Source organism: Lysinibacillus sp. NPDC097162, from assembly GCF_044762185.1.
Taxonomy (GTDB): domain Bacteria; phylum Bacillota; class Bacilli; order Bacillales_A; family Planococcaceae; genus Lysinibacillus.
Genome location: NZ_JBIWDT010000009.1, coordinates 1 through 57,671, shown reverse-complemented (window position 1 = coordinate 57,671; position 57,671 = coordinate 1). Strand labels below are relative to the sequence as shown.

The following is a 57,671-nucleotide window of genomic DNA, read 5'->3' as shown; positions in this document are numbered from 1 at the left end:
AGAGTTATTACGTGGCAAAGTTGTAGATTATCAAAAAGATATGTTAGGTGTGCAATTTGAAGTTACAAAATTCTCTACTTTCTCAGTTCTCTATTTACCAGTAGATGAGGAACCAACGACTGACGATATTACACATACACCGTATATTCAAGGCTATGCAGATGGCACATTCCGTCCGAATGCATCTGTAACGCGCGCACAGATGGCAAGTATGTTCGCTCGTCAATTAACAGGTAATGCAATTCCGCAAGCGCAGGCATCGTATACAGATACAATGAAACATGACGCAAAAGATGCCATAGAATTTGTGAAGGATGCAGGTTTATTTAATGGTGTTACGGAGACAAGCTTTAATCCAAATGGCTTCATTACGCGTGCCCAAATGGCGGCAGTAGCGGCTCGTTGGATAGAAAAGCACTGCGTAGACAATCCAAATGCAGATTTTTGTAAAACAACATCAGAAGGTAATGCCTTCAAAGATGTTAGTAATAATCATTGGGCTGTTCAAGCGATTGATACTGTCTATGCATTGGGCATTATGACGGGGACAACAGCAGACACATTTAATCCAGATGGTAATTTAACTCGTGCGCAAGCAGTGAAGGTACTAAATCACTTGTTTGAGCGTCAAGCGCCAACAGAGCTTCAAAGTCCAATTTTTAAAGACGTCCAAAGTAATCATTGGGCATTTTATGAGATTCAAGAAGCTGCAGTAAAACATACTCATAGTAGATAATGAATTAGTTAAAACGGCTGGATGAAAGAATTTTAGCCAATGAAAATCCCGAACTTTTAAAAAAACACTCTAATTTAGTGTTTTGTAATAGTTCGGGTTTTCTGTTTTGCCGTTTAGTAAATTTCAACTATATAACAGATAAAATAAATTATGTAATCGCCTCTTTTATATCAAATAAAGGTTAAGAAAAATTAACTTTTGTCATTGTAATATCTCGTAGTTAGGATTTTAGTACTGATATATAATGGGGTATGAGTTAAAAGTCATTGCTTAAATTTAAAAAAGGAGGGGTAACTTTGTATCGAAAAAGAGAGTGTTTTATGATAGCCATTTTACTAACATTAATCTGTAGTTTTTGTTTTCAAGAAAAATTAGCCTATGCTGCTTCTGTTAATCATCCTCCTGTTGTTGTAGCTTCTGAAATAATTCCAAAGCAATCAATGACACTGGGACAAGGAAAAATTGTTATTGATTTAAGTAAGTTATTTTATGATGCAGATAACGATCAGTTAATACTTAAAGCTATTACTGAAACTGTAGGTATTGTAACAGCAGATTTAAATTCAAATTTATTAACCATTGAGGCGCTTTCACCTGGGAAGACAAGAATAAAGATCAGTGCTGATGATCGAAAGTTAGGAAGAGCAAGCAGTAGTTTTGAGGTAGAAGTCTTACCTAAGTTGAATAACATACCAATAGTTACTCAAGTAATAAATGATCAAACTGGGCATGTTGGAGATGCGCCAATTCTAGTTGATGCAAGTAATGTTTTTGCTGATGTAGATGATGATATTTTAACGTTAGAAGTTAGTTCGAGTGATGAATCTGTTGCTACAGCTCAATTGAATTCTCAAATGATAACTATCATACCAGTAGGCATAGGCCAAAGTATAATTTCAGTACAAGCAGATGATGGTAACGGAGGTAGGGAAACTACAACATTTGCTGTTACCGTAATTAGTCCACCGAACCAACCTCCTGTGGTTGTGCAATCAATTAGTAATAAATCAGGAATAGTGAATGATGTCATCACTATAGACGGTAGTGGTATTTTTTCAGATGCAGACAATGACGTTCTTACGATAAATGTTAATTCTAGTGATGAATCTATTGCTACAGCTCAAATTAATGGACAAACAATTACTGTTCTGCCGATAGCAGCAGGCGTAAGTACTATTACAGTCCATGCGGATGATGGAAAAGGTGGGCAAGTATCTACAAGTTTTATAGTTACTGTATCTAACCCAACGTTTAACCATGCCCCAATGGTTGCTAAAACAATTAGTAATCAAAGAGCAACAATAGGTGGGAAGTATTGGGAGATGATAGTAAGTGATGTGTTTTCAGATGATGATAACGATACATTAACATTAACTGTAAGCTCGAGTAATAGTGGAGTAGCAACTGCTAGTCTGAATGGTTCGTCTCTTAAAATTACACAAAATGCATTGGGTACAAGCGTTATTACTATTTCAGCAGATGATGGAAAAGGTGGGCTAGTATCAACAAGCTTTATTTTCAGTGTAGAGGCCCCAGGACTTTTTATATCAGATTTTGTGCAAAATGGAGAATATAATGATGTGCTAGAAATATATAATGCAACAATGGTTCCTCTATCAAATTATAAAATAGAAATTCAGCAATATAATCTAATTTTAAAGCAACATAGTATCAAAACAATAAATATACCTTTAGTATATCCAAACACAAACTTTGTGTTAATCCATACTTATTTTTATGACTTTTTTGATATTACTACTTCACAATACTTCAATGATGATTTTATTTTTAGAGATGCCTCTAAAATAACGGTTTCAATGACATTAAAAGACAGTAATGGCATTGTAGTAGATACGGTTGGGGTTAGGGATTCAAACATCCCGATATTGGAAAGTAACGGTGGTTATATAAGAGATAAAAGGCTACAATCTGGTTCATCAATTTTTAACAAATCAGAATGGATATTATTACCTAAAAACGATTATTCTACAATTGGTCACTATTAAAAAGAGAGGGCGATTTTTATTCAATATTCTAAAAGAAAAGTAATAAATTTAATTATGGTAACTATCTTAGTAATTATTATGATGCCTGTGACTTTTGTAGCGGCAAAAAGTGATTTTTATTCATTTAATACCGCAACTAATAAAGAAGAAATGAAATTAGCAATGACTACAGATTGGAGTGTAGTACATTACACAGCTCAAGGAAATGATTTATTTCAAAATTTTAAAGTAGCAGATCAAAATTATTTGGCAAATAAATTATTAATTGAGCGACCACAGACAGGGTATACTTCTACAAGTACATTACGACAAGTATATTTAAATGCTGTCAATGATCGATCCTATCTTATAAATGTTAACAATGCGACAGATGCACTTACACTATGGACAATTTTTATTGATGATTATCATTTAAATTATAGTAACTTCAATCGCCTGACTATAGAAGATCAAGATAAAGTCTGTCAGCAAATTATTATGGCACGTCCTAATCAAGGTTTTGATTCTATAGAAACTTTACAATCCGTGTTTGATAGTGAAGTTAATAGTATTTTTATTAAAAAAGTACAACTTGATAAAGATGCACTTACTATTTTATATGCTCAAAATGATACTTCAGAAAATGTAACTAAAAATCTTGTTCTACCTATTATTGGAGATCATGGTGCGACAATAACTTGGGTATCTGACAAGCCAGAGGTAGTTAAAGGTAATGGCGAAGTTATACGCCCATCTGCAGGCAAAGGAAATGAAATGGTTACATTGACTGCTAAAATTTCCTTCGGTGAATATGTGGAAACTAAAGTCTTCTCTATTAATGTAAAAGCATTTTCACCGAGTCAAAATGCTTTTTTAAAGGAGTTAACGATTACTTCGGGCAACTTCAATACGCCATTTGATAAGAAGACAATATCTTATACAGCAAAAGTTCCACATATAGTAGATAGTGTAAATATTAGAGCTATAGCTGAGGACGATAAAGCAAATGTAACAATAAACAGTCAGGCAAGTACGGAAGCAATAAAGCTTGTAACAGGTATGAATACAATAAAGATTTTAGTGACTGCTGAAGATGGTAGCCAAAGGGAATATACAATTTTGGTTACTAGGGAAAATGCTCCTATTAATAGCGGGGATACAACTGTCTCTGAATCTACAGAAATTTTTACTGTGAATATAGAGTCAAGTAGTGGAGAAGCTGTTTCTAAAACGACAATTAAACGAACAATTGGTGAAGATGGATTCATGAAAGATGAAGTGATTTTAACAGAAAAAAGTGCATTAGAAACTATTTCTAAGTTGAAAGAAGTAGGGTCAGATCAAGCACGTATTGTTATTCCAGATTCACAGGATAAAGTAAAACAGGTTGATATATCAATACCTAATAATATTGTTAGCCTGTTGAAAAACAATCAATTAAATCTAACTATCCAGGCTTATAATGTAAACATTGATGTTTCAAAAGATTCATTGGCAACATTTAATTATAATTTATATTTCCGACTAATACCTTTAAATGAACAAAACGAGCAATTAGAAATCGAAGAGCGTGCAAAAAATGAATTGATTGATAAAGATATAACTGGTAGTTCAATTAGTAAGTTAATAGGGCGTCCAATGAAAATTGAGACCAATATGCAAAATCGCCCAGTAACATTAACCTTACCTTTGCCTAATAATTTATCCCAAGAACAGCTTAATAATTTAGCTATCTATATCGAGCATAGCGATGGCACAAAAGAGTTATTACATGGGAAAGTTGTAGATTATCAAAAAGATATGCTAGGCTTGCAATTTAAAGTTACAAAATTCTCTACTTTCTCCATGCTCTATTTGCCAGACAAGGGTGACGATGTTAAATATACACCTTATATTCAAGGCTATGCAGATGGTACATTCCGACCGAATGCATTTGTAACGCGCGCACAGATGGCAAGTATGTTTGCACGACAACTAACAAGTAATGCGATTCCAAAGTCTAATGCGACATTTACAGATACGGCTCAACATGATGCAAAAGATGCAATCGAATTTGTGAAGGAAACAGGTTTATTTAAAGGTGTTACGGAGACAAGCTTTAATCCGAACGGTTCCATTACACGTGCACAAATGGCAGTAGTAGCAGCTCGTTGGGTAGAAAGACAGTGCAAAGAAAATCCTAATGCAGATTTTTGTAAACCAACATCAGTGGGCATCGTTTTCAAAGATGTTAGTAATAGTCATTGGGCTATCAAAGCAATTAATACTGTCAATGCATTGGGCATTATGACTGGCGTAACGGTAGACACATTTAATCCTGAAGGTTATTTAACACGTGCCCAAGCGGTGAAGGTGCTAAATCGCTTGTTTGAACGGCAAGTAACAACAGAACATCAAGAGCCAATATTTAAAGATGTCCCAAGTAATCATTGGGCATTTTATGAGATTCAAGAAGCGGCAAAAAAATAAAGCGAACGGGTACCAAAAGAGAAAAAGTGTTAGATTGACCGCAATCAATCTAACACTTTTTACTATGTCGTTGATGTCCGCTATGGTGGATGCTTTCCGAAGGTTTACAGGCGATTGGCAGAATGTTAGCGGCGATAACTGCAGACGTACAGGCGATTTGCAGAATGTTAGCGGCGATATCCGCTGACGTACAGGCGATTTACAGAGTGTTAGCGGCGATAACTGCAGACGTACAGGCGATTTACAGAATGTTAGCGGCGATAACTGCAGACGTACAGGCGATTGGCAGAATGTTAGCGGCGATATCCGCTGACGTACAGGCGATTTACAGAGTGTTAGCGGCGATATCTCCTGACTCACCAGCGATTCTCGGGCTTTTGCCTGCGATTTCTCTAGGTATACCGTAAGCCGCAACCAAAGCGCATGGTGCCCTTGTCTTACGTTCTAAGCAGGGGGCACCGCATCTGCTACCAAAAAAAGAATTACTCAAAGAGGAACTGATAACCAGAACCCCTTACAGTTACAATTTTAGCTCGATGGCCAGAGATGGATTCCAGTTTTTTTCGCAAATTACTGATATGTACTTTTAACGCCTGCGTTTGTCCGATACTATCTTCCGCCCAAATGAGCTTATACAAGTCAGATGGGTGGAAAATTTCCCCTGGTCGCTGTGCTAAAAAGTACAGAATATGAAATTCCTTAGTGGATAAAATTAAAGCTACGCCATCAATGTATACTTTTCCCGAATGAACATGGAAGTGAAAATTATTAATGACCTGCACATCTTCATTGCGTATATTTCCGTCTGTTAATTGCATATTTCCCTTCCGTAGAGAAATTCTTTCAATTGTTTTCATTAAGCGCCCTTTATCAATCGGCTTCAAAATATAATCAATGGCTTGAACAGAAAAGGCATCAATTGCATAATGCTCATAGGCAGTTACAAAAATAATATCCAATACATGTGTTAAATCTTCTAATTTACTAGCAACATCAATCCCATTCATCTCTGCCATCTCAATATCTAAAAAAAGAATATCTGGTTTGAGTGTAGGGATGTTTGCTATAGCGTCCAAAGGGTTTAAATATTTCCCGACAACATCAATTGCCCCATTGTCCTTTAACATCGTCTCTAGTAAATTGATTGCTAAAATTTCATCGTCAATAATGATTGCTTTTAACATTCTTTCACCTCTTTTCATCCAAAAATAGTGGGAACTTTAGTATCACCGTCGTTCCTTCACCAACAACACTTTCAATATGGAAAGTGGCCTTCTCGTATTTTTTTAAACGTTTAGTGATATTGCGAATCCCTACGCTCTGATGAACGGATGGCTCTTCCGATAATACCTTTTCTATTACTTCTTGTGTCATACCTATACCGTTGTCCTGAATTTTAATATCAATCATTTGTTGATCTTTTTTTATAGTCATTGTTACTTTCCCATTTATTCGCTTGTTTCTTAAACCATGGAAAAGAGCATTTTCTACTAATGGCTGAAGAAGCAGAGGGGGGATTAGAATTTTTAAAGGTTCCTCCATCTGAATTTCCCATTCAAGTTGATCTGGATATCTTGTTTGGTGAATATTGACGTAAGATTGAATTAGCATGAGCTCCTGTTCTAGAGGGATAAGGCTATTTGTATTCTCAAACGAGAAGCTACTTCTTAAAAATGTTGCAAAATCTGTTATCATAATGCGGGCTTTATCCAAGTCTAAATAGCTTAGCGATAAAATAGAATTTAAAACATTGTAAATAAAATGTGGTTTAATTTGTGCTTGCAAAAATGCAGTCTCCATTTTAATTGCAATTTCAGCCGACTCTTTTAGTAAGATAAGATTTCGTACCCTTGTCTTCAATTCAGCAGTATCTAATGGTTTGTGTAAAAAATCATTTGCACCAGATTGGAATGCTGCTAGCATATCCTCTGGTCGTATCGCTGCTGTGAGCATTAAAATCGGTAACTCGGCAGAAGAATAGTTTTTCCTAATTTGTTGGCAAACCTCATATCCAGAAAGGTTCGGCATCATAATATCTAAAATCAATAAGTCTATATCTGGATGCACTTGTAATTGTTCGAAAACATGCTGACTATCATCAACAGCGATAATAGAATAGTTCTCCTTTGCAAGAATATCGATTAGTACTTTGAGGTTAATATGATCATCATCAGCAATGAGTATTTTTTTGCCTATTTTTCTTTCCTCAAAATAAGGAAATGTTATTGGCAAATAATCTTTAGTTAATGTGATTTTATTCCGTTGTTGTTTATCTTGCTGGACTTTCTTTATTGTCTGCACAGGTAATTTAACAGAGAAAGTTGTTCCTTGATCAACAACTGAATGGACCGTAATTTCTCCGCCATGCAACTTCACAAGCTCTTTCGTCACATTTAGCCCTAAACCCGTACCTTTACTTGCGTCTTCTAACTGTCGGAATGGTTCAAATATCGACTCCAAATGTTCTGGAGCTATGCCTCGACCGGTGTCACTTACTTCAATAGTCAGGAATCCTTGTTCTTCGTAGCATGAAATTTCTACTTTCCCATGCCTAGTGTACTTAACAGCATTTTCTATTATGTTATAAAGAATTTGACGCAGTCTATCCTCGTCAGCTACGATAAATTTTCCTCGTTCAATGTAATTGTAAATCTTTACGTCTTTATTTCCGATGTACGACAATATTTCAACGATGACATGGGTCACAGAATAAAGATCAACGTTAGTAAGACGAAGCTTTAGTTCGCCTTCTTTTAACTTGGAAAAATCTAAAATGTCATTCACAAGATGTGATAACTTTTCTGTGATATTAAATATGAGTGATATTTTTTCCTTTTGTTCCATTGTTAATGTAGAGCTTTCTTGAGGCTCTAACATGGAATGAGATATGGCAATCACACCGTGTAACGGAGTGCGAAATTCATGTGAGGTTTTTGCAAGAAATTCATCTTTTAACTTATCGACTCGGATTAAAGCATTTGTTAATCTACCTTTTTCTAAATAAGAATCTGTAAAACGATGAGAAATATACAGAGCGAGCATCGTTAAACAAATAAAAGGAAGCAAGGGAGGTAAAGAGTAAATTTCTAGATTAATATTGAGATTTAAGGTAGCTACGACCATATAGATAAGAATGGACATAGTACTAAGCCATAAATAAATAGCACCTACTAATCGTTTAAAGATTGCAATCGTTTGAATATAAAGCAAATAAAAGATATTTATTAAAATATAAATAGAATGTACAGTTTGTAGGTATGAGCTAATAGATATTGGCAGCATGACTGTAGCTAATAATAAAATGCCAATAATACAAAGTGCTTTCACGAACTTTTTATGTGAAAATTGCTGAAGGGCATGGTAAAAATACAGTAGCATAAAGATACCCGAACCGATACTCGAAATGATTTGGACTCTTATCAGAAATTCATAGCTGATAGGGAGTAACGACATTAATATTTTTTCTCCATGAGATAGACCGTATAAACCAACCATGAAGCAAAATAAAGAAAAGTAGAGCTGCTCAATTTCAAGCTTGGCGTATAGGTAGGAACCAGCAAAATAAATAAACATTGTAAAAAAAGCAGCAAAGGTTATTAAATCGTAGAAAAGTGAACCTTCTCTTAATTTACCAATACTCTCTTGATCCCCGATAAAAATGGAACCAATAATTCCTCCGCCTGATGCATAATCAAAATTAGCTACATGAATGATGAGTTCAAGTTCATTATTTTTAGGTGAGAAATATGCAACATACGGTACATTTTGTTGAATATATGTCGAATCTTCTGCAGGCTCTCCACTTTGTCCAATACGTTTTTCGTTTATGTAAATGGCATTCGACATCCGAATATTACCTGTTTTTATACCCAATATAGTATCTGTATCATTAATTAAAATTTTTAAACGATAGGTACCGCTACCGAGTGTAGTAAAATTTTGACCATCAAACTTGTACCTAGACCATAGTGATGGGACATTTACTGAATAAGAATGAGAGTTATTGAATTCTGAATAATTCAATAATTTATCAGGAACAAAATCCCATTCTCCATCCAAGCTTACAGTATTTTTGTGCAAATCATATTGTCTAAGATCTATTACTCCTGCAACGGCTTTAGGAGCGTTTTGGCTTTCATTATTGTGTAATCGAGATGTCATTCCAATCATCACAATACTAATAACGACCATAAAAATAAGTAATAACTTTCTCATTCTCACTTTCATTCTTGTTCTCTCATTCTTATAATATTTTAAGGTAGTGATATTAAAAACGTAGTAAATGAATATGAAATTATACCCATATTATATCATGTGAAAGTTGACTAAGAATAGATGAAATGCACATGATTTCCTATAAAAGATAGATGAGGATGGTTGGATTTTGTGCATTTTATGTAATTAAAGCGCATCTACTTACAATCGCTCTGTTTTTTGCTTATAATAGAAGGGTAAGAAGTTTTTCTGAAAAAGTAGCCACAAAGTGAGCGATTGCGAATGAAAAAATTATTATACGTAGTATTTTTTCTTGTTTTTATAGTCATTTTTTTGTACGTAAACAATCACTGGCTGGTTGTAAGTAAGCATGTATATGAATCTGAAAAAGTGCCAGCCAGCTTCGATGGGCTACGCATTGTACAAATATCAGATTTACATGATGCACTCTTTGGTAATAACCAACAGAAACTCATTGCAAAGGTTAAGGCTACAAATCCAGATTATATATTTATTACAGGCGATGTTATTGATAGTAATCGCTTTAATTTGGAGCAAAGCTTACAGGCAGTGAGAGGGTTAGTCGAATTAGCGGATGTATATTATGTACTTGGAAACCATGAAGTTGCGACGAATAAGGTTAGTGAAATTTATGAGGCGCTGTCATCGTTAGGTGTACATGTGATGGCCAATGAATCGACCGTGTTAGAGCGCGACGGGGAGCGTTTGGCGATTGTTGGTATTGAAGATCCGTTAATGGGTAGATCAACTGAAGAAATGCTGGACATGGCGACTGCTTATGTTCCAAAAGACATGCTAAAGCTGTTGCTGGCGCATCGACCAGAAGTGTTTAGTACGTATGTAAATCAAGAAATAGATTTAGTATTCTCGGGTCATGCACATGGTGGTCAGGTTCGGATTCCTGGCATAGGAGGACTTGTCGCACCAGGACAGGGACTGTTTCCTAAGTTTACGGCTGGTGTTTACGAGGAAGCCAGCACCAAAATGATAGTTAGTCGGGGATTAGGAAATAGTAGTGTGCCTTTCCGAGTTTTTAATCGTCCAGAAATTATTGTGCTGGATTTAAAGAAAAAATAAGTACCGTTGACAAAAGGCATCAAGAAGTTCATATTCTTGATGCCTTTTGTCATTTTTTTATGCAAATATTATTCAGTTGATTGGAGCGGAGGGCCGGTGCCGAAGGACGGTGCCAGGCACGCAAACAATTTACCTTGCACAGGAAAATATCAACGAAGACTCCTGCGGCTTACGTCGTGCCCTCGGAAAGCGAAGTGGAATTTTACGATTCTAGGAGCCGACTATGCATGTATACATGCACAGTGCCAGGCACTAAAACAATTTACTTTAGTTGATTGGAGCGGAAAGCGTCCGCCCACAGCAGAAATCAACAGCAGTAGACTCTCCAATCACTGCATCTTAGCTAAGCAGGGCTTTCTAGTTGTTTACGTTCCGTACGTCTAACAAGATGAATACTGATTTCGTATAAAATAATCATCGGGATTAATACGAGTAACTGACTAATAAAATCAGGTGGGGTAATGACTGCTGAGCCAACGCCCATTGCAATATAGGACCAGCCGCGTATTTTTTTCATGGATTCAGCCGTTAGTACACCAATGGACGATAAAAAGAGCGCAACGATGGGCAGCTCAAATAATAATCCAAGTGGTACTGTTGTCATAATTAAAAAATGCATATATTCACTGGCAGATACCATTACATCAAAATTCGTCGCACCTAAGCTTACTAAAAATGAATAGCTAAGTGGATTAACAACAAAATAGCCGAATGCTACACCTAATAAAAAGAGCATAAACATAACTGGTGCGTAGAGTCCGAGAAAGCGACTTTCCTCTTCCTTTAAGCCAGGTTTTACAAAGCTCCAAAGAAAGTGAACGAGAAAAGGCATAGATAGACCAAATGCTAAAGCCGTGGAAATCGTCATGTAAAACTTAACGACCTCTAGTGGTCCTAAAATAATGAGTGAATGACCACGCGTAACATACGGAAACCAAATATTAATGGTAGAGAATGCAACAATAAAAAATAAAATAAAGACGACAAGTCCTTTTATGATTTGTTTCCTTAGCTCTGCAATATGCTCGAGTATTGAATCTAAAGGGAAAATCGGTTTATCCTCAACTACTGATTGTTCAATATCATTGTGAGTAATTTCAACAAGAGCCTCCCGCAATGGTGGAGGCTCCTCTTCCTTTTTATCAAGTGGACTTAAATAATTTTTTTCTTCATAAGGATCCATAGGAAACCTCCTACGAAACGTCAGATTTTTTTTCTATTTTTTTCGCAGGTTCTTCGTCGTCATCCATTAACCCTTTTGTTGACTTTTTAAACTCTGCGAACGTCTTTCCAACTGCACCACCGATTTCTGGTAATTTTTTTGGACCAAAAACGATTAGTACAATAACTAAAATAATAATTAAACCAGGAACTCCGATTGCTCCAAGACCGCCCATGGCGTCATCCTCCTATTAAATAATTTTTTTGGTGCATTTAAAATGACAAACCTTACACTAAAGAACCACCTGATTTGCTATATTTCAAAATACCTTCTGCACAGCGATAAGCTAATGCGCCAAGGGTACCTGTTGGATTATAGCCACTATTGTGAGCAAAGCTTCCGGAACTTAAAGCGAAAAGATTCTCTACGTCCCAATGTTGTAGATAGTTGTTCACAACGCCCTTATCAGGTGTTGTGCTCATTACTGTACCACCAGTATTGTGTGTCGTTTGATAAGGTACAATGTTGTAATCTGTAATTTCCGCATTTGGTACAATAGTTTTTGCGCCCATTTCTTTCATAATGTCAGCAGCACGAGCAGAAACAAATTTATGGAGCGCTCGATCCTGATCAGTGAAATTGTATGTTAATTGTAAAAGCGGTAAACCGTACGCATCTTTATAATTGGAATCAAGTGACAGGAAATTTTCTTTATGCGGCATAGATGCCCCCTGTGCACCAATACCAAATGAACGTGTATAGTAATGAATAGACTGCTTTTTAAATTCCGGTCCCCATGTAGGCGTATCCGGAGGTGTTGGATTCGATCCAATAGGGCGTGCACCTGTTTGAGTGAGTGCGATATTACCACCATGGATAAAATCTAACTCACTATGGTCAAAGTTATCCCCATTGTAATCATCAATACTCATACCGAGAGAACCTGCACCCATAAATGTGTTGTATTGGTCATCAAAGAATCCTGTAGCACCAGGTAAAATTTGATAGCAATAATTTCGACCTAACGTTCCCTTGCCTGTTGTTGGATCATACAGTTGACCAATGTTAGAAACCATTAGTAGTTTGGCATTGTTAAAGACATAGCTTGTTAATACGACAATATTCGCAGGTTGAATAAATTCCTCCCCAGATATCGTGTCAATATATCTTACGCCAGTCGCTTTGTTGCCTTGTTTTAAAATTTCTACAACGTTTGAATTGTAACGTAGATCAAAATTTCCAGTTTTTAAAGCAGTAGGTATTACTGTAATTTCCGCGGAAGATTTTGCGCCATATTCACAACCGAAACGCTCACAGAAGCCACAATATTGACAAGCATTAATTGTTTCACCGTCTGGATTTTTATAGACTTCTGATATGTTAGCAGAAGGGACCATATAAGGTGATAATTTTAGATTTTTTGTTGCTTTCTCAAATTGTTGTAGCATAGGCGTCATTTTCATAGCAGGCGTTGGATAAGCACTTGAACGTTTCCCTGCAAATGGATTTTTATCATCGCCTGAAATTCCAGTTGTTTTTTCAAATTTATCAAAATAAGGCTCTAATTGATCGTAATTTAATGCCCAATCCTGTATTAAATAATCTGGACCTAATTTGTTAGCACCATAACGTTCATCTGTCAGCGTTTTAATTTGAAAGTCGTATGGTAAAAATCGGTAGGTCATGCCGTTCCAGTGCGTTCCAGATCCCCCAAGCCCCTCACCTAATAAAAAGGACCCAAGTTGACGCATAGGTAAAGCTTGCATCTTACGATTATTACGGAAAGAAACTGTTTCCTTTGACAGATTTTGCATTAAATCATAGCGAATTGCATAGCGATATTCGTCATGAATATTTAAAAAATCCTCCGTGCCACGCTTCTGACCTCGTTCTAAACCAACTACCTTTAATCCAGCTTTCGAGCACTCAGCAGCGACAATGCCACCTGTCCACCCTACACCTACTGTTACAACGTCTACACTTGGTAATGTTGTTGCCATTTATAAAACCCCCCTTAAATTAATGGTTGCCTAATTGATTTGGTTCAATTTTTTGGAACTTAGGATCTTCAATCATTGTGATATACGCCATCTGATGACCAGGGAAGTTCTTCATGCGCCATCCTTCCATGTTACGGTTTCCGCCATATAAAGGATCTGAATATGCCCCCTCTAAAGTAGCAGCACGTAATAAGGTGAAGAAGAAAGCTGATGTTACGCCATACATTTGGACTTCACCCTTTTGAAAGGCTGTTAATATTTCATCCATTTGCTTGCCCTCTAATTCGTTAAAAGGCTTTTTAAAGCGACTTTGAGCTTCTGTCTCCATTAAAGTAACGCCTTGTTTGAAAATTTCTGCACGAGTTAAACGACTTTGATAACCTTGTGTTGGGGCACCCTCCCCAAAAGGACCATGCATATATTCCTTAGAGTTACTTCCATATTGTCCAGCTAACTGATGATCAATAAAGTAAGGAACATCTAAATCAATCGCACCTGGACCTAAATCATCTTTAGGGAAAATGCGTTCAGTAGCATTCGATAAAATAGTAAAATCGCGGTCGTTCATGAAAAACATTTTAGCTTTAGGTGCAGCAGCTTCATTTGTAGTTCCGTTGCCATGCTCTAATGTAGAAGTACCTTTACCGTTAATGTTATAGCCAACAAGACCACCTATTAATCCACCACCGACTAATGTACCAGCTGCAATACCTGTTGTTTTTAAAAAATCACGACGTGAGACATTATTATCTGTACTCATAAAAATCCTCCCCTCCAAGAAGTAAATAGATTGTGTTCTATCTTTTATAATCAGCAAAAAAACCAAATTATAATCAATTTGCCATGGAAAAAGTTTAAATTTTACCCAACGAAATAGACTATTAAATAACAATTTAGAAAGAGTGTGGATAAAATGTATTAGACTATAAGCACTATGCTTATGATGAAAAATACAAATTTAAACAATTTTTATTGTTAATGGAAAAGTTTTATTGACTTCTAGTTTTCGTGACCTTACTCTGAAGGAGAAGGGCAAAAAGTTACAAAATTTTAAACAAAATATTGGAGAAATGAGCAAATTAAATATGTGGATTAAAGGTATTGGTGGTAAATTAGTTGTAGCAATTATCGCTTTAGTATTTGTGACATGTGGTACGCTTGGATTTTCTACATGGTGGAATAGTACAAAAGCAGTTGAGGAACAGGTCCGAGAAAATTTAATATCTAGGGCAGAAGATGTATCAAAATACATAGAAGAACACTTCCAACTAGCATTAGTAGAGGTAGAAGCCATTGCGGAGCAAGCAGCTATCCGTAATATGGACTTTGAGGAGCAAAAGACATATTTAACGAAACGTTTTAAGGATAGTAAAAATTATTTGGGCTTTGGTATTATTACGTCAGATGGAATAGCTCATTATTTAGATAATACAACAGCTGATTTAGGTGATCGTGAATATGTAAAAGAAGGTTTCACTGGCAAGACAGTTATGTCGGAAATCACGATAAGTCGTGTAACAAATGAGCCAGTTATTTTAATTGTCGCACCTATTGATACAGTAACAGGGGAAAAAGCATTATTATTAGCACGAATAGATGGTTATTATTTATCCAACATTGTAGAGGACATTAAAGTTGGAAAAAATGGCTATGCCTTAATGTTGGACGCTAAAGGTACTGTTATCGGGCATAAAAATCACGCACTTGTAAAAGAGCAGGTCAACGCAATTGCTGCTGCTGAAAAATCTGGTGAAATGACAGGTGAATCATTAGCAGCACAAGAAATGATTAATAATTCAAATGGATATTTTGCCTTCGATACAAAGGGAGATGGCAAAAATTTAATGGGGTACCACACATTAGATAATGGTTGGAAGATGGGGGTAGTCGCATTAGAAGATGAAATGCTTTCAGGGCTTTCACAATTGAAAACAAACTTCATTATCATGACTATTATTGTTTCGATTTTGGGATTGTTGATTTCGTTTGCGATTTCGCGATCTGTAAGTAGACCGCTGCGTCATGTGCTTCGTATTAGTGAAGGGTTATCTGAAGGAGATTTTACACAAGAAATACCTGATAAATATTTGAAGCGTATTGATGAAATGGGTACTCTTGCGCGTGCATTAAATAGAATGGCAGACAATATGCGAGAGATGATATCACAGGTTGGCAAGGAAGCAACGACGGTAAATGAGGCATCTTGTGAATTAATGGGTGATGTGCATGATGTGACAAAGCATTCTAAGCAAATTGCAGCTGCAATAGGTGAAGTAGACCGTGGAGCACAAAGTCAAACGGCAATGGCTGAAGAAGGTGCATCAGCTATGGAGCAAATGGCATTAGGTATTCAAAATATGGCAGAAGTCGCTTCGACGATAGCATCTAATACTGATTTTATTTCCGAGAAAATAAGTGAAAGTAATGGAGCCGTTAAACAATCTATTACACGTATGGATGAAATACAACGAGGAACAGCTGTAGAGCTCGACATTATCCGTAAGTTAGAACAAGAATCAAAAGAAATAGAACTGATTTCTAAAATGATTACTGATATTTCAGATCAAACAAACTTACTTGCCCTTAATGCCTCAATTGAAGCTGCACGAGCAGGGGATGCAGGTAAAGGCTTTGCGGTGGTAGCGGAGGAAGTAAGAAAACTTTCGGAGCAAACAGCGGGGTCTGCCGCGCAGATTAATGTATTAATTGATAGAGTACAAGCTTATACATTAGAGGTCGTGAAAGCAGCAGAGAGTGGCGAAGTGAATGTAGCCCGAGGGTTAGTAGCTATAGAGGCAGTAGGAGAGCGCTTTGAAGAAATCGTACATGCTGTTGGTGAAATAGCAGGTCAAATTGAGGAAATGAATGCTTCGGCAGAGCAAATGTCAGCCAATACGGAAGAGGTTTCAGCTTCAATGGAAGAAATGGCGGCAACAGCACATGCTGCAAGTGATTATGTATCTGAAGTGAAAAATGCAACATCTGAGCAAATGAAAACTGTGGAGACGATGAACGATCAAACTGTAAAAATGTCTGAAATGGCAAATCGCCTACATGGAGCAATCCAAAAATTTAAATTTTAAGCGCCCAGAACAAAAGAGAAAAGTGTTAGATTGATTGCAATCAATCTAACACTTTTTTTATGCCGTTGTTTTCTGTGGAGGCGGATATTTTCCACTCAACGGCACGTATTGTATTTTCCCGCAGAAGAAAGTATTCAGAATTGTTTGGGTGTCTGGCACTTCAGTGCTTCTTGCATAGCAGTGAGCAGTTGCTCGCGGGAAATTATGCGCTCGCCGCCGCCTTGCACCATTTGATCACTGCCGCCACCTTTACCATTAATGAATGGCAAAACTTTTGCAGCAAGGTCTTTCATGCTTGTTTGTACTTGGGCACCACGCGTCGCAACAAACTGTAGCTTGTCTTCATTTTCTGAAACGAGTAGTGCGATTGCATCCGAACGTTCAGCTACTATAAAACGAGCCAATTTTTGAAGCTCTTGTATCGAGCGATCATTAAAGGAAGCAGAAATAATATAGTTGTCACTAGATGCCAATGTTTTCGCTTCAAAGGCAAGCAATTCTTCCTTTGCCGCTACAAGTGCCTTTTCAGTCGTTTTTTGAGTTGCTAGTAGTTTTGCAAGCGCAGTAGCTGCTTCGGTTTCAGGTACACTTAATTGTCTCGCAACATCGGCAAGTACAGTTTTCCTCATCGCTAGCTCTGCTAAAACTCGCTGACCACATACAAAGGACACACGCACATTGCCCTTCATTTTTTCGGTACTTAAAATTTTAATAGCGCTGACTTGCCCTGTTGATGTCGGGTGTGTACCACCACAGCCATTGTAGTCAAAATCAGGAATAATGACTAAACGAATATCTCCTGTGACTGCTACCTCTTTACGCAAGTTGTAGTTACCAAGCTCTTGTTCTGTAATCCATTTTGTTTCAATTGGACGATTTTCTAAAATAATATCATTTGCTCGAGCTTCAGCCGCTGCAAGCTGTTCGCTTGATAGGGTGTCGACAGCAATATCAATAGTTACCTGTTCACTACCGAGGTGAAAGCTTACTGTTTGTGCATCAAAAAGTTCAACAAATGCTGCTGTTAAAATGTGCTGTCCAGCGTGCTGTTGCATATGGTCGAATCTGCGCTCCCAATTCAATTTACCATGCACTTCACCAGATAAAGCAGAAGCATCACTCTCGATATAATGACGTATTTCATCATCAACTTTTTCAACATCAATTACGTTAGTATTGTTTATCGTTCCCGTATCATGTGGCTGACCACCACCTGTAGGATAAAAGGCAGTGTTAGAAAGCACAACGTACTGACGTCCATCATCCTCAATGCCAGTACGTACAACTGTTGCTGTAAATTCACGTAGCATAGTGTCTTGATAATATAGTATCTCTTTCATTAAAAAGCCCCCTTTATGTAATTTGATTTAACTTGCATTGCTAAAAGTTTTACTTTATTGTGGCATAATTGCTTGTAGGTGTATACAGGTTTTCTAGTTGACCCATGCTGAAATTGATTTATTATAGAAAAGAATAGGTAAAGATAAAGGAGCTAGTATAAATGGATATTACACAATTTTCAATGGAAGAAATTTTAGATCCTACAAATATTATTGAAGGTAAGCGCTATGAGTTTATTTTAGATGTAGATATTGATGAAGAGGATGAGCTGTACCATGAAGCGGGTATTGAAATCCGTGTTTTAATTGGCGAAAAAGAAGGTGCGCCCTTTATTTTAAATTACTTCATTATGGAAAAGGCAAAGGGAGAGTATTTAGACTTTGCGCTTGAAGATGAAGAGTTAGAAGAGATTTTAACGTTCTGCAAAGAAGAAATAGCAAAAGCATAAGTACTTAAACAGGTAAAGGAAAACAATTGTTTTTCTTTACCTGTTTTTTGTAGAAAGGAAATAACCTGTGCAAAAAGTTGATTCATTTGTTCCTCTCATAGCGCACATGACCTTTTAAAAAAAGGTAGTACTGGAAACGTGCATTTGTAATTAGCTTTTTGATAACATTGATTTATTGAGTTGCAAAGTAATAGGTTTTTATCGCTTGATTTACAGTGCATATCAATGGCTATAAAGCAAAGAAGCGTTATGACAATTTTATATTCTATGTGAGAGGTACTATTTGCTATGTAAGTGTCGGAAAACGTCAACTACATAGTTATGAATACTGAGATTAAGTGGTAATAAGAAAAAGGGGGCTTGTAGGATGAAATTCGTAATCATTGGGGGAGATGCGGCAGGAATGTCCGCCGCTATGGAGATTTATAGGAATGTACCAGGGGCAGAAATTACCTCTTTAGAGCGTGGATTTATATATTCATATGGACAATGTGGATTGCCTTATGTAGTAGATGGGCGGATTTCATCAACAAAGCGCCTCATTGCGCGAGATGTTGAAACATTCCGTGATAAATATGGGATTGATGCGCGAGTTGGACATGAGGTCGAGCATATCGATGTGGAGAACCAGCTTGTTGTGGGTACACAAGCTTCAGGTGAACCATTCGAGATTGCATACGATAAACTTCTTATTGCTACAGGAGCAGATCCAATTATCCCTGTGCAAAAAGGTGCTGACTTAGCAGGTATTCATAAAGTTAAAACAATACCTGAATTAGAAGATTTACTTGCAGATTTAACACCAAATATAGAGCAGGTCACTATTCTCGGTGGGGGCTATATCGGACTTGAAATGGCGGAAACAATTCGGGCATGTAATAAGAAAGTACGACTTATACAGCGAGGCAATCAAGTCGCCAATATTTTAGATGAAGAGCTAGTTAAGCATGTTCATGAAGAGGCAAAAAAGCAAGGCATTGAGCTACTATTAAATACAAATGCCGAAGCGTTTGAAGGCACTACACGTGTTGAACGGATCAAAACAGATAAAGGTACGTTAGATACTGATTTAGTTATCGTAGCTTCAGGTATTAAACCGAATACGCAATTTTTAGATGGGACAAATATTGTACTAGCTAAAAATGGTGCCATCGTCGTTAATCGTCATCTAGAGACATCCGTTGAAAATATATACGCTGCTGGCGATTGTGCAACTCACTTTCATATCGTTAAAGAGCGCTTAGATTATGTACCACTTGGAACGACGGCAAATAAGCAAGGGCGCTTAGCAGGGCTTAATATGTCTGGGAAATTTGCACCGTTTCGTGGTATTGTCGGCACCTCAATACTGAAATTTTTTGATTTAACAATCGCCACGACAGGCATTAATGAGCGCACTGCAAAAGAACTTGGATTTGAGTATGAGGCATATAAAATTTCTGCACGTCATATTGCAGGTTATTATCCAGGAGCCCAGCGGATGTTTATTAAAATTGTTGTGCGAAAGAGAGATCAGCAACTTTTAGGTGCACAAATTGTTGGACCTGCTGGTGTGGATAAACGCATTGATGTCTTTGCTACAGCTTTATACAATAAGATGACATTACCTGATTTACTCGATTTAGATTTAGCCTATGCGCCACCTTTCAATGGCGTGTGGGATCCATTACAGCAAGCTGCAAGAGTAAATGCACGTCTATAATATAATGACAAACAGGGGGAATAAAAATGAATATTTATGATATTAATGTAGCTTTAGAGGATGGAACAGAATATAGCTTAGAGCGTTATAAAGGCAAGGCATTGTTAATTGTCAATACCGCAACGAAATGTGGTTTTACACCGCAGTTTGAGGAGTTAGAAGAGCTCTATAAAAAATATCATGATGAAGGACTAGTTGTGCTCGGCTTCCCATCAAACCAGTTTAAGCAAGAGGTAGAAACTGCGGAAGAAGCTGCATCACAATGTCGTTTAACATACGGAGTAACGTTCCCAATGCATGAAATGGTGAAGGTGAATGGCAAGGAGGCACATCCTGTTTTTAACTATTTAACGACGCATTCTAAAGGCTTCCTTGGTAGTAGTGTGAAATGGAACTTTACAAAGTTTTTAGTAAATCGCAATGGAGAAATTATCAAACGATACGGCTCTGCTGATAAACCAAGTAGCATTGAGGAAGATATTAAAAACGTACTAGCTTAGAGCACGAAGGGGAAAATATAATAGATGACTACTGTCGCCGTTGATTTCCGCTACGGGCGGGCGCTTTCCGCGGGCACACCGTAAGCCGCAACCCTCGCTAACGCGCGGTTTGTTGCGTCTTACGTGCTGTGCTGTTCCCGCTGGAGTCACCCGCCCTCCGCTCCAATCAACTGAATAAGTTGGTATAGACTTCGCATATTACACCATCCAAAACCAATAAAATCAAAACGACAAAAGGTATTAAGCAAAACTTTTTGATACCTTTTGTCTAGTTTGAAGCATGCACATGAAGTGCATGCTTTTTTTGATTTAAGGTTGTTGTAAGCTTGCGACAATTTTGCTGTAAGTTTGGGGTCGTATACTGTAAACAGAAAGAGGTGAGCGTATATGACGCCATTATTAAAGGTACAAAATGTAAGAAAAACATACGGCAAAGGCGCGAATACATTTACAGCGCTTGAAAATATAACATTCGAGGTTGAACAAGGTGAATTTGTCGGTGTGATGGGGCCTTCAGGGGCAGGGAAATCGACGCTCTTAAATGTTTTAGCGACAATTGATACGCCAACAACAGGCGATATTGTAATAGGAAATACAAATTTAGCACATATGAAAGATACACAGTTAGCAGATTTTCGTCGTGATAACTTAGGCTTTATCTTCCAAGATTATAATTTGCTTGATTCATTAACAGTTCGCGAAAATATAGTACTACCACTTGCCATTGCGAAGGTGCCACAGAAGGAAATTGCTCTAAGAGTAGAGCGTATTGCACAGTTGTTTGGCATTAGTGATCTACTAGATAAATACCCTTATCAAATTTCAGGTGGTCAAAAGCAAAGAACAGCATCATCACGTGCGTTAGTAACAGCGCCGAAGCTTATTTTTGCGGATGAGCCAACAGGCGCACTCGATTCAAAATCTGCAACAGATTTATTGGAAAGTTTAAGTGATTTGAATCAATCTCATGCCGCAACGATTATGATGGTCACGCATGATGCATTTGCAGCAAGCTTCTGTCAGCGTATTCTCTTTATTCAAGACGGCAAGCTTTCCAAGGAAATTCATCGTGGGGTACAGACGAGAAAGCAGTTTTTCCAGGAAATATTACAGGTGCTTGCAGGCATCGGAGGTGGAGTAAATGACGTTATTTAGTTTGGCGCGTAAAAATATTCAGCGTAATTTGTCGAATTATTTTTTATACATCGCCTCAATGGTATTTAGCATCGTGATTTACTTTACATTTGTCACGTTAAAATACAATGACGATCTTGCAAGCTCAACAGGTATGTCGCAGCAAATTAAAGGACTAATGAGTGCATCGTCAATTGTACTATTATTTTTCATAGTAATATTTATCGCGTATTCTAATTCATTTTTTATGAAGAAGAGAAAAAAAGAAGTAGCACTCTACTCGCTACTAGGAGTACGTAAACAAAAAATAGGTCTAATGCTCTTTTTCGAGAATTTAGTTATTGGGCTCGTATCACTCGTTTTAGGTATAGTAATAGGCTTTTTTATGTCGAAGGTGTTATTAACAATTTTAGTACGACTGATGGGCTATCAAGTCGTGGCAAATTTAACATTCACCCCTGAAGCAGTGCTTCAAACAGCAGGCATCTTTGCCATCCTATTCCTATTTACATCTTTACAGGGCTACCGTGTTATTTATCAATTTAAATTGATTGATTTGTTCCATGCAGAGAAACAGGGGGAGAAAATTCCACGTGCATCGTTTTTAGTGGCAATTGTAGGGACAGCACTTATTGCATTTGGCTATTACACAGCGTCTTCTAATATTTTCACAAGTCCTATTTGGAAGCTGTTTACAATCATAGGGACACCACTTTTAGTAATAGGTGCAACAATAGCGGGGACATATCTACTGTTCCATAGCGTGAGCGTTTTCGTACTGACAGCTTTGAAAAAGGCAACATCTTGGTCTTGGAGAGGTTTGAATTTAATTGGCGTTTCGCAGCTATTATATCGAATACGAGCAAATGCCAAATCGTTGTCCATCATCGCGATTTTAAGCGCAACAACGATTACTGCCGGTGGTGGCGTATTTGGCTTGTACTACAATACAGAAGCAACGGTGCGCCACGTGCTACCAAACACATTTATGTGGAAAGGTGAAGCTGTTGAATTTGACCAACAGAACGTATTGTACAATGAATCCATTCATGCAAAAAATTTGCGCGTCGATAATGAATTTGCTTTTTTTGAATATACATTATTGAAGGAATCTGATTACAATCGTTTAGCCATATTACAAGGGACAAATCGTGAGCTGCATATTGCAGACGGTTCAGCTGTACTACTAGATGTTAACTTTGATGAACGTTTTTCACATGACTTTACGGGTGAAAAATTTAAATTGCAGAGCGGGGAATCTTTTCATATCGACAAAATGTATACAGATAGTGTGCTAAACTTTATTCCAGCTGGCACGGTGCTTGTCGTAAACGATCAAGCATTTGATGCGACAAATGCGGAAGGTGTGACAATGCAGGCTGTTGGCATGGACAATGATTTAAAGCAGCAAAATGTATCTAAACAAATATATGAGCAGCTATCTACTGAGCAACAAGAATGGTTTTCAAGTGTTCCTCAAAGCTATGAGGATAGCCTAGGTACTGTAGGTTCATTACTGTTTGTAGGAAGCTTTTTAGGATTAGTATTTTTAGCAGCTACGGGAAGTATTATTTATTTTAAAGTGTTAACAGAAGCAGAAGAAGATCAGGCGAAGTATGCCGTATTAAATAAAATTGGTGTGAATAGCAGGCAAATATTGAAGACAGTTGCAGGACAGGTTGCGGTCATATTTAGTGCACCTCTTGTTGTCGGCATCGCACACAGTGCTTTCGCGCTTCTAGCATTTTCACAATTATTTAATATGGATATAACGAAGCCCGTTATATTATGGATGGTTGCATATTCAGTCATTTACGGCTTGTATTATCTCTTTACTGTACGGTCGTTTTATAAAATTGTGAGACAGGGGAATTAATATGAAAAAGGTGTTTATAAGTATTGGAGCATTGTTTATATTGTTTGTAGCAGGTCTTGGCGTACTCATGACAGTAGATTTTAATCGTTTAAATAAAGACACTTACTATGTGCATATAACTGCCGATGGGGAAGTTGAGGAATACAAGGTAGATGATGGGCAAATTATCCAAACGTATTGGTATGAGCTACCGGCATTTAAAGAAAACGGTGAAGAAATGACGTTGAAATTTTCTGCTCAAAAAAATTTACGCCTAGATGCATATTTAAAGCTTTATGTGAAAAAAGAAAACGAAGTAACGTCTTATAATGAAATACAATTTGATGAAATGCCTGCAAAGGTACAAGCACAAATGAAATAAAAATATAAGAGGAGCAGTCCATAATAAATGGACCGCTCCTCTTTATTTTTCGCTCACTTTAAGCAATTGGATAGTGACAGTTGTTCCTTTTTGTTCTTCAGATGTGATGGATACCGTTCCTCCGTGAGCTTCAATAATATCTCGCGCAATAGCTGTACCAAGCCCAGTACCCTGCTTTTGCTCAGTATTTGTTCCGCGGTAGTAACGCTCAAAAATATGCGTAAGGTCTTCAGCGCTTATACCATGACCATTATCAGCTATTGTGATGGTGTTAGCATCTACTAATACGTGAACACATACGTCAGGAGGATTATGAAGTATTGCATTATATAAAAAGTTCACAACAGCACGGCGCATAAAATGCTCGTCAATTGAATGGACAATGACATCTGCAGTTGCATCAAAATCAATATTTGCTTGTTCATAAGGTGGCGTATTTAGTGTGTCGATGACAATTTCACGCATAAACTGGACGATATTCACCTCAGTTAAAGTCAGTGGAAGCTGCTGGTGTCTTAGTCGCATTGTTAAATTTAAATCATCGAGTAAATCTTGCATATGCAATGACTGCTTTTCAATAATTTGTGCGTATTCGGTTTGCTCATTTAGTGATAAGCCCCGCTCATTTAGTAACTCTGCATAACCACGAATGGAGGCAAGTGGCGTCTTCATATCGTGTGAAACGTTGCTAATCCACTCCTCACGCATCATCTCTAGTCGTTTGCGTTCTTGCTCGTGAGCGGCCAACTCGCTTGATACTTCACTTAAATTTTCAAAAACAGGTCGATAGAGACCCTTTGGTACTTTTATTGGCATGTGTTTATGATTTTTTAAATGCTGAATACGTTCTATCATTGCGTAAAGAGGCTTCGTTAATGTACGACCAAATAGCCAACCGACAAGTGTTGCGACTAGTAAATCCGCAATAACGATTAGCAATCCATACTTTCCGATAAGTTGTAGTATAGATGCGGCCGAAAGGTGAACTACTAACCTTGAAACGCCACTACCTTTAATGCCAATTAAATAGCTAATGTTATCTTTACTTCCTACATAAACCGTTGTACCAGCTTCGTATTCCTCATATTTGTAAACTTGAATTAAATCAATGGGTGCATAATGGGAAAGTGCGTTTTCAGGTGCGAAATAAGCATCGATAACTTGTCCATTTGCATCAAGCAATTGAATCCAAGCATTTCTTTGATGTAATTGTTGTAGCCCTTCCTTACGTACGGAAGATTGACCACTGTTTACTTCAATATACTGCTGAAATTCACGCACAAAGATTTCCTCTGTATCTGCAGTAGCATCATTAAATTTGTTGAATTGCTGATACACCATTAACCCAATAAAAATGGCAGTATTGACGAAAATTACAATGACTACAATAGACAATATGGATAGTAAAAAACGAGCAGTTAATCGCCATTTCATGTTTGTGGCTCTTTTGGCACGACCAATTTATAACCTAGCCCTTTGACCGTTGTAATATAAATAGGTTTAGATGGGTCATGTTCAATCTTTTCACGAAGACGACGAATATGCACCATGACCGTATTGTCTGAACCAAAAAAATCCTCACTCCAGACACGCTCGAATAATGTCTCCTTACTTAAAATACGGTTTGGATTATGCATAAAGCAAGCCATCAATCCAATCTCCTTAGCTGTTAACTCTAATAAAGTACCATCTTTATGTACTTCGGTTTCATCGCTATTGAGCACAAATGGTCCAACTTGTATCGTCTTCATTGTGGTAGTTGTAGGTGCTTCCTGTATTTGATAGCCAGCACGACGCAGATGCGCCTTTACACGATAGGCAACTTCTTTAGGGCTAAAAGGCTTGGTAATATAATCGTCTCCGCCAATGGCGAGCCCTAAAATTTTATCTATTTCCTCATCTTTAGCTGACAAGAAGAGAACTGGAATATGTGATACTTCACGAATACGTCGGCATAAATCATAGCCTTCACCGTCTGGAAGCATAACATCAAGTAGCACGATATCGGGTTTTATCTGTTGAAAGCTCGCCCAAGCTTTTTCAATAGAGTCTGATGTATGGATAAGCTTATAGCCCTCTTTTTGAAGACTAACTTTTAGCAAATTGGCTAAATCAGCTTCATCTTCTACGATTAAAATAGTTGGTTCTGTCAAAGTTCATACGCCCTTTCCTTTAAGGTTGGCAGTCATTTCTTATTTATCAGCCTTATTATAAATGAAAGTAATGGAAAAGACGAAGCACGATGAATGAGGAACAGCAATTCTGTATATTGAGTTATCTCTTGCAAACGTCGGTAGCGCCAAAAAGCCTGCACTCGATGGAGAAAATGAGCTAAAAAACATTTGCTCCGACAGTAAAGCTATGCATTGTGTAAAATTGGCAAGGTTTTACTCGAAATAGCAGGAACTAATGACCTCTATGTCGAAATTAATTTTATAAGCGGTGATGTGTAGCTTTCAATCGACATCGATTACCAAGTTGTTCGTAAATGAATGCAAAGCAAAATGAAGATAAGCTATAGAGATGGCTTCATTATGATGCGAAAATTTACACATATTTTAGATTTGTACATGAATAAATTATTAATAATGGCTCTCTGCTCATGAGTGGAGAGCTCTCTTTTACACTTGTGTAGATACATAAAATATTTTTTGGATTGGGAGAGTGGAAAAACATGATTACGGAATTACAAATGCATGAAAAAGCTAAACAACCAGAAAATGAAGAAAGTGTACAGCAGCTCGAAGCAGTGGAAACATTGTTTGTGAATGAGTTCATAGATGGTATTTTAGATCCTCAGCAAAAAATGCTTGGCCCTGTCAAAAATGGAGGCACAATTATCGCCAATACAACGCCTGGATGTTGGGGACCAATGCTAACGCCAACAATTCGTGGTGGACACGAAGTAACGAAGCCCGTTTTTGTAGAAGGTGCTGAAGTAGGTGATGCCATTGTTATTACAATCAAATCCATTCAGGTCACATCTCTCGCGACGGCATCTGGGCATGATGAGGCAATACCTGACCGCTTCATCGGAGATCCGTTCGTATCAGTAAAATGCCCTGGCTGTGGCAAACTACATCCGAGTACAGTGGTGACTGGTATAGGACCGCAAGCAATACGCTGTTCCACATGTGATACAGAAACCGCGCCTTTTAAAATGACAAATGGTTATACAATGGCACTAGACCAAAAAGGTAATATCGGTTTAACGGTTGGACGCGAAGGTGCTCGACGTATTGCGTTAGAAGCAAAAAATTATATGCGCACACCTGAAAATTCAGTGCAAAATCCGGTAGTAGCTTTGGCACCGAGCGATTTAATTGGTATAATGGCAAGAATGCGACCTTTTTTAGGTCAGCTTGGAACGACGCCTTCGAAGGCAATGCCAGATTCACATAATGCAGGTGATTTTGGTTCGTTTTTAATTGGAGCGCCACATGAATATGCATTTACCGAAGCTGAGCTAGACACACATCGTACAGATGGACATATGGATATTAGCCGTGTTCGCGAAGGTGCTACAATTATTTGTCCTGTAAAGGTACCTGGCGGTGGTGTGTATATTGGCGATATGCATGCGATGCAGGGAGACGGAGAAATTGCTGGGCATACAACAGATGTCGCAGGAATTGTACAACTGCAGGTAAGTGTTTTGAAAAAAGTAGCACTTGAAGGTCCTATTTTGTTACCAAATGAAGAGGATCTGCCATATACAGCAAAACCTTTTTCTAAGGAAGAAAAACGCCGAGCTCGCGAACTAGCAGAGGAATTTGGTGTGAAACAAGTAGAAGAGGCGTTCCCTGTGTCTGTAGTAGGTACAGGTACAACATTAAATGAGGCGACTGATAATGCAATTAGTCGAGCAGCAAAACTATTTGAGATGAGTGAGCCAGAAGTAATGAATCGCGCAACAATTACAGGATCCATTGAAATCGGCCGCCATCCTGGTGTCGTTACTGCAACTTTCCAAGTTCCAAAGACTGTGCTAAAAAAAGCACGAATTTATAAACCTATTAAAAAGCAGTACGATTAAAATTTAGTATATATCTACAAATCAAGAAAACAAGGCACGAGCCAGTGTAATGAAAGAGTACATTGGTCTCGTGCTTTGATGTTGTAACTTCTCATCATTGTAAAAATATAAAGTAAAATTGAATTCTCGTTGTTAGCTGATATAATAGTAAAAGCTTCTAAATCTCTCTATATATAATTACGTTTGATATAATTTTAACTTTTGATTACAAGGATGGTGAATATGGCAGATTTCATACGTTTGCAAGAAAAAGAAGCAAAAAATCATCGACTAAAAGCATATATAGCTAAGATGAGTGGAGGGGGACATGCTCCTTCAAGAACTAATTTTGCCGATGCAATAACAGGTGCAGTTGGTGGCTTACTTTGTATCTTTGTATTGCTTTGTTTAACAAACTATACAGGGGCACCTTGGTTAATGGCATCACTTGGGGGTAGTTGTGTACTCGTATTTGTTGTATGGAATGCGCCATTGTCGCAACCCCGTAATATTATCGGAGGACATTTGATTTCAGCCTTTATCGGTTTGCTAATGTATTCATTATTAGGATCAAGCGTCTTTTCAATCAGCCTTGGTGTCGGTTTAACGATTTTTTTCATGGCGCTTTTTGGTGTGATCCATCCACCAGCGGGAGCGAATCCGATTATCATTATTTTAGGCGGCTATAGCTGGGGCTATTTATTAATGCCGGTATTGATTGGTGCAGTGATTATTGTCATCTTTGGATTACTAATAAATAATTTACGACAGACTAGAAAATACCCACAATTTTGGTGAGCCGTTAAAAAAATAAAATTTTGCACAATTTCGTGTAACTATTTAGTTTTTGGTCCGTCTACTGTATTGGTAATGTTAGCTGTTCTTGAGAACAGTGGATACTTAAGTATGTAAATGAGTATGACGCTGACATAGATTAACGTCGGGCAAAGAGCCATCTGAGACAATGCACTGGGCTACCAACTTAAGGGCAACTATCAGATGAGCTCGTTTGTTTTTGTTTAAAATTTAACGAGCTTCGTGAAAATTTCAATGTTGCTCTAAGTAGAGCTAAAGTGTTTTGGATGAACACTTTAGCTCTTTTATTTGTGCATATTCGGAAATTTTTAGCATATGTTGGATAGGATTTGTTATATTGGAGAAAGAGTGTTGAAATATTTGAGAAACATATTTTTGCATGATAGGGGAAGATCTTTGTTGCGTGAAATTGATAGGGGGCTCTGGTTGTATGCTGCTGGACTGTGATGAGCAATTATTCATAACATATAGACAAAGTGGTGAAAATGGCGCTGAAAAATTACTTTCAAAATGGGCGGAGGCCGAGGTCAATCCACAAGTTGATCCCAAAATATTAGGTACGGCATTATCACCGCATTTATTTTTAGTAAATAAAGAGGCGGCGATGAACATTGCCTTTTCGACAGCTCGAAAATATTGGGGACGTGTATCTACGGAGTTGCAACTATTTTTCAACAAGCATGGCCTAGATACAAAATATGTGAATGACCGACTTAATGCTTTTTTTTATACCCAAAAAGGGAAGCAAGCTTTTTTTGAGCAGCTTTTTGCCCAGCATACAATGGATTTGGAGCGGTTAGTTTGGCTTGTGTTCGGAAAGCGATGGCAGGTCGAGTTACCTGAAAATGATTTACAAACTATATATTTATATAAATTTGAAGATGACTATTTTGTGCATATGATTTATGAAGAAGAGGCTTTGTTTTGGCACTGGCTTTTTATGAAAAAAGTTTATTCACTGCTTATCCACAAACCTTTAGAACAATTCACATTTATCCATGAAATAATGGGTCATTTTGAACAATCGTCAACAATTACTTATGCACATGTGGATAACTTTGTGCATAATTACAGAAAAACTCTGGATAAGTGTATAACTTATGTGGATAAATGCAATTTGTCTTGTTTAGCGAAAAAACAGCTTCGTCTATATCAAATTGTCACACACTACCGTTTGTCAGAGGGTCAGTATCAATGCATTAAAGAATTGATTACTTCCTTTGAGGCTGATTGGCGTTACTCTATGTATGCCTTAACCGAGAAAGAAAAGGTTTTGATTGCATATATTTTATTGCATATAGCTCATCAAGAACGCGATTATGAAAATGTACTTCATTATGGTGAATATTTATTGGAAGATGAACGACTTAATAATTATGCCATAGAGATTTTGTTGGAGTACAAGGACTTACTCCCAAATCGAAAACCAACACCGCCTGCAATAATAAAAAATTATAATTTGAATTATTTAGAAAATCTGTATGCAGTATTACTAGATACTTATGTCAGATTGGAACGTTACCAAGAGGGTTTAGTGCTCTTAAAGGAACATGGCCTTGCATCCAATAAAAAAATAAATGCCGCATTAGTACAGCAAAACTACAGTAATGAGCAATTAATTGCCATTGAGGCATCGATGCAGCAAGATATAGCGCTTCAAGTAAACAATTCGTTACAGCATATTGGTCTGTCAGTGGAAGAATGGCGCCAACATTATCGCCAGCCGGATGCTCCTTATTTTTTAGTAGCACAGAGCGCTTCCATGCATATGATCAATATTTTAAAAATCCTATTTGTCACTGAGCAGTATGAGCTATTTGAGAAATTAATAGAGGTCTATAAAAAATATTTACTCATTGAAGACCACTTCGAAAAATTACGAGTATTTATTAGTGCGTATGTATAACAGATAAAAAGAGTGTCCCATGAAGTCAAAAAATGACTTCATGGGACACTCTTGCTTTAAAAATAAATATTGATGACTATTACTGTTGATTTCAGAATTGTTTGAGTGCCTGGCACCTGCTCTTTATTATTCTAAAACCCCTTTTTCTTGAAATGCAATGATTTGTTCCGAACTATAGCCAAGTGCTGACAATACTTCTTCGTTATGCTCGCCTAGCTTTGCGCCAACATGCTTGTACGTTGGATTGGCTCCATCAAATTTAAAGGCAGATGCAATTTGTTTTTGCGTTGTACCATCATTTTTCGGAATCTCCACAATCATCCCACGAGCTTGTAATTGCGGATGCTCGCACGCTTCTGGAAAAGTTAACACCGGTTCGACACAACCTTCGAAATTTTCGTTAAAGACTTCGAGCCATTCGTTGTAGGTTTTCGATAAAAAGGCATCATGCACTGCCTCTTTAAATCGAATTTGAGTATAGTATGAATCATTGAATGTATTATCAATAAGTTCTGGAATATCAAGGGCTTCACATAGTAGCCGACGAAACTGTGGCTCTAGACTGCCTACTGAGAAAAATCGCCCATCCTTCGTTTTATAAAAATCATAGTAGCTACCACCGTTTAAAATTTCTTGTTCAGGCTGAGGCACACGGCCACCGCCAATATAGGCAGAGCCATACATTGCATTAAGTGAGAAAACGGCATCGGTCATGCTAATATCGACATACTGACCTTCTCCTGTTTTTTCTCGGTGTAGTGCTGCAGCAAGTACCCCTATAGCAGCGTGCATCGTACCACCAGCAATATCTGCAAGCTGAACCCCCATGGAGACAGGTTTTTTGTCTTTATGACGAGAATAGTCGAGAACACCAGCTAGTGCCAGATAATTATTATCATGTCCGGGTCGGTTGCTATATGGTCCAGTTTGGCCATAGCCTGTAATAGCACAATATATCAGTTTTGGATTTACTTCTTTTAGCTCTTCGTAGCCAATACCGAGTCGTTGCATGACCCCTGGTCGAAAACCTTCAATAATTACGTCGTACTCTTGTATAAGTGACTTTACAATTTCTACTGCCTCTGGCGATTTCAAATTTAATGTAAGTGACTTTTTGGAACGATTCAAGTGCTGATGAATATATGCCTCATGATCTTCATCATAGGGAGGCATAATCCGCGTTAAATCTACGCGTTTGGAGGATTCCACATGGATGACCTCCGCACCTAGGTCGGCAAAAATCATCGTTGCCATAGGCCCTGGTAGTAATGCAGAAAAATCGAGAATTTTTAACCCCTTTAAAATACCCAAATCTTCCAACCCCTTTTTGTGTAGGCTACAATGCAGTCTTTTAAGAAGCATTAGTAGCGCTTTTCTCATTATCCCCATAGTGCGAAAAGCGTGTTTTATAAAATTCTGTATTAATACAGAATGTGTTTATTTTATTCAGTATTATAACAGAAGATACATTGGATTGCCTATGTTATTTTTTATTATAAATTAATTTATCAGAAAATTATATGTCACAATAACAATAAAAGTAAAAATATTTAGAAATTAGATGGGTATTAATGGTGAAAATAGCGATAGAAGTGTGTGTATCGCCGATAACCTCGAGGAAATCGCCGATAAAATTACGTAATCGCCTGCATGAGCCCATAAATCGCCGATAGAACTTTCGTAAATTAAAAAATCTAATCATAAATATGTTTACCTTTTAAGATTATGGGTATTTGAATAATAGAACGATACTTTGGGCAAGCTATTGATATAAATAATACGTAAACTCGGGACACATCTCTCGATCAACTTGGCAAGACTTAAGGTTATCCCCCTTTCCCTTATGACAGAACAAGTATGATATGATGTATGCCTATATTTTGGGAAAGTCAAGAAAGCACCGATGCTTCTTGGCTTTTTTATTTTGTATCTGACTTTCTTCCATTATTTTAGAAATACTATGAAGGTTCACTATCTACCTGTCGATATAAAGGGTATGATGAAAATGATATTTTTACGTATTAATTATATGTGAAAGGAAGAGTGAGATGGATAAAACAAAAATCCAAAAAGTGAACAAAGCACTTATTGCAACTGTTTTAGCTACTAGCGGGATTGCTGTTGTCGTACCACCACCACAAAAAGTAGCAGCAGCTACTTCACCATTTGTAGATATTAATCAATATTCAAGTCACTATGACAATATTTTAAAATTATACTCTCAAGGTGCAATTAGTGGGTTTGCAGATAAAACGTTTCGACCAAATCAAAATGTAACGCGTGGTCAAGCAGCAAAAATGCTGGCAACGGTTTTAAAGCTAGATTTAAAAAATGTACAAGATCCATATTTCAAAGACGTTCCAAAGAGCAATGAATATTATAAGTATGTAGCAGCATTGCAAAATGCAGGGATTATGTCTGGTTATTCAAGTGGTTCATTCATGCCAAATGAAGTTATTACGCGAGGACAGTTAGCCAAAATTTTAGTGCTTGGCTTTAAATTCGAAGTAGCATCGAATTTTAATCATAGCTTCCAAGATGTAAATAGCCAAACGAGTAATGCCTACTATATTCAAACTTTAGTAGATTTACAAATTACAGAAGGAACAACACCTGTCACATTCTCTCCATTCAATGCGGTAACACGAGGACAAATTGCTTCCTTTATAGTTCGTTCACAAGAGAAAAAAAGCAATGCATCAACTTATAAAATTACTGGTGTTGAAGATGATATTGTTTACATAAATGCTGAACCGTATACAGTACCAGACAGCCTTTCACATATTTTCAATGAATATAATGCAGATGTACTAAAAGGTGCATTTATTGAGGGAGACCTCTCAGGAAAAACACTTTATTCTGTCGCAAAGTTAACGTTGAATGCAAGTGGTACGAGTTCACGATTTTTACAGTTTGATGGAGACTATAAGTCCTTTGGTGGCACAATCGTTGTAAATGGGAATTATATTGAATTTGCTAATGTAACATTAACGGGCACAATGTTAGTCAACGAAACGGTACGCCCACCGTTACATTTAGATGTTTCTTACTATAAGCCTCTAGCACTTGGCCGTGTAGCTAGCAATAATTTTTCATTTATCAACTGGTCTAATCCAGATAAGCAAGAAGGAGAAAGCTCATCAAATAGTAACTCATCGAGCGATCTTCAAAACTGGACGGATTCAAATCAAAATCCAGATAAAAACAAACCTTTTGAAAACTGGTCAAAAGATCAAGTAACGATGAAAAATGTTGAAAAGCATATTGAATTTTACAATAGTACTGTATCACGACTAGTTGTGTCTCAAAGTGGTACAAAAATTGAAACAAATAAAAAGCTGCCTCGTGTAGATATTATCGGAAATGTACGTGAATTTGAGATTCAAGGCAATATCGGTACGCTGAATTTAGATACAGAAACAAAGCTAACGATATATGGAACGAGCAATATCGACTGGATTAATTACAATAGCTATACCGATTTAGAACTTTATATAGATGGTCGTGTAGGTACGCTTTATGTAGATAATGCATATGGCTGGATTGATATTGGTGACTACACATATATCGACAAAGTGATCCTTCCAAAAGACGAAGGACCAAATAATATTTTCGATGATTTCTTAGATGATAAAGATAACATAGGAAATATTACAGACCCAGATGGTAAACCAATCGATAAAGATGATATTGACAATCAAAAGCCAGCAGATAAAACAAAGCCGTTAATCGATATTACAAATGTAAGCGTATTGAATGGTAGTGATGTTCAAGTAGACTTTACATCAGATAAAGTGGGAACGTATTACTATATCGTTCGTGAAAAAAATGCGGAAGCACCAACAAAACGAGAGATGGTCAATCGTATATCTACTGATAATGTAGCAAGTGGCACGGCATCAGCCGTCAATGGCAAAAACACGTTTAAAGTAACTAATTTAGGCGAGAAAAAAGAATATGTTGTCTATGTAATGGTAGTAGACGGAGCGAAAAATACGTCGGATATTAAATCGCAATCATTCCAAATGAAAGATTCATCACCACCAGTCGTAAAATCGCTAGCAGTAAACCCTCTACATGGTGGGACACGTGCAGAATTTACATTTACAGCGAGTGAACCTGGAGAATACTACTACTATGTGCGTAAAAAAACAACTGCCGCAGATCCAACAACAGCAGATATTGTTGCTAAACCAACAGGTAAGGGGAAGGCTGTTGCTGGTAAATTGAAAGTTGACGGATTACTGACGGGTTTAGACCCTGAAGAATCGTATCAACTTTATGTAGTAATGAAAGATGAGTCAGGCAATTATTCAGTTGACCCAATTCCAAAAGAGGCGATTAAAGAGTTCAAAACAGGCGCTTTAGATAATATTCCTCCATACATTGTTGGCGGAGAACTCGTTTTACAAGATGAAATTAAAAATGAATTTTATGTAACAGTAAGTGAAGAGCTAGATCTAACTTCTGCTGAGAAAGTGGAAAACTATGAACTGACAGGGACAGGTATTGTTAACCAAGGTTTACAAAAACCGATTCGCCCTGAAAAAGTAGTATACAATAAAGCTCAAAAAAGATTAACTTTCACAATTCCTTCTTTAACAGGTTTTGTTAATGGAGATAACTTGGTCGTAACGATTTCTCCAAACGTAAAAGATTTAGCTGATAATGAATTTGAGAATATTAACAATGCACCAGTGAATAGCGTTCCGCGTAATACAGCAGAGTATATTCATAGAGATGGTGAGTGGCCATATTTAACGATTATCGGTGAACCTGCTATTAACAATGCTAAAGATCAGACACTTGTCGAATTCAATGCAACAAAAGCAGGAACATATCATTATTTAATTATGGAATCAGATTTAAATTTAACACGTGATGATCGTTTACGATTAATCGAAGCTGTGCAATTAAATTCAAAAGAATTTAATGTAGGAGGCACGAATATACCGATTATCGGTAGTGGCGGTAATAAGCCAGCACAGTTAGGAAAACAAAAGGTGACAATTCCGCTACCTAATACGATTCCACCTTTAGATCCATTTAAGAGCTATTCAATTTATATGGTATTGCGAGATCGTTCAGGGAATGTCTCGGATATTCAAACAAAACATGTTATTGATGACCGTACACCACCAGTTATCGACAATACGTCAATTAAAATATTAGAAGGGGATCGAAAAGCAACCTTCAAATTTATGTCAGACGAGGACGGTTCGTATTACTACGTTCTTCGAAATGTAGGCGACTCAACACCTGGACCAACAACTCCTGAAGAAGTGATGGCTAAAGGAATTACGAGCAGCATGCGTAAAGATACAAATGAGATTTCTTTAACGCTTGCGCCACATCAACAGTATGAGCTATATGTTGCTGTAAAGGATCGATATAATAACGTAACGATGCTACAAAAAGGGACAGAATCAAAAGTTTATACATTTGATGAGAAGCAAAATAAAACGATAGCCTTACCTAATGGTGGGGATGGTAATGGTGTGATGAAATACACATTCTTTGCAGATGGAACACCGCCAAAAGTTCAAGATCCAATCTTTAAACGACTTGATGGTAAAACATTTGAAGTGACATTTTCAGAGGCTATCGATACAGGATTTGACTTTACATTAGTTGAGCCAGGTACTACAACAGCTATTACACCAACCTACACATCAAGCTGGCTTGATATTACAGGCACAAGGGATTGGGAATCTCGTAAGCTAATTATTAAGTTTGCTAATGAAGTAAAACAAAGCTTTGATATCAGCGTAAATGCTACCGCAAAAGATAAAGGCGGCTGGACATTTAGTAAAGATAGAGCAGAGTACAAATATCCAACAAAAGAAAATACAATTACTTCTGCGACATTATTACCAGATACGCAATTCCCAAGCAATTTGAATATTTCTAAGAAGGTTCAGGTTGTTGCGAATCTGAATGCTGATATTACATGGGATCAGCACTATTACTATGCAGTACTGAACGACGGATATGATTTATCACTTAATAATATTGAAAGTATTATTGCTAATGCAGATAGTAATAACTTTACGTATATTCCTGGTGGAGCGATTGTTTCTTACGGTAAAGGTAAGATTACAGCACCTGCAGATGCAAGTTCTGCGAAGACCTTTACAGCGATCCAAACAGGTAGTGATCCAACTTCAACAAATATATTCCAAAAAGATCAACGAATTTATCTGTTCACGAAAGATAAGTATGGAAATATTGTGTATGCAAAAGCTTCAACAGATCCAGCAGCTTTAAATTATGTATTAATTCAGCCTAGAACACAATAAATCAAAATTAGAAAGACACTAGCTATTTATAATGGCTAGTGTCTTTTTATGTGGACAAAAGAAAAAATCCCACACCTATTAATGACTGGAATCAAGGAGTGGGAATTTATTCAATTTCTAACAATTTGGAATGTACCAGATGTTTGCGTTTCAATGATGTATTGATTGCCATTGACTGTATAGGACACAGGCTCGTGGTCTCCAAAATCATTGATTTGAACGATGGAAGCATTCTCAGGTAAATTTTCTAAAATGATTTCGATATTTGCTTCGAATTTAGCAGGCATCTTATTTAATACCGCTTGGAACGTAATGCGATTTAAATTTCTTGTAAGCTGAATGTCCATTACGCCAAAATCTTCATTAACGAGCGTATTCAATGGTGGAATGATAACAACCATATTTGCCTTTGTTGTTAATACAAAGCGTTCATTGTCATTTTCAGAATCAGCAACATTGATTTTTGCTTTATATGTGTTTCGACTTTTCGACATGAGCGTATTTTTTCCTGGTACTGCGGCAGAGTCGGATAATTCCGGTGTTTTGATCGTATTGCCCTTAGCTGGTAGTTTATATTTTCCTTTTACATAGTCTACTAATATCCACACATTTGGCACAAGCTGTTGTTGTACAGGCGTTAATGCTTCGAAGGCAGTTTTTACTGCTTGTACATCGTGCGTTGTAGATGTTTTCGGCGATAAAGCTGCAATGGCATTTTCGACTTCTTTTGCAGCGGCCTTATCCATCGTAACGACGTGTTCAGCATCTAGTAAAAGCTGTTCAATACCTGTAGGCAAATAAACGTTTGAGAATTTTCTTAATGCATTATACTCTGCTCGTGCTTCAGCCACATCTTTATGGAAGCTAAGACGAGAGGCGTTTAATAGTTGAATTTTATTTACAACTTTATCGATAGAAGTATTTGGTGTAATCGACGACGTCAATATTTTTTGTGTTTCGGCGCTGACAAAAGTTTTTTGCGCAGCATTCAATGTGTTGTACCAATCTCTCGTTTCAATAACGTTTTGATAATAGTTAACAGAAGTAGAATCGACTGAAGCCAATTTTTCTTCAATTTGAGCAGCTAGTCTACGATAATTCACTCTTGTTTGTTGGTGATTTGATAGAGTCGAGTAATTTGTAACATATTGTTTTTCAGTTTCTGACAATGCATTGTAGGCTTTGATGGCAGCCTCTAAGTAAGCCTGAAACGCAAATGATGTATCATTAATATTTGAAATAAGCTGTATAACATTCTGCACGTTGGAATTATAGTAGTAATAATTATTATATATGTATGCCGTCTTTGCATGTGTCGAGGTATCGGCAGCTGATGCAGACGTTATAGGTGTTGAATAAATAAGTGATGGAACGGCTACTAGAGCAAGCAAGGCTAGGCTTTTTTTATGTTTCATACGGGCAAACCTCCTATTTTAATAATACTAATTTTATCATAGCTTAAGGATTTTTTATGCATATTTTAGGTTAATAGGTAAAAAGGTCAGTCGTTTTTTATAGTATAATATATCATTACTACCACTAGAAGCGCTTCCGAAATTTCTACAGTGATAAAGAGAGCGGGAATTTTAGTTAGAAAGTTATTTCTAATGCCTATAGTTGTTTAACTCACATATATATTACAAATTTTAGTAAAAATGGGTGTTGGTATCAATTTGTTGTCTAAAAATCAGGCATTTTTATTAGAAAATTTTATTTGACTTGGTAAAATTAGATTATTTATTGTTGTGATACATAGGTCCATACATTATGATTATTTTATAAAAATGGAGGTGTTTGTAATGAAAAAACCAAAAAGTATTGCTTTAAAACTATCTTCTTTAATTTTAGGATTATTTTTAGTGTTATTTATCGCTTATACATTGGTAACAAGTGTTATTCTACATAATCAGAGTGTCAATGATTCAGAAAACGCAACGCTTCAAAACGCGGAATTATCTGCTGCGAAGATGAGCGAACGGTTTAAGAAAGCCAATGATACATTACAAACGACAAAACGTATTGTTGAAGCAATGCAAAAAAATGACGAGCTTTCAACAGAAAGTGTAATGGATATACTGGAAACTAATTTAATGAAAAATGAGGATTTACTTGGTGTAGGTGCCGTCCTTGAAAATGGCGCTATAAAAGTTGGCCCAACTATCGACACTGCATTAATAGATCAAAATAATCGCTTCATACCTTATTTAACTAAAGATGGAAATAAGACTTCTACTAATGCTATAGAGGGAATTGACAAAACGGATGCGGCTGATTGGTATCGTATACCAACAGAAGAAGGTCGTGCTGTGCTAACAGAGCCGTACGATTATAGCGTGAGTGGTAAAACGATATCGATGACGACAATTGCAGTACCGCTAGTTAATGCCTCAGGTAAAAATTTTGGCGTATTAACAGCAGATTTATCTGTTGATTTTTTAAAGGGATTAGCTGAATCCATTACTCCTGATGGTGGTTATGCAGGAATTATTACAAATCAAGGTATGTTAACAGTAAATAGTATTAACGAAAAGCTAGACGGGACGAATATGCAGGATGCTATTGATTGGACAAGTGTTAAACAATCCATGGACAATGGGGTGCTAGATAGTCTGTATGTTGACTCTAAGCAGCTTGGAGAAGAATCATTCAATGCTTTTGCTCCAATGATGTTAGAAAACATTGACGAAGTATGGTCAGTGCAGTTAGTTTTACCTAAATCTAAAATATTAGAAACGTATAATAAAGTTCTCATCTTTACGATTGTAGCTGCAATCATTATGGTAGTTTTAATGGCTGCTGCCAGTGCGATGTTTATCTTTAAACAGTTAAAGCCTTTGAAAGTTTTACGTGCATCCATTGAAACGGCGGCTGAAGGCGATTTAACTAAAAAAATAGATGAAAAATTTATAAAATCAGATGAAATTGGTGCTGTTGCAGTAGCCTATAACAATATGCTGGACAAAACGAATGATGCCATCCATACGGTATTAAATTCTTCAACATTACTTAATCAATCATCAGATGATGTCAATGAAGCATTTAATGAAATTGTCGCATCAAATCAAGAAGTATCTGTAGCTATCAATGAAATTGCGCAAGGTGCTTCGAAACAATCAGAGGATACGGAGGAAACAAATTATCGAATGATTGATTTGTCCGATCAAATTGACGCCATTACAATGCTTTCCAAACAAATGGATGAGCTGTCAATGAAAACAAAAGCTTCTACAGAGCAGGGCATGAAAGAAGTTGAAAGCTTACGTGATCGAAATGCTGAAACAAATGAAATGAATGTACGCATTCAAAGTCAGATGGAATCTTTATCTAGCAACATCAGAAACATCAACCAAATTATTGTATCCATTCAAGGAGTAACGGAGCAAACCAACCTACTAGCGTTAAATGCAAGTATTGAGGCTGCTCGTGCAGGAGAGCATGGAAAAGGCTTTGCAGTAGTAGCGGAAGAAGTTCGTAAACTAGCGGAACAGTCTAAAAACGAAACAGAAGTGATTAAGAAAACGGTAACTAGCATTCTAGAAGACGCGAAGCAAACGGTGTCCGTTATTGCTTCTAATGCTGATTTGATGCAAGCTCAAAATGAATCAGTGCAAAATACAGAGCTTGCTTTTAAAGATAATAATGAGCTTTCTCATTCTATTGCAACGGCAATTAATGACCTCTTGTCAAATCTTTCCCAAATGTTAGAGCAAAAAGATCAGGCAGTTACAGCGATTCAAAGTATTTCTGCCGTTTCAGAGGAAACTGCAGCTTCTGCTGAACAAGTAAGTGCATCTGCTGTGGATCAACAGGCAGAAATGCAAAAGGTTGCAGAATCAATTAACAATATGAACCAAATCTCTAAAGAGCTACAAGAAGTCGTGAATCGATTTAAACTTGCATAATTAAGCTATTGAATTTTCTACAAAGCAAAGTGAATATCCCGAGGTAATCGCCAGTAAACCTTCCGAAATCGCCGATAAACCCTCGGAAATCGCCGATAAACGTGGAGGAATCGCCGATACACCCTCGGAAACCGCCGATAACCTTTGAGAAACCGCCGGTAAAACTTCTTGATGCTTTTGTAGACACGTTGAGACTGTCCTTTTCCAAGGACAGTCTCTTTTTATGTAAACGGTAGAGCTGAGAGGGCATTGACCCAGTTTGGGAACAGTTTTACTATAGAAAGATGAAAGGGGGGCGCCTCCATGATGTATCTCGGTATGATTTTCTTTAAAATTGTTGCGCCTATTTTAGTGTTACTTGTACTTGGGGCGTTTTTACAGAGGAAATTTCAATTTAATTTAAAAGCGCTATCCCAGCTTATTACATATTGTTTTATGCCAGCAGCGGTATTTGTAAATTTATATGAAACGAGCGTGGAACTATCGGTGCTCGGTGAAGTGGCATTATTTATTGTGCTCTTTATTGGGAGTCAAATGGTGCTTAGTCATTTTATAGCGAAGGGGCTAGGTTTAAAGAAAACAGAGGCAGCGGTATTTAAAAATAGTGTTGTACTCATTAACTCTGGTAACTATGGCATTCCGGTGGCACAAATGATTTTTGTGACACAACCAATTGGGGTGGCCATTCAAGTTATTCTCGTTATTTTTCAAAATGTAACGACCTATACATATGGATTATATAATTTAATTTCTTCAACTAAATCAGGTATGGCCATTGTGAAGGACTTCCTGAAAATGCCGATTATTCATGCGCTCATTATCGGTGTGGCAATGAATTTCTTTAATATTGGCATTCCCCAATTTATCCGTATTCCAATTGACCACGTTGCTGATGGGTTTATCGCTGTTGCTCTTATTACGCTCGGTGCGCAACTATCTCAGCTTGAAATTAAATCAATGTTCAATAGAACTGTGTTTGTCAGCTGTTTTACACGACTTGTAGTAGGTCCAGCTGTTGCATTGCTTATCATTTTTGCCCTCAGCTTAGATGGCGTTGTGGCCCAATCGCTCTTTATTGCGAGTGCATTTCCAACTTCACGTAATAGCTCGAGTCTAGCTCTAGAATATGATTTAGGGTCAGAAACCGCTGCACAAACGGTGCTTTTTTCAACAATTGTAAGCTGTATTACTGTGACAATCGTAATTTATATGGCAGAAATACTATTTACTTAATGGCTTCCATCTATTAGGAATATCTGTTACACTAGCATCAAACTGAATAGCTTAACTAGGGGAGTCCGATGAGTCGGGCTGAGAGGGAAACGCATTGAGGTTTCTTGACCCTTTGGACCTGATCTGGCTCATACCAGCGTGGGAAAGTTAATGAACTTCGCACTCCTTGAACTTTGCGATAAATGTAACCTTACATGTACAGCCGGATCCAATATTTTTTTGGATTCGGCTTTTTATTTGTAATGCTACTTGTTGGAGTGGGCTAGATTCGGTCCTTTTAATAATTTACGTAAAAGGGAGCGGAATAGTAAATGACAACAGTTAGCGAAAAAAACATGAACATTATGACAAGCTTTGACGGAAGTAAAAAAGTATATGTAGAAGGATCACGTCCAGATATATTAGTGCCAATGCGTGAAATTAAGCTAAGCCCCACAACGGGTAGCTTTGGTGAAGAGAATAACGCACCTATACGAGTTTATGATACGAGTGGCCCTTATACAGATCCAACTTACAAAGTCGATATTACAAAAGGTTTACCAGCTTTGCGTCGTGAGTGGATTAAAGAACGGAGCGATGTAGAGGAATACGAGGGACGTACCATTAAGCCCGAGGATAATGGATTCCGCAACGCGGATGACCCGCGCATAAAGGAAAATGTTTTTCCAAAGCTTTCTCGCAAACCTTTACGTGCGAAAAAAGGCTGTAATGTGACACAGCTTCATTATGCAAGACAAGGAATTATTACGCCAGAAATGGAATTTGTAGCGATTCGCGAAAATTTAAAACCAGAATTTGTACGTGCAGAAATTGCGGCAGGGCGTGCTATAATGCCATCTAATATAAATCATCCTGAGGCGGAACCGATGATTATCGGCCGTAACTTCCACGTGAAAATTAACGCCAATATTGGAAATTCAGCTGTTACTTCATCCATCGCTGAGGAAGTTGAAAAAATGACATGGGCAACACGATGGGGTGCTGATAATATTATGGATTTATCTACTGGTAAGCACATTCATACAACTCGCGAATGGATTATCCGTAATGCTGCTGTGCCTGTTGGAACAGTGCCAATTTATCAGGCGCTTGAAAAGGTAAATGGCGTTGCTGAGGATTTAACGTGGGAGGTGTATCGTGACACGCTAATCGAGCAAGCTGAACAAGGGGTTGATTACTTCACGATTCACGCAGGTGTATTGCTGCGCTATGTACCGCTTACAGCTAATCGTGTAACGGGTATTGTTTCGCGTGGAGGTTCAATTATGGCACAGTGGTGTCTATTCCATCATCAAGAAAATTTCTTATATACTCATTTTGAAGAAATTTGCGAAATTATGAAAACGTATGATGTTGCCTTTTCGTTAGGGGATGGATTACGACCTGGCTCAATTGCAGATGCCAATGACGAGGCGCAGTTCGCAGAGCTTGAAACGCTAGGGGAGTTAACGCAAATTGCTTGGAAGCACGATGTACAAGTGATGGTAGAGGGACCTGGGCACGTGCCAATGCATCTTATTAAGGAAAATATGGACAAGCAATTAGAAGTTTGTAAAGAAGCGCCATTTTATACATTGGGTCCTCTAACGACGGATATTGCTCCTGGCTATGATCACATTACATCAGCAATTGGGGCTGCAATGATTGGCTGGTTTGGAACAGCGATGCTGTGCTATGTAACACCGAAGGAGCATTTAGGGTTACCAAATCGAGAAGATGTTCGTGTAGGTGTTATCACATATAAAATTGCGGCACATGCAGCGGATTTAGCTAAAGGTCATCCTGGTGCACAGCAGCGAGATGACGCTCTTTCAAAGGCTCGCTTTGAGTTTCGTTGGCGCGATCAATTTAATTTATCGTTAGATCCAGAGCGAGCTGTAGAATATCACGATGAGACTTTACCAGCAGAAGGAGCAAAAACGGCACATTTTTGCTCGATGTGTGGTCCTAAGTTTTGCAGTATGAGAATTTCTCAAGATATTCGGAACTATGCTAAAGAAAAAGATTTAAATACGACAGAAGCAATCCATCAAGGGATGCAGGAAAAGGCAAAAGAGTTCAAAGATACTGGTAGCAGACTGTATCAATGATAAAGAACAGAGGCGTTAAAGTTTTCACTTTAGTAATAAATAAAATGGAACAAGAGCGCAATAGTTAATGGTAGTGGATGCGGTCCTGCACAGAACATAAAACGCAATGAACCACTCACAAGCGAGTTGTAGCTTACAGTGTGAAGAGTGGAAAGTGTCCTCCGTAGTCATAAAAATGTGCATAGCAAAAAAGTGTTAGATTGATTGCTGTCAATCTAACACTTTTTCTTTTTTTGGCTGGCTATTAAATTTTAAATTTATTTATCTCATCTTGAAGGGTTGTTGCCTCATCACTTAATGATTTTGCAACAGCGTTAACCTCTTGAATAATTGATGTTTGCTCTTCAATTGCCGCAGCTATCAATTCGGATTGCTGTGCTGCATTTTTTGCCACAGATGACATTTCATTGACCGATGCAGCAACCTCTTCAGTAGCGGCAGAAATTTGCTGTGTGGAAGCTGAAACGTCTTCAATTTCAGATGCCATATGTTCAATTGCGTCCATTATTTCATTAAAGGCAGTTTGTGCATTATGAATGTATGTAACGCCTTCATCAACTTTTTGTACTGTGACGCTCACAGCTTTTTCTACTTCTCTTGTGTTTTGCTGAATATTTGTAGTTAAATTAATAATTTGGTTGGCGGATATTTTTGACTCTTCAGCTAGCTGACGTACCTCATCAGCAACGACTGCAAAGCCTTGTCCGTGTTCGCCTGCACGTGCAGCTTCGATGGCTGCATTAAGTGCAAGTAGGTTGGTTTGATCGGTAATATCGGTAATAACTTTCGTGATATTTTCAATTTCAGCCGATTGTGAACTTAACTGTTTAATGAGTTCGTTTGTCTTATCTGATGATTGCTGAATGACCATCATCTGATTTTCAGTCGTTTGCAACATTTTTTCGCCGTTATCGGCAACAGTTTGTGTATCAATTGCCTTTGAATGTAGCATTTGTGTAGCTTCAGCGATGCGTTGGACACCACGAGCTGTTTCGTCCATAGCGGTAGAGGTATCCTGTCCAGTAACTACAGCTTGGTTACCGTCCTCTGCCATGATTTCTATACGTTTTGCAATATCGCTAGAAGTAAGAGAAACTTCCTCTGTACTTGCCGATAATTCTTCAGAGCTAGAAGTCGTGTACTCAATATTATTTGCGACATTATCAATAAGTGAGCGCAAATTAGTTTTCATGACATTAAATGAATCAGCCAAATTTCGAATTTCATCTTTTGTTTTTACTTCTACATCTTCCTGTCGTAGATCGCCGCTAGCAATTACATTTGCTGCTGTGGCTAATTTATTAACGGGAATTGTAATCACTCTTGTCATAATGAACGTAATTATAAAGGAGAGAATAATAGAAGTAGCAGCGAGGATTAGGATGATATTCGAGCTTACAGATTCTGCTCTTGACGACTCTGCACGGGCTAGTTGTATTTGCTCCTCTTCATAAATGGCAATCTCGTGAATTGCTTGTTGAATTGCCTCTCTTGCAGGATGTGCTCTTGCTCTAAGAATATTGATAGCAGATTGTACATCATCTGGGCTATATGTATTGATAATCTCTTGTGCTGCATTTTCAAAAATGGCTTGGTTCGTTTTAATAATGTCCATTTGCTGTTGTGTCGTTTGGCTAGTAAACATTTTGTCCAGCTCTGTTATTTTAGCTTGGATTATTTGTTCTTGCTCCTCGAGCTTTTGTATTGTTACGTTATCTGGTTCAAGCATATATGAACGAAGATAGTTTCCTTGCAAAGCAGCAGCGATAAGGATTTTATCGACTTGTATAAGTTTATTAACACGGTTTTCAAATAATTCTTTATTCAATTTATCGATGTTATTCAGTTGGTAGTAGGATATTGAGCAGATAATTAGTAGTAAAAGAATAATTGTACCAAATCCAATATAGAGTTTTTTTCTGATAGACATCGTTCTTTTCCTCCATTCCAGTTTTGTTGTATTCGTACGCAACAATGTCAGGATATCTTATCGTTATTTAGAGTATGAAAATAATATGAAATTGTGGAATTGATCGATAGATATAAATGTTAATAAAAACACCTATATGACAATGGGGGATTTACGAATCAAAAAGACAATAACTATAGGTGAATTTAATCGTTGAATTCCACTGTGTTACATTATCAGTGAGTGGGGGAGATACCTTCCAGAACGAGTGGTGGCACTTGGCTCCAATCAACTGAATAGTAAACGGAATATTACAGTATCTGTTTTTGTGACAGATGAGAAAGCTTTAGAACGAAGGAAGATTAAAATATGTAAGATAGTCTTCCATTATAGCTGCTTGTTATAAAGCTTATTGGGAAAACTCAAAGGAACTAGCAATTAAACGGAGTAAAAATGACAAAAGGCATCGAGAAGTTAATTCTCGCTACCTTTTGTCTACTTGCCAGTGACGGCAAGCAATATTGGATATCAATAAAGTGGAATATTAAATGTTTGCTACTTGTTTTACTTCTGGTTTTACTTCTTGTTTTACATATGGGTTTGAAAGATTCATTCCATCTAATGAAAGACCCATCGCTTTTGCTACACCTTCACCGTATGCAGGATCAGCTAGATAGCAGTGTAGGATGTGACGACGTTTAATGAATTCTTCAACAGTAGCCATATCGTTTGCTGTATTTTCGAATAAGCGTTGTTGTTCTTCTGCAGATAAAAGACGGAATAATTTACCTGGTTGCTCGAAGTAGTTATTGTCATCTTCACGGAAGTCGTGGATATCTGCATGACCATCAATACGTAATGGTGGCTCTTTATAGTCTAAATTGTGCTCCCATTCACCATAGCTGTTTGGTTCATAACTTAAAGTAGAACCAAGGTTACCATCAAAACGCATAGCGCCATCGCGGTGGAATGAACGGAATGGGCATTTTGGTGCGTTTACAGGTAGCATGTGGTGGTTTACGCCTAAGCGATAGCGAGCTGCATCTGCGTAAGCAAAAATACGTGCTTGTAACATTTTGTCTGGAGAGTAGCTGATACCAGGCACAATGTTAGATGGTGCAAACGATGATTGTTCTACTTCTGCAAAGTAGTTATCAGGGTTTTTATTTAACTCGAATTCACCAACTGGAATTAGCGGGAAATCTTTTTTATACCAAACTTTTGTTAAATCGAATGGGTTATATGGTAATTCACGAGCTTGTTGTTCTGTCATGACTTGAATGTACATTTTCCATTTAGGGAAATCGCCTTTTTCAATTGCTTCATATAAGTCACGTTGTGATGATTCACGGTCTTTACCGATAATTTCAGCTGCTTCGGCACCAGTTAGGTTTTTAATGCCTTGTTCTGTGCGGAAGTGGAATTTCACCCATACACGCTCGTTTTGAGCATTGATAAAGCTATATGTGTGTGAACCGAAACCATGCATATTGCGGTAGCCTGTTGGAATACCACGGTCAGACATAACAATTGTAATTTGGTGTAACGCTTCAGGTAATAAAGTCCAGAAATCCCAGTTAGAATTTGCGTTTTTCATATTTGTACGTGGATCACGCTTAACTACATGGTTTAAATCTGTGAAGTGTAACGGATCACGGAAGAAGAATACAGGTGTGTTGTTACCAACTAAGTCCCAGTTACCTTCTTCAGTATAGAATTTAAGTGCAAAACCACGAATATCGCGCTCTGCATCTGCAGCTCCGCGTTCCCCCGCTACAGTTGAGAAACGAGCGAACATTGGCGTTTGCTTCCCAATCTCAGAGAAGATTTTTGCTTTCGTATATTGAGAAATATCATGCGTAACAGTAAATGTGCCGAAAGCTCCAGAACCTTTTGCGTGCATACGACGTTCAGGTATAACTTCACGGTTGAAGTTTGCTAATTTTTCAATTAACCATACATCTTGAAGTAAAAGAGGACCACGAGGACCTGCTGACATAGAGTCGTGGTTGCTTACTACTGGAGCACCACCTGCTGTTGTAAAACGACGGCTACGATCATTTGCGTTTGTCATATTAGTTTACCTCCTGAAAAATATTGTGAGTCAAACTCCTCGTAAATAACTATAACAAATATAAAATAGAATTTCTAGTACATTATAATAATTATTGTTAAAGAATTTATCTCGCAAGATATAAAGTATAAATATATGCGTGTTTTTCAAAAAATATACATAGTTTTTCAGGTTGTTTTCACTATTTATATAGTGTTTTCAGTCGTTTCGAAGGAAATTGAGATTTACTATTATATAAGTATTAACCTGTGTGAAGTATAGTAATTTCTTTTGTTTTACTATTTATATTGAAAATAGAACGGTCTAATTGAAAATCATATAGAATGCACTCTCATTAGATCTTCCAACCTTTTCGATAGCGATTAGGTGTAGTCCCTATTAGCTGTTTAAATAATTTACTAAAATAATTTGGATCATCAAAGCCATTTAAAAGTGCGATTTCACTAATAGCAAAATCTGTTTCAATAAGCATTTTGGTCGAATTTTGAATACGAACCTGTTGTAAATAGCGTTTAAACGGCTGGCCTTGCTTCTTTGCAAATATAGTACTTAAATAATTGGGACTAATACCTAACTTTTGGGCGATAAAAGGTAAAGATAGTTCGCTGTCATGGTATTGATGGTCAATTATATCTAAAGCTAATTCTACATAGTCTGCTTTTTTCTCCATTCGAGCCTCTCTTGCCAATTCAATAAGTCTTTGTGTGAATAAAATAATGCCATTGAGAATTGTATAGAAAATCGGGTGTTCAATAATTAAATGAAAAAGCTGACGATAGTTTTGTTCAATCGCGGCTTTCTCATGAAGTTTATATTTCAACATAAAGCGGCGAATTTGTGCTAATACACTTGTTAGATGAATGCGTAAATCATCTTGTTCGTAATAAATACTTCCATTTGATAATCGATATAAAAATGCTTTTACTGCCTCGATATTTCCTTCCTCTAAACTCTTAATAAGTAACTGTTGTTCCTCTGGTGTGAGTAAAGGATCTAAGGGCTGTGTTTGATATTGTTTAGTTGCATAAAAAATATGGCCAAAGCCTTCGTAAAAACTTTGAAGAAGGGCGCGTTTTGTTAAAGCATACATATCTTTTAAAGTTGTTGGCTTACCATCATAAATCCCTATATTTAGAGCACCATTATTAGTCATTTGCCATTCTTTTAGTAATGTACGAATATCCTTTTCAATAATTTTTAAATCGCTTGTTTGAAACAAGCAGATAATTGTATCTGATAATGGATAAATGCTCATTTGATAAAAAATAGGTGTTTGTTGGAGCCATATGAACAATTTATTTAATGTTTCTGAATGCTCAGGTTCAATCATTGTGAACTGAATATTTGTTGTTAATGAGCTTGTTGTACTTTCTAAAAATAATTGATAGTAAAAAGATTCGTCTTTAGCATCAGGAATCACTTTTTGTATTTGAGGTGTATGAAGAGAAATAGCAGTGAGTTTCTGCTTCAACACTTCTAAATCAATTGGTTTTACAAAAAGATGCGCCACCTGTAAATCAATTGCTTTTAATGCGTTTTTAAATAATGGCTCTGTCGTTATGGCGAGTATTTTGCCAGGGTGCTTTTGTAAAAGTCCATAAAGAGCTGTTAAACGGTTATTAGGCAGCAAATCAATATTTAATAAAATGACCTCTGGGGCAAATTGTTGGATGCTCTTTGTGGCCTCGGAAATAGTAGAACACATCTCAATTGATAAATCTCCAGGAAAGTATGTATGTAAAAACCATCGTATGCCTGACAGTTCTGTGAGATCTCGATCAATTAGTAACAGTCGCATGGAATCAGCCTTTCGTAAAATATTCTAGTTTCGTAAATTATTACGATTATATTAATAAAAATAACATAAAAATCCGAAATAATTCCTGTTTTCTCTTTTAAAATTCTATATTTTCTGAAAAAGGTAGTTTGTACAATGGATATAGAGAAATTCTATTTTTTTTTACGCTTTAATTTACATATGCTGTTAAGAATAGGGGGATATCGTATGCAAAAAATCATCGAACTTGATGGCAATACGTTAACGAGACAACAGGTTGAGGAAATCGTGAGAGGTCAGGCTACGGTTGCACTATGTGCTGAAAGTACGAAACGTGTTCAATTAAGTAGGGAACGGATTGAAAAACGTTTAGCTGAAGGGCATGTAATCTATGGCGTTAATACAGGCTTTGGCAAACTAAGTAATATACAAATTGAAGAATCGGATATTGAGTTATTACAGTTGAATTTATTGCGCTCGGATGCAACAGGTGTTGGAGAGCCACTTCCAACTGAAGTTGTGCGTGCGATGATGATTTTACGTGCAAATGCATTAGCACGTGGCTTTTCAGGTATTCGACAAGAAACATTGCAACTATTACTAGACTGCATCAATAAAGGTGTACATCCAATCGTTCCATCGCAGGGGTCGGTTGGAGCAAGTGGGGATTTAGCACCGTTATCACATTTAGCTTTAGTGCTTGTAGGTGAAGGGAAAGCTGAGTTCAACGGGGAGCTTATGACGGGTGGTGTCGCGTTACAAAGAGCAGGCCTATCAGCTGTAAGACTACAAGCGAAGGAAGGTTTAGCACTTGTAAATGGTACGCAAGCAATGACAGGAATTGGTGCTTTGACATTGAATGAAGCAGAGCGTATTGGGCTTGCCGCAGATATGGCAGCGAGTCTGTCGTTAGAGGCGTTAAAAGGTATTACCAATGCATTTGATCCTGCACTTTTAGCTGTAAGACCACATCCAGAATTAGAGCTTGTAGGTGGGCGTATTCGAAAATGGCTTGATGGTAGTAAACGTGTGACGAAGCAGGGAGAAGTTCGGATGCAGGATGCATATTCGCTTCGATGCATTCCACAAGTACATGGTGCTTCTTGGCAGTCATTTTTCTATGCCGAGCAACGTGTGCAAACGGAAATGAATGCTACAACAGACAATCCTATCGTTTTAGAAAATGGAGAAGTTGTATCGGGAGGTCATTTTCATGGCCAGCCAATAGCGTTAGCGATGGACTTTTTAAAAGTTGGGGTTAGTGAATGGGCTAATATATCGGAACGACGCACAGAGCGTATGGTTAATCCTCAGCTTAATGATGGTTTACCACCATTTTTAGCAACAAATCCAGGTCTTGAATGTGGGCTTATGATTGCACAATATACGGCTGCTTCGATTGTATCCGAAAATAAGGTGCTGGCACATCCTTCGAGCGTGGATTCTATTCCTACATCAGGGAATCAGGAAGACCATGTCAGCATGGGAACAACATCCGCTCGACAAGTGCGACAAATTGTACACAATGCTGCACGGGTGATTGCGATAGAAATGATTTGTGCTTCGCAAGCTATTCATTTAGACAAGGCAGAGGAGCAATTATCTCCGACAACAAGGTCGTATTTAGAAAAAGTACGTGAATTCTGTCCACCATTATTAGCAGATCAACCTATCGGCGATGAAATTGAAGCATTAGCGAAGTACTTATTGGCAAGTGATGATTTAGTAATGTTAGCAAAATAAAAGCAAAGGGGATGGCAGTATGAAAACACCAACAACGATTCGTGCACCAAGGGGAACAGTGCTCTCTTGTAAAGGATGGACACAAGAGGCGGCAATGCGCATGCTGATGAATAATCTGGATCCTGAAGTTGCGGAAAATCCTGATGAGCTCATCGTATATGGAGGCATAGGTAAAGCAGCACGGAACTGGCAAAGCTACGAACAAATCATAGCCTCTTTAAAAGAATTAGAGAATGATGAAACTCTTCTTATTCAATCAGGAAAGCCAGTAGCTGTCTTCCGTACACATGAACATGCACCACGCGTCTTAATAGCCAATTCAAACTTAGTGCCTGCATGGTCGAATTGGGAGCATTTCTACGAGCTAGAAGACCGTGATTTAATGATGTATGGTCAAATGACAGCTGGTAGCTGGATTTATATTGGTGCTCAAGGGATTTTACAAGGAACATATTTATCGTTTGTAGAGGCTGGGAAGAAAGTGTTTGGGACTGCTGATTTACGTGGTAAATTCATTCTTACTGGTGGTATGGGCGGCATGAGTGGTGCACAGCCTTTAGCTGGGAAAATGGCTGGTGCAGTCATTTTAGTCGTTGAGGTGGAACGTGCGCGCATAGAACGCAAAATAAAAGAAGGATACTGTGATTATCTTGTTGAGACAGTAGATGAGGCAATTGCGTTAGTCAATAAATTACGTGATCAGCAAGAGCCTGCGTCTATTGGTCTTGTCGGCAACTGCGCAGATATTAATCGGGAGCTATTGAATCGAGGGATTATTCCGGATTTTGTGACAGACCAAACATCTGCACATGACCCGATTAATGGTTATGTACCGAATGGCATGACCTTTGAAGAAGCGTTAGAATTACGCAAAAATGATGTTAAAACATATGAGCAAAAGGCAAAAGAAACGATGGCAGAGCATGTTCGTACAATGCTTGAATTTCAACAGGCTGGTGCAGAAGTATTTGATTACGGTAATAACATCCGTGCTTATGCGAAAGAGATGGGTGTCACGAATGCCTTTGACTTCCCAGGCTTTGTGCCAGCATATATTCGTCCTCTGTTTTGTGAGGGTAAGGGACCATTCCGTTGGGCAGCCCTTTCTGGAAACCCAGAGGATATTTATAAAACAGATGCTTTAGCAAAAGAAATGTTTGCGGAAGACGAAGGGCTTGTCAATTGGATTGATATGGCGCAAAAAATGGTGAAATGGCAAGGGCTACCTGCTCGTATTTGCTGGTTAGGCTACGGTGATCGTCATCGCTTTGCATTGAAGGTCAATGAAATGGTAGCGAATGGTGAGTTATCTGCACCAATTGTTTTTGGTCGCGACCATTTAGATTCTGGCTCTGTGGCATCGCCAAATCGTGAAACAGAAGGAATGCTTGATGGCTCAGACGCTGTATCAGATTGGCCGATTTTAAATGCACTTGTCAATACGGCGAGTGGAGCAAGCTGGGTTAGTGTCCACCATGGCGGAGGCGTAGGAATGGGTTATTCTCAGCACGCAGGTCAAGTGTTAGTGGCAGATGGCTCAACGCTAGCAGCTGAGAAAATTGCACGCGTGTTGATTTCCGACCCAGGAATGGGCATTGTGCGCCATGCTGATGCAGGCTATGAAATTGCTATTAATACGGCAAAGAACAAAGGTGTCCGCATGCCGATGTTAAAGGATGATGTGAAATGACCATTTTGATTAAAAATGCGAATGAAGTCATTACGTTAAAAAACACAGTACAAGGTCCTCGGATAAAAGAACAAATGCGAGATATCGCAGTAATAGAAAATGCCAGTGTGCTGTTGCAAGAAAATCGTATAGTCGCTGTTGGGTCTTATGAGCAGTTAGCAATAGATTTCCCACATTTAGTAGAGGTAGCGGATGTTATTGATGCCACTGGGAAGATTGTGATGCCTGGTTTAGTGGATTGTCATACGCATTTAGTACATGGTGGTACACGTGAGCAGGAATTCAATATGCGACTTAATGGTTCCACTTATATGGACATTATGAATGCTGGTGGCGGCATTCATGCTACGACAAAGCGTACACGAGAAACAAGTTTTGAAGTGTTATATGAAAAGACGATGCAACATTTAGATGTATTTTTAAAGCATGGTGTGACAACCGTTGAGGCAAAATCGGGCTACGGTTTAGATTGGGAAACGGAAAAGAAACAATTGGAGGTAGCGAAAAAGCTACAAGACACACATGCTGTAGACGTCATCAGTACCTTTATGGGTGCACATGCGGTGCCGCGCGATTTTAAAGGTCGCGAAGATGAATTTGTCGATGTTGTTATTCATCATATGTTGCCAAAAGTGGCAGAACTAAAGCTCGCAGAATTTAACGATGTATTTTGTGAAAACGGGGTATTTACTCCACTGCAATCCCGACGTATTTTAGAGGCTGGCAAAGCGCTTGGGCTGACACCGAAAATACATGCTGACGAAATAGAGCCTTATAATGGAGCGGAGTTAGCCGCTGAAGTGGGAGCCATCTCGGCGGAGCATTTGTTAGTAGCCTCTGATGAAGGAATTCAAAACATGGCTACAGCTGGTACGATTGCGGTATTGCTACCTGGAACTGCCTTCTTCTTGCGCGCGCCATTTGCGAGAGGGCGTTTGATGATTGATGAAGGGGTACCTGTAGCTATATCAACAGACTTTAATCCGGGTTCATCTCCGACAATGAGTTTGCCATTTATTATGAATTTAGCTTGTATGCATATGGGTTTGACACTAGAGGAAGTGTTAACTGCTACGACGATTAATGCTGCTTGTGCACTTAACAGAGGTCATGAAATTGGGACACTTGAAGCAGGGAAGCAAGCTGACGTCATCATATTGGACGTTGCTAATTACAAGCAACTACAATATTTTTACGGCATGAATCATACGCATACTGTTATTAAAAAAGGGCAAGTCGTAGTACGTGAGGGCATTCTTTTATAGTAACAAAGGTATTGGATGCGATATTAATAGTAATTGTGCATTTATTTACAAATTAAATATTACAGAAAAAGCATAAATAGGGGGAGATCCGTTATTTATGCTTTTTTTCGTATAGAATATAGTTGTTACTATAGATAGAAGGGAATGTTTAACGTGCAGCTTACATTAACATTTCTTATTTTAGGAATGACGATTTTTGCATTTATGACAAATCGAGTGCGCGCTGATTTTGTTGCTATCGTGTCACTTCTCGCATTTGTTATCGCTGATATTTTAACACCTGCGGAAGCTTTAGCAGGCTTTTCAAATTCAGTTGTTCTTATGATCGCGGGACTTTTTGTTGTTGGCGCGGGTATATTGCGTACAGGGCTTGCGGCAATGGCTGGACAATTATTAATGAAATGGTCGGGGAATAGTGAGTTAAAGCTATTTGTATTATTGCTCATTATTGTGGGCTCTGTAGGTGCCTTTATGAGTAATACGGGGACAGTCGCCTTAATGATGCCTATTGTTGTGAGTATTGCAATTAGTATGAAAGAAAGTCCTTCAAAGTTTTTGCTACCACTTTCTTATGTAGCTAGTCTATCGGGGTTAATGACGTTAATTGCATCTCCACCAAATTTAATTGTCAGTCAGCTTTTGGTCGATCGTGGCTATCAGAAGCTAGGGTTTTTTGAGGTAACACCCATTGGCATTGTTGGGATGATTGCAGGGATTTTATATTTGGTGCTCGTGCGCAATATATTGCTACCACATGATAAAAATAAAACACAAACATCTTCTGGTTACAAGCTCTCACCAAAGAAAATTGTTAAACAATATGATTTAAACAATCGACTGTTTAAAATGTTTGTGCCTGAAGATTCTACCATTATCGGTATATCACTAGCAGAATTAAAGCTTCCTGCAAAATACGCGCTCTGTATGATGAAAATTCAACGTAAATCACAGGATGGTATCAATTTACTCCCTATGACTTATCAAGAAATGGCTGGTCCAACAAGTGTTATACATGCCTTAGATGAACTCTATGTACAAGGTGAGGAAGAGGATATTGCTTGCTTGGCTGCAGATTATGGCTTAGTGATGCAGGAATTAACAGAGAATGAGGCAGATGAATTAGTAACAAAGCACCTTGGTATTGCGGAGGTCTTATTAACACCAAATTCTAGTTTCATTAATGAAACAGTAAGTTCACTTGGATTCCGTGAAAAGTATAATCTCAATATTATTGGTATTAACCATAGAGGTGGCTATAAGCTACAGGATATGGTTAAGCATAAGTTGAAATTTGGGGATGCCATTTTAGTGCAAGGTGCATGGGATGAAATATTAGTGCTTGCTAGAGAGACGCAGGATGTTGTTGTAGTTGGTCAGCCGAAGGAGCATGCGAGTGTTGCGGCAGCTACTGGTAAGGCTGGTATAGCGGGTGCGATTATGTTATTGATGGTTGGATTAATGGCGTTTGAAGTTTTTCCGGCTGTGATTTCCGTTATGATAGGAGCGGTTTTGATGATTATAACGGGCTGTTTGCGAAATATGGAAGATGCGTATAGTAATATAAATTTTGAAAGTATTGTGCTCGTCGCGGCGATGCTTCCAATGGCAACCGCACTAGAGAAAACAGGCGGAATGGTTATTTTATCAGATGGTATTATTGATGCTCTCGGTAGCTATGGTCCATATGGGGTGCTGATAGGGATATATATATTAACAGTAATTTTTGGCCAATTTATTAGTAATACGGCAACTGCTGTTCTGTTTGCGCCAATTGCTATGAATGCAGCGATTGCAATGGATGCAAATCCCACAACATTTATGATTGGTGTAGCTGTTGCAGCGAGTATGGCGTTTGCCACGCCAATTGCCTCCCCAACCAACGCACTTGTTATGACGGCGGGTGGCTATAAATTTATGGATTTTGTAAAGATTGGCGTACCGTTACAAGTTGTTATGTTTATTGTAATGATGCTAGCAGTTCCATTCTTCTTTCCGTTTTAAATTTTATGTTTTGCTGAATTTCAGACGTTAGACATTGGTGATCTGAATATATGCTGTCTGCTGTGGTTTTCGTTATGCCACAGTGGACAGCAAACAGCAAATGTTTGAAAAAAGTAATAGACGCAAAAGAAAGAATGGCTATATCAGTAGAAGGAAAATCGAAATTGGTATGGGAATAGCTACGTGATGGTGGGATTTTTTTATACGAACACGTTCTAGAAAAAATGAGGAAGTAATATTAACGATAAAAGATATTCAAAATATATTACGAAAATATCCTTTATATATTGTGTAGCTGTCCTTATTAGCATACGAGGTAAACGAGGTTCCAACGTGTATGTAAAATACAAATATACAAAAACCTATATATAGGAAGGTTCTCATGTAAACTTAAAAAACAATGATACTATTAATAGCTTACTAATGAAGTTTTTTTTATAAATTAATATTTTTTGTAGAAAAACACTTGCAGAGATTGTAGAATCGTGATAAATTATTACTTGTCGCTAAGACGACTCAACAATAAGTACTACAAGCTTTAAATAACATCATAAAAAAGTGTTGACATTAACACTTTGGAGTGATAAGATATAAAAGTTGTCGCTTCTGAAAAGAGAATAACATCTCAAAAAAGTTGTTGACAAAGAATATCGAAAATGTTATTATATAAAAGTTGCTGAAAACAAAGTGCAACGAAATGAACCTTGAAAACTGAACAAGCAAAACGTAATCAATATAGTTTTTAGTAGCTAACTTCGTTAGTGAACGAAACAAAATTTTGGACATCAAAATTGATGCCAGCAAAACAATTTGAGCTAATCAAATTTCTTTTATGGAGAGT

General features: G+C 37.7%; 37 protein-coding genes and 1 riboswitch (1 of these 38 running past the window's edge). Of the genes, 23 read left to right on the top strand and 14 right to left on the bottom strand.

Going from position 1 to position 57,671, the window contains the following annotated elements:
- The 4 genes from ACIQXW_RS22600 to ACIQXW_RS22585 form a co-directional block, all read left to right on the top strand.
- A protein-coding gene (locus tag ACIQXW_RS22600; protein ID WP_402765747.1) for a cadherin domain-containing protein crosses the window boundary here: on the top strand, positions 1-736 show its 3' portion. The gene continues 3,893 nt to the left of window position 1, outside the view; 736 of the gene's 4,629 nt are visible here — the last part of the coding sequence; its start codon lies off the left edge, out of view; it ends in the stop codon at positions 734-736.
- 296 nt (positions 737-1,032) lie between these two features.
- Entirely contained in the window at positions 1,033-2,742 is a 1,710-nt protein-coding gene (locus ACIQXW_RS22595) for an RTX toxin (protein WP_402765744.1), read from the top strand.
- A 54-nt stretch (positions 2,743-2,796) separates the two neighbouring features.
- On the top strand, positions 2,797-5,190 hold the full coding sequence (locus ACIQXW_RS22590; RefSeq protein ID WP_402765741.1) for an S-layer homology domain-containing protein: 2,394 nt from the start codon (positions 2,797-2,799) through the stop codon (positions 5,188-5,190).
- A gap of 89 nt (positions 5,191-5,279) precedes the next feature.
- Entirely contained in the window at positions 5,280-5,597 is a 318-nt protein-coding gene (locus ACIQXW_RS22585; RefSeq protein ID WP_402765738.1) for a hypothetical protein, read from the top strand.
- 75 nt (positions 5,598-5,672) lie between these two features.
- Here the strand turns inward: ACIQXW_RS22585 and ACIQXW_RS22580 are convergent, their stop codons facing one another.
- Together ACIQXW_RS22580 and ACIQXW_RS22575 are read right to left on the bottom strand one after the other, a co-directional pair.
- Positions 5,673-6,374, bottom strand: coding sequence for a response regulator (locus ACIQXW_RS22580; RefSeq protein WP_402765736.1), 702 nt, complete (start codon positions 6,372-6,374; stop codon positions 5,673-5,675).
- Between the two features lie 4 nt (positions 6,375-6,378).
- Positions 6,379-9,417: an ATP-binding protein gene (locus tag ACIQXW_RS22575; RefSeq protein WP_402765733.1), complete on the bottom strand. Its 3,039-nt coding sequence runs from the start codon at positions 9,415-9,417 to the stop codon at positions 6,379-6,381.
- A gap of 270 nt (positions 9,418-9,687) precedes the next feature.
- Between ACIQXW_RS22575 and ACIQXW_RS22570 the strand changes: the two genes are divergently transcribed.
- A complete protein-coding gene (locus tag ACIQXW_RS22570; RefSeq protein WP_402765730.1) occupies positions 9,688-10,503 on the top strand; it encodes a metallophosphoesterase in 816 nt (271 codons plus the stop codon).
- Positions 10,504-10,846: 343 nt separating this feature from the next.
- On the opposite strand, the gene tatC is transcribed toward ACIQXW_RS22570, so the two are convergent.
- The 4 genes from tatC to ACIQXW_RS22550 are packed head-to-tail and all read right to left on the bottom strand — an operon-like array spanning position 10,847 to position 14,425.
- Complete coding sequence (gene tatC / locus ACIQXW_RS22565) at positions 10,847-11,686, bottom strand: twin-arginine translocase subunit TatC (RefSeq protein ID WP_402765727.1); 840 nt, start codon at positions 11,684-11,686, stop codon at positions 10,847-10,849.
- A gap of 10 nt (positions 11,687-11,696) precedes the next feature.
- Entirely contained in the window at positions 11,697-11,900 is a 204-nt protein-coding gene (gene tatA, locus ACIQXW_RS22560) for a twin-arginine translocase TatA/TatE family subunit (RefSeq protein WP_139860418.1), read from the bottom strand.
- Between the two features lie 52 nt (positions 11,901-11,952).
- Positions 11,953-13,665 (bottom strand): GMC family oxidoreductase, encoded by a 1,713-nt coding sequence (locus tag ACIQXW_RS22555; protein ID WP_340821350.1) that lies wholly within the window; start codon positions 13,663-13,665, stop codon positions 11,953-11,955.
- A 19-nt stretch (positions 13,666-13,684) separates the two neighbouring features.
- Entirely contained in the window at positions 13,685-14,425 is a 741-nt protein-coding gene (locus ACIQXW_RS22550; protein WP_340821349.1) for a gluconate 2-dehydrogenase subunit 3 family protein, read from the bottom strand.
- A gap of 310 nt (positions 14,426-14,735) precedes the next feature.
- Between ACIQXW_RS22550 and ACIQXW_RS22545 the strand changes: the two genes are divergently transcribed.
- Positions 14,736-16,748, top strand: a complete 2,013-nt coding sequence (locus ACIQXW_RS22545) for a methyl-accepting chemotaxis protein (protein ID WP_402765722.1) — start codon at positions 14,736-14,738, stop codon at positions 16,746-16,748.
- Positions 16,749-16,882: 134 nt separating this feature from the next.
- Here ACIQXW_RS22545 and ACIQXW_RS22540 read toward each other — a convergent pair whose 3' ends face one another.
- Positions 16,883-18,088 carry an alanyl-tRNA editing protein gene (locus tag ACIQXW_RS22540; protein WP_402765719.1) on the bottom strand — a complete coding sequence of 402 codons (1,206 nt, stop codon included), beginning with the start codon at positions 18,086-18,088 and terminating at the stop codon, positions 16,883-16,885.
- A gap of 161 nt (positions 18,089-18,249) precedes the next feature.
- Between ACIQXW_RS22540 and ACIQXW_RS22535 the strand changes: the two genes are divergently transcribed.
- The 6 genes from ACIQXW_RS22535 to ACIQXW_RS22510 all read left to right on the top strand — a co-directional run bounded on the left by ACIQXW_RS22535 (position 18,250) and on the right by ACIQXW_RS22510 (position 24,110).
- Positions 18,250-18,537, top strand: a complete 288-nt coding sequence (locus ACIQXW_RS22535) for a DUF6509 family protein (RefSeq protein ID WP_340821346.1) — start codon at positions 18,250-18,252, stop codon at positions 18,535-18,537.
- A gap of 367 nt (positions 18,538-18,904) precedes the next feature.
- On the top strand, positions 18,905-20,239 hold the full coding sequence (locus tag ACIQXW_RS22530; RefSeq protein WP_340821345.1) for an FAD-dependent oxidoreductase: 1,335 nt from the start codon (positions 18,905-18,907) through the stop codon (positions 20,237-20,239).
- A 26-nt stretch (positions 20,240-20,265) separates the two neighbouring features.
- Positions 20,266-20,739 (top strand): glutathione peroxidase, encoded by a 474-nt coding sequence (locus ACIQXW_RS22525; RefSeq protein WP_402765715.1) that lies wholly within the window; start codon positions 20,266-20,268, stop codon positions 20,737-20,739.
- 387 nt (positions 20,740-21,126) lie between these two features.
- On the top strand, positions 21,127-21,894 hold the full coding sequence (locus ACIQXW_RS22520) for an ABC transporter ATP-binding protein (RefSeq protein ID WP_401022003.1): 768 nt from the start codon (positions 21,127-21,129) through the stop codon (positions 21,892-21,894).
- Positions 21,881-23,749 (top strand): FtsX-like permease family protein, encoded by a 1,869-nt coding sequence (locus ACIQXW_RS22515; protein WP_402765712.1) that lies wholly within the window; start codon positions 21,881-21,883, stop codon positions 23,747-23,749. The genes ACIQXW_RS22520 and ACIQXW_RS22515 overlap by 14 nt, the downstream gene beginning before the upstream one ends.
- A 1-nt stretch (position 23,750) precedes the next feature.
- Positions 23,751-24,110, top strand: coding sequence for a YxeA family protein (locus ACIQXW_RS22510; RefSeq protein ID WP_402765709.1), 360 nt, complete (start codon positions 23,751-23,753; stop codon positions 24,108-24,110).
- A 42-nt stretch (positions 24,111-24,152) separates the two neighbouring features.
- Here ACIQXW_RS22510 and ACIQXW_RS22505 read toward each other — a convergent pair whose 3' ends face one another.
- Both ACIQXW_RS22505 and ACIQXW_RS22500 read right to left on the bottom strand, forming a co-directional pair.
- Positions 24,153-25,544, bottom strand: a complete 1,392-nt coding sequence (locus ACIQXW_RS22505) for a sensor histidine kinase (protein WP_402765706.1) — start codon at positions 25,542-25,544, stop codon at positions 24,153-24,155.
- The gene (locus ACIQXW_RS22500) at positions 25,541-26,263 is read right to left on the bottom strand and encodes a response regulator transcription factor (protein ID WP_401021995.1); all 723 of its coding nucleotides are present in this window, start codon (positions 26,261-26,263) and stop codon (positions 25,541-25,543) included. The genes ACIQXW_RS22505 and ACIQXW_RS22500 overlap by 4 nt, the downstream gene beginning before the upstream one ends.
- A gap of 539 nt (positions 26,264-26,802) precedes the next feature.
- On the opposite strand from ACIQXW_RS22500, the gene ACIQXW_RS22495 reads away from it, so the two are divergent.
- The 3 genes from ACIQXW_RS22495 to ACIQXW_RS22485 all read left to right on the top strand — a co-directional run bounded on the left by ACIQXW_RS22495 (position 26,803) and on the right by ACIQXW_RS22485 (position 30,847).
- Positions 26,803-28,146, top strand: a complete 1,344-nt coding sequence (locus ACIQXW_RS22495) for an acetamidase/formamidase family protein (RefSeq protein ID WP_402765838.1) — start codon at positions 26,803-26,805, stop codon at positions 28,144-28,146.
- A 222-nt stretch (positions 28,147-28,368) separates the two neighbouring features.
- Entirely contained in the window at positions 28,369-28,923 is a 555-nt protein-coding gene (locus ACIQXW_RS22490) for an HPP family protein (protein WP_340821337.1), read from the top strand.
- A 448-nt stretch (positions 28,924-29,371) separates the two neighbouring features.
- A complete protein-coding gene (locus ACIQXW_RS22485) occupies positions 29,372-30,847 on the top strand; it encodes a hypothetical protein (protein WP_402765703.1) in 1,476 nt (491 codons plus the stop codon).
- A gap of 126 nt (positions 30,848-30,973) precedes the next feature.
- Here ACIQXW_RS22485 and ACIQXW_RS22480 read toward each other — a convergent pair whose 3' ends face one another.
- Positions 30,974-32,158: a CaiB/BaiF CoA transferase family protein gene (locus tag ACIQXW_RS22480; RefSeq protein WP_402765701.1), complete on the bottom strand. Its 1,185-nt coding sequence runs from the start codon at positions 32,156-32,158 to the stop codon at positions 30,974-30,976.
- A 737-nt stretch (positions 32,159-32,895) separates the two neighbouring features.
- Between ACIQXW_RS22480 and ACIQXW_RS22475 the strand changes: the two genes are divergently transcribed.
- Positions 32,896-37,146 carry an S-layer homology domain-containing protein gene (locus tag ACIQXW_RS22475; RefSeq protein WP_402765698.1) on the top strand — a complete coding sequence of 1,417 codons (4,251 nt, stop codon included), beginning with the start codon at positions 32,896-32,898 and terminating at the stop codon, positions 37,144-37,146.
- A gap of 110 nt (positions 37,147-37,256) precedes the next feature.
- On the opposite strand, the gene ACIQXW_RS22470 is transcribed toward ACIQXW_RS22475, so the two are convergent.
- Positions 37,257-38,561: a hypothetical protein gene (locus ACIQXW_RS22470; RefSeq protein WP_340821333.1), complete on the bottom strand. Its 1,305-nt coding sequence runs from the start codon at positions 38,559-38,561 to the stop codon at positions 37,257-37,259.
- A gap of 384 nt (positions 38,562-38,945) precedes the next feature.
- On the opposite strand from ACIQXW_RS22470, the gene ACIQXW_RS22465 reads away from it, so the two are divergent.
- The 3 genes from ACIQXW_RS22465 to thiC all read left to right on the top strand — a co-directional run bounded on the left by ACIQXW_RS22465 (position 38,946) and on the right by thiC (position 44,371).
- Complete coding sequence (locus ACIQXW_RS22465) at positions 38,946-41,048, top strand: methyl-accepting chemotaxis protein (RefSeq protein ID WP_402765695.1); 2,103 nt, start codon at positions 38,946-38,948, stop codon at positions 41,046-41,048.
- A 303-nt stretch (positions 41,049-41,351) separates the two neighbouring features.
- Entirely contained in the window at positions 41,352-42,281 is a 930-nt protein-coding gene (locus ACIQXW_RS22460; protein ID WP_402765692.1) for an AEC family transporter, read from the top strand.
- A 47-nt stretch (positions 42,282-42,328) separates the two neighbouring features.
- Positions 42,329-42,443, top strand: a riboswitch (TPP riboswitch).
- A 149-nt stretch (positions 42,444-42,592) separates the two neighbouring features.
- Positions 42,593-44,371 carry a phosphomethylpyrimidine synthase ThiC gene (gene thiC, locus ACIQXW_RS22455; protein WP_402765689.1) on the top strand — a complete coding sequence of 593 codons (1,779 nt, stop codon included), beginning with the start codon at positions 42,593-42,595 and terminating at the stop codon, positions 44,369-44,371.
- A gap of 244 nt (positions 44,372-44,615) precedes the next feature.
- Here the strand turns inward: thiC and ACIQXW_RS22450 are convergent, their stop codons facing one another.
- The 3 genes from ACIQXW_RS22450 to ACIQXW_RS22440 form a co-directional block, all read right to left on the bottom strand.
- Positions 44,616-46,301, bottom strand: a complete 1,686-nt coding sequence (locus ACIQXW_RS22450) for a methyl-accepting chemotaxis protein (RefSeq protein ID WP_402765686.1) — start codon at positions 46,299-46,301, stop codon at positions 44,616-44,618.
- Between the two features lie 523 nt (positions 46,302-46,824).
- Complete coding sequence (locus tag ACIQXW_RS22445) at positions 46,825-48,354, bottom strand: catalase (RefSeq protein WP_340821327.1); 1,530 nt, start codon at positions 48,352-48,354, stop codon at positions 46,825-46,827.
- A gap of 334 nt (positions 48,355-48,688) precedes the next feature.
- Positions 48,689-50,152, bottom strand: a complete 1,464-nt coding sequence (locus tag ACIQXW_RS22440) for a helix-turn-helix domain-containing protein (RefSeq protein WP_402765683.1) — start codon at positions 50,150-50,152, stop codon at positions 48,689-48,691.
- A gap of 207 nt (positions 50,153-50,359) precedes the next feature.
- Here ACIQXW_RS22440 and hutH point away from each other — a divergent pair, with 207 nt between their 5' ends.
- From hutH to ACIQXW_RS22420, 4 genes are all read left to right on the top strand, one after another.
- Positions 50,360-51,874: a histidine ammonia-lyase gene (gene hutH, locus ACIQXW_RS22435; RefSeq protein ID WP_402765680.1), complete on the top strand. Its 1,515-nt coding sequence runs from the start codon at positions 50,360-50,362 to the stop codon at positions 51,872-51,874.
- A gap of 19 nt (positions 51,875-51,893) precedes the next feature.
- Complete coding sequence (gene hutU, locus ACIQXW_RS22430; protein WP_340821324.1) at positions 51,894-53,564, top strand: urocanate hydratase; 1,671 nt, start codon at positions 51,894-51,896, stop codon at positions 53,562-53,564.
- Entirely contained in the window at positions 53,561-54,829 is a 1,269-nt protein-coding gene (gene hutI, locus ACIQXW_RS22425; protein WP_402765676.1) for an imidazolonepropionase, read from the top strand. The genes hutU and hutI overlap by 4 nt, the downstream gene beginning before the upstream one ends.
- A 144-nt stretch (positions 54,830-54,973) precedes the next feature.
- The gene (locus ACIQXW_RS22420) at positions 54,974-56,830 is read left to right on the top strand and encodes an SLC13 family permease (RefSeq protein ID WP_340821322.1); all 1,857 of its coding nucleotides are present in this window, start codon (positions 54,974-54,976) and stop codon (positions 56,828-56,830) included.
- The last annotated feature ends 841 nt before the right edge of the window (positions 56,831-57,671 follow it).

Coding starts and splice junctions, on each gene's coding strand:
- ACIQXW_RS22590 (WP_402765741.1), top strand. CDS start 2,797: ATGGTAACTATCTTAGTAATTATTATGATGCCTGTGACTTTTGTAGCG.
- ACIQXW_RS22585 (WP_402765738.1), top strand. CDS start 5,280: ATGCTTTCCGAAGGTTTACAGGCGATTGGCAGAATGTTAGCGGCGATA.
- ACIQXW_RS22580 (WP_402765736.1), bottom strand. CDS start 6,374: ATGTTAAAAGCAATCATTATTGACGATGAAATTTTAGCAATCAATTTA.
- ACIQXW_RS22575 (WP_402765733.1), bottom strand. CDS start 9,417: ATGAAAGTGAGAATGAGAAAGTTATTACTTATTTTTATGGTCGTTATT.
- ACIQXW_RS22570 (WP_402765730.1), top strand. CDS start 9,688: ATGAAAAAATTATTATACGTAGTATTTTTTCTTGTTTTTATAGTCATT.
- tatC (WP_402765727.1), bottom strand. CDS start 11,686: ATGGATCCTTATGAAGAAAAAAATTATTTAAGTCCACTTGATAAAAAG.
- tatA (WP_139860418.1), bottom strand. CDS start 11,900: ATGGGCGGTCTTGGAGCAATCGGAGTTCCTGGTTTAATTATTATTTTA.
- ACIQXW_RS22555 (WP_340821350.1), bottom strand. CDS start 13,665: ATGGCAACAACATTACCAAGTGTAGACGTTGTAACAGTAGGTGTAGGG.
- ACIQXW_RS22550 (WP_340821349.1), bottom strand. CDS start 14,425: ATGAGTACAGATAATAATGTCTCACGTCGTGATTTTTTAAAAACAACA.
- ACIQXW_RS22545 (WP_402765722.1), top strand. CDS start 14,736: ATGAGCAAATTAAATATGTGGATTAAAGGTATTGGTGGTAAATTAGTT.
- ACIQXW_RS22540 (WP_402765719.1), bottom strand. CDS start 18,088: ATGAAAGAGATACTATATTATCAAGACACTATGCTACGTGAATTTACA.
- ACIQXW_RS22535 (WP_340821346.1), top strand. CDS start 18,250: ATGGATATTACACAATTTTCAATGGAAGAAATTTTAGATCCTACAAAT.
- ACIQXW_RS22530 (WP_340821345.1), top strand. CDS start 18,905: ATGAAATTCGTAATCATTGGGGGAGATGCGGCAGGAATGTCCGCCGCT.
- ACIQXW_RS22525 (WP_402765715.1), top strand. CDS start 20,266: ATGAATATTTATGATATTAATGTAGCTTTAGAGGATGGAACAGAATAT.
- ACIQXW_RS22520 (WP_401022003.1), top strand. CDS start 21,127: ATGACGCCATTATTAAAGGTACAAAATGTAAGAAAAACATACGGCAAA.
- ACIQXW_RS22515 (WP_402765712.1), top strand. CDS start 21,881: ATGACGTTATTTAGTTTGGCGCGTAAAAATATTCAGCGTAATTTGTCG.
- ACIQXW_RS22510 (WP_402765709.1), top strand. CDS start 23,751: ATGAAAAAGGTGTTTATAAGTATTGGAGCATTGTTTATATTGTTTGTA.
- ACIQXW_RS22505 (WP_402765706.1), bottom strand. CDS start 25,544: ATGAAATGGCGATTAACTGCTCGTTTTTTACTATCCATATTGTCTATT.
- ACIQXW_RS22495 (WP_402765838.1), top strand. CDS start 26,803: ATGCATGAAAAAGCTAAACAACCAGAAAATGAAGAAAGTGTACAGCAG.
- ACIQXW_RS22490 (WP_340821337.1), top strand. CDS start 28,369: ATGGCAGATTTCATACGTTTGCAAGAAAAAGAAGCAAAAAATCATCGA.
- ACIQXW_RS22485 (WP_402765703.1), top strand. CDS start 29,372: ATGCTGCTGGACTGTGATGAGCAATTATTCATAACATATAGACAAAGT.
- ACIQXW_RS22475 (WP_402765698.1), top strand. CDS start 32,896: ATGGATAAAACAAAAATCCAAAAAGTGAACAAAGCACTTATTGCAACT.
- ACIQXW_RS22470 (WP_340821333.1), bottom strand. CDS start 38,561: ATGAAACATAAAAAAAGCCTAGCCTTGCTTGCTCTAGTAGCCGTTCCA.
- ACIQXW_RS22465 (WP_402765695.1), top strand. CDS start 38,946: ATGAAAAAACCAAAAAGTATTGCTTTAAAACTATCTTCTTTAATTTTA.
- ACIQXW_RS22460 (WP_402765692.1), top strand. CDS start 41,352: ATGATGTATCTCGGTATGATTTTCTTTAAAATTGTTGCGCCTATTTTA.
- thiC (WP_402765689.1), top strand. CDS start 42,593: ATGACAACAGTTAGCGAAAAAAACATGAACATTATGACAAGCTTTGAC.
- ACIQXW_RS22450 (WP_402765686.1), bottom strand. CDS start 46,301: ATGTCTATCAGAAAAAAACTCTATATTGGATTTGGTACAATTATTCTT.
- ACIQXW_RS22445 (WP_340821327.1), bottom strand. CDS start 48,354: ATGACAAACGCAAATGATCGTAGCCGTCGTTTTACAACAGCAGGTGGT.
- ACIQXW_RS22440 (WP_402765683.1), bottom strand. CDS start 50,152: ATGCGACTGTTACTAATTGATCGAGATCTCACAGAACTGTCAGGCATA.
- hutH (WP_402765680.1), top strand. CDS start 50,360: ATGCAAAAAATCATCGAACTTGATGGCAATACGTTAACGAGACAACAG.
- hutU (WP_340821324.1), top strand. CDS start 51,894: ATGAAAACACCAACAACGATTCGTGCACCAAGGGGAACAGTGCTCTCT.
- hutI (WP_402765676.1), top strand. CDS start 53,561: ATGACCATTTTGATTAAAAATGCGAATGAAGTCATTACGTTAAAAAAC.
- ACIQXW_RS22420 (WP_340821322.1), top strand. CDS start 54,974: ATGTTTAACGTGCAGCTTACATTAACATTTCTTATTTTAGGAATGACG.